Source organism: Isoptericola sp. NPDC056573 (genome assembly GCF_042793335.1).
Taxonomy (GTDB): Bacteria; Actinomycetota; Actinomycetes; order Actinomycetales; family Cellulomonadaceae; genus Isoptericola.
In genome coordinates, this window is sequence record NZ_JBHTUY010000011.1 from 56,068 (window position 1) to 111,730 (window position 55,663).

At 75.7% G+C, this 55,663-nt stretch carries 53 protein-coding genes, 1 pseudogene and 1 riboswitch (2 of these 55 running past the window's edge); of the genes and pseudogenes, 28 read left to right on the forward strand and 26 right to left on the reverse strand.

Annotated features, from left to right (window positions below; all coding sequences use genetic code 11):
- The 6 genes from ACFQ8E_RS17895 to ACFQ8E_RS17920 all read right to left on the reverse strand — a co-directional run.
- Positions 1-906, reverse strand: the 5' portion of a protein-coding gene (locus tag ACFQ8E_RS17895; protein ID WP_430551921.1) for a diacylglycerol/lipid kinase family protein. It extends 78 nt beyond the left edge of the window; 906 of the gene's 984 nt are visible here — the first part of the coding sequence; the start codon lies at positions 904-906; the stop codon falls past the left edge of the window.
- A gap of 49 nt (positions 907-955) precedes the next feature.
- Positions 956-1,696, reverse strand: a complete 741-nt coding sequence (tatC, locus tag ACFQ8E_RS17900) for a twin-arginine translocase subunit TatC (RefSeq protein WP_430552016.1) — start codon at positions 1,694-1,696, stop codon at positions 956-958.
- Positions 1,697-1,732: 36 nt separating this feature from the next.
- Positions 1,733-2,038: a Sec-independent protein translocase subunit TatA gene (gene tatA / locus ACFQ8E_RS17905; RefSeq protein ID WP_430551922.1), complete on the reverse strand. Its 306-nt coding sequence runs from the start codon at positions 2,036-2,038 to the stop codon at positions 1,733-1,735.
- Positions 2,039-2,495: 457 nt separating this feature from the next.
- The gene (locus ACFQ8E_RS17910) at positions 2,496-2,891 is read right to left on the reverse strand and encodes a hypothetical protein (RefSeq protein ID WP_430551923.1); all 396 of its coding nucleotides are present in this window, start codon (positions 2,889-2,891) and stop codon (positions 2,496-2,498) included.
- A gap of 5 nt (positions 2,892-2,896) precedes the next feature.
- On the reverse strand, positions 2,897-3,895 hold the full coding sequence (locus tag ACFQ8E_RS17915) for a helix-turn-helix transcriptional regulator (protein WP_430551924.1): 999 nt from the start codon (positions 3,893-3,895) through the stop codon (positions 2,897-2,899).
- The gene (locus ACFQ8E_RS17920) at positions 3,888-5,015 is read right to left on the reverse strand and encodes a helix-turn-helix transcriptional regulator (protein WP_430551925.1); all 1,128 of its coding nucleotides are present in this window, start codon (positions 5,013-5,015) and stop codon (positions 3,888-3,890) included. Before ACFQ8E_RS17920 ends, ACFQ8E_RS17915 begins: the two co-directional genes overlap by 8 nt.
- A gap of 130 nt (positions 5,016-5,145) precedes the next feature.
- On the opposite strand from ACFQ8E_RS17920, the gene ACFQ8E_RS17925 reads away from it, so the two are divergent.
- From ACFQ8E_RS17925 to ACFQ8E_RS17960, 8 genes and pseudogenes are all read left to right on the forward strand, one after another.
- Positions 5,146-6,345, forward strand: coding sequence for a DUF3866 family protein (locus ACFQ8E_RS17925; RefSeq protein ID WP_430552017.1), 1,200 nt, complete (start codon positions 5,146-5,148; stop codon positions 6,343-6,345).
- Between the two features lie 9 nt (positions 6,346-6,354).
- The gene (locus tag ACFQ8E_RS17930) at positions 6,355-7,092 is read left to right on the forward strand and encodes a DUF4129 domain-containing protein (RefSeq protein ID WP_430551926.1); all 738 of its coding nucleotides are present in this window, start codon (positions 6,355-6,357) and stop codon (positions 7,090-7,092) included.
- Positions 7,089-7,682 (forward strand): hypothetical protein, encoded by a 594-nt coding sequence (locus ACFQ8E_RS17935; RefSeq protein ID WP_430551927.1) that lies wholly within the window; start codon positions 7,089-7,091, stop codon positions 7,680-7,682. The genes ACFQ8E_RS17930 and ACFQ8E_RS17935 overlap by 4 nt, the downstream gene beginning before the upstream one ends.
- The gene (locus ACFQ8E_RS17940) at positions 7,679-8,704 is read left to right on the forward strand and encodes an AAA family ATPase (protein WP_430551928.1); all 1,026 of its coding nucleotides are present in this window, start codon (positions 7,679-7,681) and stop codon (positions 8,702-8,704) included. Before ACFQ8E_RS17935 ends, ACFQ8E_RS17940 begins: the two co-directional genes overlap by 4 nt.
- Positions 8,701-10,035, forward strand: coding sequence for a DUF58 domain-containing protein (locus ACFQ8E_RS17945; RefSeq protein ID WP_430551929.1), 1,335 nt, complete (start codon positions 8,701-8,703; stop codon positions 10,033-10,035). The genes ACFQ8E_RS17940 and ACFQ8E_RS17945 overlap by 4 nt, the downstream gene beginning before the upstream one ends.
- The gene (locus tag ACFQ8E_RS17950; RefSeq protein WP_430551930.1) at positions 10,032-10,619 is read left to right on the forward strand and encodes a hypothetical protein; all 588 of its coding nucleotides are present in this window, start codon (positions 10,032-10,034) and stop codon (positions 10,617-10,619) included. The genes ACFQ8E_RS17945 and ACFQ8E_RS17950 overlap by 4 nt, the downstream gene beginning before the upstream one ends.
- A gap of 40 nt (positions 10,620-10,659) precedes the next feature.
- A pseudogene (locus ACFQ8E_RS17955) lies at positions 10,660-11,232 on the forward strand (Dps family protein); the annotation flags it as partial.
- A 210-nt stretch (positions 11,233-11,442) separates the two neighbouring features.
- Positions 11,443-12,132: a GNAT family N-acetyltransferase gene (locus tag ACFQ8E_RS17960; RefSeq protein WP_430551931.1), complete on the forward strand. Its 690-nt coding sequence runs from the start codon at positions 11,443-11,445 to the stop codon at positions 12,130-12,132.
- A gap of 71 nt (positions 12,133-12,203) precedes the next feature.
- On the opposite strand, the gene ACFQ8E_RS17965 is transcribed toward ACFQ8E_RS17960, so the two are convergent.
- Positions 12,204-12,911, reverse strand: coding sequence for a hypothetical protein (locus ACFQ8E_RS17965; protein WP_430551932.1), 708 nt, complete (start codon positions 12,909-12,911; stop codon positions 12,204-12,206).
- 185 nt (positions 12,912-13,096) lie between these two features.
- Here ACFQ8E_RS17965 and ACFQ8E_RS17970 point away from each other — a divergent pair, with 185 nt between their 5' ends.
- Positions 13,097-13,705 carry an IMPACT family protein gene (locus tag ACFQ8E_RS17970; protein WP_430552018.1) on the forward strand — a complete coding sequence of 203 codons (609 nt, stop codon included), beginning with the start codon at positions 13,097-13,099 and terminating at the stop codon, positions 13,703-13,705.
- A 19-nt stretch (positions 13,706-13,724) separates the two neighbouring features.
- On the opposite strand, the gene ACFQ8E_RS17975 is transcribed toward ACFQ8E_RS17970, so the two are convergent.
- The 3 genes from ACFQ8E_RS17975 to ACFQ8E_RS17985 form a co-directional block, all read right to left on the reverse strand.
- Positions 13,725-15,161, reverse strand: a complete 1,437-nt coding sequence (locus tag ACFQ8E_RS17975; protein ID WP_430551933.1) for a UTP--glucose-1-phosphate uridylyltransferase — start codon at positions 15,159-15,161, stop codon at positions 13,725-13,727.
- An 86-nt stretch (positions 15,162-15,247) separates the two neighbouring features.
- Positions 15,248-15,868: an L-threonylcarbamoyladenylate synthase gene (locus ACFQ8E_RS17980; RefSeq protein ID WP_430551934.1), complete on the reverse strand. Its 621-nt coding sequence runs from the start codon at positions 15,866-15,868 to the stop codon at positions 15,248-15,250.
- 66 nt (positions 15,869-15,934) lie between these two features.
- Positions 15,935-16,945, reverse strand: a complete 1,011-nt coding sequence (locus ACFQ8E_RS17985) for a threonine/serine dehydratase (RefSeq protein ID WP_430551935.1) — start codon at positions 16,943-16,945, stop codon at positions 15,935-15,937.
- A 94-nt stretch (positions 16,946-17,039) separates the two neighbouring features.
- Between ACFQ8E_RS17985 and ACFQ8E_RS17990 the strand changes: the two genes are divergently transcribed.
- Together ACFQ8E_RS17990 and ACFQ8E_RS17995 are read left to right on the forward strand one after the other, a co-directional pair.
- On the forward strand, positions 17,040-17,978 hold the full coding sequence (locus ACFQ8E_RS17990) for a LysR family transcriptional regulator (protein WP_430551936.1): 939 nt from the start codon (positions 17,040-17,042) through the stop codon (positions 17,976-17,978).
- A 9-nt stretch (positions 17,979-17,987) separates the two neighbouring features.
- Positions 17,988-19,490: a lipase maturation factor family protein gene (locus ACFQ8E_RS17995; protein WP_430551937.1), complete on the forward strand. Its 1,503-nt coding sequence runs from the start codon at positions 17,988-17,990 to the stop codon at positions 19,488-19,490.
- A gap of 308 nt (positions 19,491-19,798) precedes the next feature.
- Here the strand turns inward: ACFQ8E_RS17995 and ACFQ8E_RS18000 are convergent, their stop codons facing one another.
- The 3 genes from ACFQ8E_RS18000 to ACFQ8E_RS18010 form a co-directional block, all read right to left on the reverse strand.
- Positions 19,799-21,670 (reverse strand): ABC transporter ATP-binding protein, encoded by a 1,872-nt coding sequence (locus ACFQ8E_RS18000; protein ID WP_430551938.1) that lies wholly within the window; start codon positions 21,668-21,670, stop codon positions 19,799-19,801.
- A complete protein-coding gene (locus tag ACFQ8E_RS18005) occupies positions 21,667-23,475 on the reverse strand; it encodes an ABC transporter ATP-binding protein (RefSeq protein ID WP_430552019.1) in 1,809 nt (602 codons plus the stop codon). The genes ACFQ8E_RS18000 and ACFQ8E_RS18005 overlap by 4 nt, the downstream gene beginning before the upstream one ends.
- Positions 23,476-23,877: 402 nt before the next feature.
- The gene (locus tag ACFQ8E_RS18010) at positions 23,878-25,539 is read right to left on the reverse strand and encodes a bifunctional hydroxymethylpyrimidine kinase/phosphomethylpyrimidine kinase (protein WP_430551939.1); all 1,662 of its coding nucleotides are present in this window, start codon (positions 25,537-25,539) and stop codon (positions 23,878-23,880) included.
- Positions 25,530-25,672, reverse strand: a riboswitch (TPP riboswitch). (Overlaps the previous gene by 10 nt.)
- A gap of 128 nt (positions 25,673-25,800) precedes the next feature.
- Here ACFQ8E_RS18010 and ACFQ8E_RS18015 point away from each other — a divergent pair.
- From ACFQ8E_RS18015 to ACFQ8E_RS18035, 5 genes are all read left to right on the forward strand, one after another.
- The gene (locus ACFQ8E_RS18015) at positions 25,801-26,466 is read left to right on the forward strand and encodes a hypothetical protein (protein ID WP_430551940.1); all 666 of its coding nucleotides are present in this window, start codon (positions 25,801-25,803) and stop codon (positions 26,464-26,466) included.
- An 88-nt stretch (positions 26,467-26,554) separates the two neighbouring features.
- On the forward strand, positions 26,555-27,367 hold the full coding sequence (locus ACFQ8E_RS18020; RefSeq protein ID WP_430551941.1) for a YcnI family protein: 813 nt from the start codon (positions 26,555-26,557) through the stop codon (positions 27,365-27,367).
- A complete protein-coding gene (locus ACFQ8E_RS18025) occupies positions 27,364-27,993 on the forward strand; it encodes a copper resistance protein CopC (protein ID WP_430551942.1) in 630 nt (209 codons plus the stop codon). The genes ACFQ8E_RS18020 and ACFQ8E_RS18025 overlap by 4 nt, the downstream gene beginning before the upstream one ends.
- Before the next feature lie 205 nt (positions 27,994-28,198).
- Positions 28,199-29,650 (forward strand): hypothetical protein, encoded by a 1,452-nt coding sequence (locus tag ACFQ8E_RS18030; protein WP_430551943.1) that lies wholly within the window; start codon positions 28,199-28,201, stop codon positions 29,648-29,650.
- Between the two features lie 60 nt (positions 29,651-29,710).
- Positions 29,711-29,989 (forward strand): acylphosphatase, encoded by a 279-nt coding sequence (locus ACFQ8E_RS18035; protein WP_430551944.1) that lies wholly within the window; start codon positions 29,711-29,713, stop codon positions 29,987-29,989.
- Here the strand turns inward: ACFQ8E_RS18035 and ACFQ8E_RS18040 are convergent.
- A complete protein-coding gene (locus ACFQ8E_RS18040; protein WP_430551945.1) occupies positions 29,979-30,692 on the reverse strand; it encodes a class I SAM-dependent methyltransferase in 714 nt (237 codons plus the stop codon). The genes ACFQ8E_RS18035 and ACFQ8E_RS18040 overlap by 11 nt on opposite strands.
- A 63-nt stretch (positions 30,693-30,755) precedes the next feature.
- Between ACFQ8E_RS18040 and ACFQ8E_RS18045 the strand changes: the two genes are divergently transcribed.
- On the forward strand, positions 30,756-31,496 hold the full coding sequence (locus tag ACFQ8E_RS18045) for a class E sortase (protein WP_430551946.1): 741 nt from the start codon (positions 30,756-30,758) through the stop codon (positions 31,494-31,496).
- 13 nt (positions 31,497-31,509) lie between these two features.
- Positions 31,510-31,671, forward strand: coding sequence for a hypothetical protein (locus ACFQ8E_RS18050; RefSeq protein WP_430551947.1), 162 nt, complete (start codon positions 31,510-31,512; stop codon positions 31,669-31,671).
- Between the two features lie 3 nt (positions 31,672-31,674).
- Here the strand turns inward: ACFQ8E_RS18050 and ACFQ8E_RS18055 are convergent, their stop codons facing one another.
- Entirely contained in the window at positions 31,675-32,667 is a 993-nt protein-coding gene (locus ACFQ8E_RS18055) for a LacI family DNA-binding transcriptional regulator (protein WP_430551948.1), read from the reverse strand.
- 41 nt (positions 32,668-32,708) lie between these two features.
- On the opposite strand from ACFQ8E_RS18055, the gene ACFQ8E_RS18060 reads away from it, so the two are divergent.
- Complete coding sequence (locus ACFQ8E_RS18060) at positions 32,709-33,581, forward strand: LLM class F420-dependent oxidoreductase (protein WP_430551949.1); 873 nt, start codon at positions 32,709-32,711, stop codon at positions 33,579-33,581.
- 26 nt (positions 33,582-33,607) lie between these two features.
- Here ACFQ8E_RS18060 and ACFQ8E_RS18065 read toward each other — a convergent pair whose 3' ends face one another.
- Positions 33,608-35,407: an ABC transporter ATP-binding protein gene (locus ACFQ8E_RS18065; protein ID WP_430551950.1), complete on the reverse strand. Its 1,800-nt coding sequence runs from the start codon at positions 35,405-35,407 to the stop codon at positions 33,608-33,610.
- A gap of 121 nt (positions 35,408-35,528) precedes the next feature.
- Between ACFQ8E_RS18065 and ACFQ8E_RS18070 the strand changes: the two genes are divergently transcribed.
- Complete coding sequence (locus ACFQ8E_RS18070) at positions 35,529-35,948, forward strand: hypothetical protein (RefSeq protein WP_430551951.1); 420 nt, start codon at positions 35,529-35,531, stop codon at positions 35,946-35,948.
- Between the two features lie 32 nt (positions 35,949-35,980).
- Here the strand turns inward: ACFQ8E_RS18070 and ACFQ8E_RS18075 are convergent, their stop codons facing one another.
- From ACFQ8E_RS18075 to ACFQ8E_RS18105, 7 genes are all read right to left on the reverse strand, one after another.
- The gene (locus tag ACFQ8E_RS18075; protein ID WP_430551952.1) at positions 35,981-37,183 is read right to left on the reverse strand and encodes an RNA polymerase sigma factor; all 1,203 of its coding nucleotides are present in this window, start codon (positions 37,181-37,183) and stop codon (positions 35,981-35,983) included.
- Positions 37,180-37,593, reverse strand: coding sequence for a YciI family protein (locus tag ACFQ8E_RS18080; RefSeq protein WP_430551953.1), 414 nt, complete (start codon positions 37,591-37,593; stop codon positions 37,180-37,182). The genes ACFQ8E_RS18075 and ACFQ8E_RS18080 overlap by 4 nt, the downstream gene beginning before the upstream one ends.
- Before the next feature lie 91 nt (positions 37,594-37,684).
- Positions 37,685-38,425 carry an NIPSNAP family protein gene (locus ACFQ8E_RS18085; RefSeq protein ID WP_430551954.1) on the reverse strand — a complete coding sequence of 247 codons (741 nt, stop codon included), beginning with the start codon at positions 38,423-38,425 and terminating at the stop codon, positions 37,685-37,687.
- A gap of 126 nt (positions 38,426-38,551) precedes the next feature.
- Complete coding sequence (locus ACFQ8E_RS18090) at positions 38,552-38,734, reverse strand: hypothetical protein (RefSeq protein WP_430551955.1); 183 nt, start codon at positions 38,732-38,734, stop codon at positions 38,552-38,554.
- An 85-nt stretch (positions 38,735-38,819) separates the two neighbouring features.
- On the reverse strand, positions 38,820-39,095 hold the full coding sequence (locus ACFQ8E_RS18095; protein WP_430551956.1) for a metal-sensitive transcriptional regulator: 276 nt from the start codon (positions 39,093-39,095) through the stop codon (positions 38,820-38,822).
- A gap of 54 nt (positions 39,096-39,149) precedes the next feature.
- Positions 39,150-40,886, reverse strand: a complete 1,737-nt coding sequence (locus tag ACFQ8E_RS18100; protein ID WP_430551957.1) for an FAD-dependent oxidoreductase — start codon at positions 40,884-40,886, stop codon at positions 39,150-39,152.
- 72 nt (positions 40,887-40,958) lie between these two features.
- Positions 40,959-42,440, reverse strand: a complete 1,482-nt coding sequence (locus tag ACFQ8E_RS18105; RefSeq protein WP_430551958.1) for an MFS transporter — start codon at positions 42,438-42,440, stop codon at positions 40,959-40,961.
- A 59-nt stretch (positions 42,441-42,499) separates the two neighbouring features.
- Between ACFQ8E_RS18105 and ACFQ8E_RS18110 the strand changes: the two genes are divergently transcribed.
- Positions 42,500-44,383, forward strand: a complete 1,884-nt coding sequence (locus ACFQ8E_RS18110; protein WP_430551959.1) for a hypothetical protein — start codon at positions 42,500-42,502, stop codon at positions 44,381-44,383.
- Between the two features lie 83 nt (positions 44,384-44,466).
- Here ACFQ8E_RS18110 and ACFQ8E_RS18115 read toward each other — a convergent pair whose 3' ends face one another.
- Complete coding sequence (locus ACFQ8E_RS18115; protein ID WP_430551960.1) at positions 44,467-47,364, reverse strand: AAA family ATPase; 2,898 nt, start codon at positions 47,362-47,364, stop codon at positions 44,467-44,469.
- 139 nt (positions 47,365-47,503) lie between these two features.
- Between ACFQ8E_RS18115 and ACFQ8E_RS18120 the strand changes: the two genes are divergently transcribed.
- The 6 genes from ACFQ8E_RS18120 to ACFQ8E_RS18145 all read left to right on the forward strand — a co-directional run bounded on the left by ACFQ8E_RS18120 (position 47,504) and on the right by ACFQ8E_RS18145 (position 53,240).
- Positions 47,504-47,734 (forward strand): hypothetical protein, encoded by a 231-nt coding sequence (locus ACFQ8E_RS18120; protein ID WP_430551961.1) that lies wholly within the window; start codon positions 47,504-47,506, stop codon positions 47,732-47,734.
- 200 nt (positions 47,735-47,934) lie between these two features.
- On the forward strand, positions 47,935-49,449 hold the full coding sequence (locus ACFQ8E_RS18125; RefSeq protein WP_430551962.1) for a sugar ABC transporter ATP-binding protein: 1,515 nt from the start codon (positions 47,935-47,937) through the stop codon (positions 49,447-49,449).
- Positions 49,446-50,477 (forward strand): ABC transporter permease, encoded by a 1,032-nt coding sequence (locus ACFQ8E_RS18130; protein WP_430551963.1) that lies wholly within the window; start codon positions 49,446-49,448, stop codon positions 50,475-50,477. Before ACFQ8E_RS18125 ends, ACFQ8E_RS18130 begins: the two co-directional genes overlap by 4 nt.
- Positions 50,474-51,523, forward strand: a complete 1,050-nt coding sequence (locus tag ACFQ8E_RS18135) for an ABC transporter permease (RefSeq protein WP_430551964.1) — start codon at positions 50,474-50,476, stop codon at positions 51,521-51,523. Before ACFQ8E_RS18130 ends, ACFQ8E_RS18135 begins: the two co-directional genes overlap by 4 nt.
- Positions 51,520-52,563: a rhamnose ABC transporter substrate-binding protein gene (rhaS, locus tag ACFQ8E_RS18140; protein ID WP_430551965.1), complete on the forward strand. Its 1,044-nt coding sequence runs from the start codon at positions 51,520-51,522 to the stop codon at positions 52,561-52,563. The genes ACFQ8E_RS18135 and rhaS overlap by 4 nt, the downstream gene beginning before the upstream one ends.
- 62 nt (positions 52,564-52,625) lie before the next feature.
- On the forward strand, positions 52,626-53,240 hold the full coding sequence (locus ACFQ8E_RS18145; protein WP_430551966.1) for a TetR/AcrR family transcriptional regulator: 615 nt from the start codon (positions 52,626-52,628) through the stop codon (positions 53,238-53,240).
- Positions 53,241-53,293: 53 nt separating this feature from the next.
- Here ACFQ8E_RS18145 and ACFQ8E_RS18150 read toward each other — a convergent pair whose 3' ends face one another.
- Positions 53,294-54,391, reverse strand: coding sequence for a Gfo/Idh/MocA family protein (locus tag ACFQ8E_RS18150; RefSeq protein ID WP_430551967.1), 1,098 nt, complete (start codon positions 54,389-54,391; stop codon positions 53,294-53,296).
- Complete coding sequence (locus ACFQ8E_RS18155; RefSeq protein ID WP_430551968.1) at positions 54,388-55,188, reverse strand: sugar phosphate isomerase/epimerase family protein; 801 nt, start codon at positions 55,186-55,188, stop codon at positions 54,388-54,390. The genes ACFQ8E_RS18150 and ACFQ8E_RS18155 overlap by 4 nt, the downstream gene beginning before the upstream one ends.
- A 203-nt stretch (positions 55,189-55,391) precedes the next feature.
- Here ACFQ8E_RS18155 and ACFQ8E_RS18160 point away from each other — a divergent pair, with 203 nt between their 5' ends.
- A protein-coding gene (locus tag ACFQ8E_RS18160) for a dihydrofolate reductase family protein (protein ID WP_430551969.1) crosses the window boundary here: on the forward strand, positions 55,392-55,663 show its start. Its footprint extends 367 nt past the window's final position; only the first 272 of its 639 coding nucleotides appear in the window; its start codon is at positions 55,392-55,394; its stop codon lies off the right edge, out of view.

Genomic DNA, 55,663 nt, shown 5'->3' on the forward strand with positions numbered 1-55,663 from the left:
GTCCGCGTGCGCGACCGGCAGGGGACGCTCGCCCGCGACCCAGGCCTCCGGCCCGGGCTCGATCGTCACCGCTCGCGCCCGCACGACGTGCACCTTGCGACGCCGCACGTGCCCGCCGGTGAACATGCTCGGGAAGACGGCGAGCGCGCCCGCCTTCGACAGGTCGGTGGCGACCAGCACGTCCAGCAGGCCGTCGTCGAGGGAGGCCGACGGGGCGACGCGGATGCCCCCGCCGATCTGCGGCCCGTTCGCCGCGGTGACCAGCGCGGCGCGGCCCGTCCACGTCGCCGTCCCCGCCGGTCCGGGCCGCAGGCGCAGCCCGGGGCCCTCGACGACGCCGTCGAACGTCAGCCGGTACGACCAGGGGCGGTAGCGCACGAGCTCGAGCGCGGCGGCCACGGTGTACCGGGCGCTGCCGCGCGGGTGGCGCAGCCGGTTCGCGCGGGCGTTCACGGCGGCGTCGAGGCCGGCCGAGACCGCGCCCGCCAGCCAGCGCGGGCCGCCGGCGAGGCCGGGGCCCGTCGCGAGCGCGGCGTCGACGGGGCGACGGCCCGCGGGGCCGGCGTCCAGCGCCCGGCACAGCGCGGCGCCCGCCGCCGCGGGGTCGCGCACGGGCAGCCCGAGGGTGGCGGCGAAGTCGTTGCCGGTGCCGACCGGCACGATCCCCAGCGGGACCCCGGTGCCGGCGACGGCCTGCGCCCCCAGGTGCACCATGCCGTCGCCGCCCACCACGACGAGCGCGTCCACGGGCAGGCCCGTCCCGTCGACGGCGGCACGGGCCCGCGCCAGCGCGGCGTCCGCGTCGGGACCGGACAGGTCGACGACGTCGTGCCCCGCCCGGCGCAGCCCGGCCAGCACGCCCTCCCCGGCGTACGCGGCACGCCCCTTGCCCGCGGTCGGGTTCACGACCACGCCCAGGCGACGCGCGCGCGTGCTCCCCCCGTGCGGGTCCGGCTCAGACAGTGGGGGCGACCCTGCGTTTGTCGACGCGCCGGTCGTGCAGCACGCAGATCCCGAGGGCCCCGAAGTACAGCACGCAGATCGGCAGGGCCACGAAGATCATCGTCAGCGCGTCGGGCGTCGGCGTCATCACGGCCGCGAACACGAACGCGACGAGCACCGCCCACCGCCAGCCCTTGGCGAGCGTCTCGTGCCGCAGCACCCCGGCCATGTTGAGGCCGACGAGGAACACCGGCGACACGAACGCGATGCCGAACGCCAGCACGAGGCGCATGACGAAGCTGAGGTACCCCTGCGCGTCGGTGAAGTTCACCGCCCCGTCGGGCACGAAGCCGGCCAGGATGTCCACGGCGTGCGGGAGCACCCACCAGGCCAGCGCGGCGCCGCCGAGGAAGAGGGGCACCGCGGCGCCGAGGAACCCGTAGGCGTACCCCTTCTCCCGCCTCGTCAGCCCGGGGGTCACGAAGGCCCACAGCTGGTAGAGCCACCACGGGCACGTCACGATGACGCCGAGGAAGAGCGAGACCTTGATCTTCATGTCGAGCGCCGACGCCATGCCCGTGAAGTTGAGCGCGATCGTCTTGCCCTGCTCGAGCGCGGCGACCTCGAGGGGCGCCTGCAGCGCGGAGAGCAGCGGTTCGTAAAGGACCCATCCGGCGACCGCACCCACGACGAGGCCGCACGCGGCGAGGAAGAGCCGCTTGCGCAGCTCCAGCAGGTGCTCGCGCAGGGGCATGCGCCCCTCGGGGTCCCGGGTGTCTCCGGGCACCGACTACGCCCGCGGCTGCTTCGGGTCGATGAGACCCGGGATCTGCTCCTGGCCGCCCGCGGAGGCGGGGGGCGCCTGCGTGGCGGAGGTGGCAGGACCGGAGGTCGACGGCGACGTCGTCGTCGAGTCGTCGGACGGCTCGTTCGAGTCGTTGAGCTTGCCGTCGTCCGTGAGGTCCTTGACCTCCTTCTTGAAGATCTTCAGCGACTGGCCGACGCTGCGCGCCAGGTCAGGGAGCCTGCGCGCCCCGAACAGCAGCAGGATCACGACCACCAGCACGATGATGTGCCAGGGCTTGAGCATGCCCATGAGAATGGCTCCTCGTTCTCGTCCGCCCGTGGGCGGGGTGTGTCGGGGTCAACCCTAGTGGGTCCCCGCGGCGGCGAAGGTGACGTTCGGGTGACGACACGTCCCCATCATCGCTCCGAACAACGTTCCGGTCGCAGTTCCGGTCGCAGTACCGGTCAGAACGGGTAGCCCTGCAGGACGCCACGGCCGCCACATCGACGTCGGGCAGCACGCCGTCCCGACCGCCCGGTCGAGGTCGGCCGGGGACGCGTCCCCCACGGTGGCGAGCGTGGCCCCCGTCGCCGGCGACACGACGGGCCGCGTCCCGGCCAGGCGGGTCCAGCCACCGACGTACGCGGTGCCGTCCCAGGTCTGCGGTGCGAAGAACGTCATCGTGCCCTCCCGGTGTGCGTGCACGGTGACGCTCCACGCCACGTCACGTCACGTCACTCGACGGGGTGCGGCGGTGATGCGGAGGCTAGCGCCTCCGCGCAGGGGTGCGGGACCTCAGGTCGGCGTGCGCCGCCTTGTCGGCGTTCCGCGCGGCCAGCCAGCTCTCGGACTCCCACCGGCGCCACGTCGCCGCCCGGCGCTCGCGGCGGGCCGCGGCCCGCTCGGCCTTGAGCCGGCGCCGCTCGGCGACGCGCTCGCGCAGCACGACGGGGTCGTCGAACAGGGTGGGCGACGTGTCGACGCGGTGCGCCTCGGCCTCGGCGACGGCGGCGGAGATCCGGTCCGTCGCGGACCCGAGCACCTCTCCCGCGCGGGACGCCTCACGCAGGGCGCGCATCCCCGCGCGCCACAGGTGACGGCCCAGGAAGAACGCGCCCACGAGGGTCGCGACGACGAGCCCCGCCCAGATCCAGCCCCACATGCCGGTCAGCCTACGGTCTCGTCGGCGGTCGTCGCCGCGTACGCGGCGAGGGCGGTCCGGGCGGAGTGCGCGACGTCGTGCGCCACGTCGGGCGGGTCGACGGCGACGACGTCGGGCGCGTTGGCGAGCAGCAGGCGCCGCAACCACGCCGGGTTCGTGACCCGCAGCCGCACCTCGACGGTGCCGTCGGGCAGGTCGCGCACGGACTCGGCGGGCACCTCCTCCGCGACCCACCGCGCCGCGGACGCGAGCCGCAACGTCGCCGCGGGGGCGCCCCGGTGCGCGACGGACGCCCACACGTCGGCGCCCAGGTCGCCCGCCACGGCGACGTCACGCTCGGCGACCGGCTCGTCGAGCACCCGGGCGTCGAGGATGCGGTCCACCCGGAACGTGCGACGCCCGTCCACCCGCAGGCACCACCCCACCAGGTACATGGCGCCGTCCTGGGTGAGCAGGCGCAGCGGGTCGACGTCGCGCTCGGAGGTGACGTCGGCCGCGTTCACGTACCGCAGGTGCAGGCGACGGCCCTCGGCGAGCGCGGTCGTGACGGCCGCGACCACCCGCGGGTCGCCCTCGCCCTCGAGCTGCACGTCGACGGCGCCCGCGGCCTCGCCGGTCGCGGCGGTCAGCTTGTCCAGGGCGGAGGCGACGACGGCTGCCCGCCGCCGGTCCGCCTGCACCGCGGGCGACGCGTGCATCGCGCGCAGCGCGGCGACGAGCGCCACCGCCTCCCGCGTGCCGAGCCGCAGCGGCCGCGTCATGCCGCGCGCCTGCGTCAGGGTCACGACGCCGTCCTCCAGCGAGAACGCGTCGAAGTCGATGAGGTCGTCCGGCATGTACCCGGGGGTGCCGGACACCCACAGGGCGTCCACGTCCTCGCGCACCTGCCGCGGCGTCACCCCGAACCGTTCCGCGAGCTCCTCCACCCGCACCGGGCCCGCGCCGTCGAGGAACGCCACCAGACCCAGCAGCCGCACCAGCCTGTCGTCGGCCCGCTCAGCCATCCGTCGCCTCCCCTGCCGTGCCCGCATCCCCGGCGTCGAGCCCCGCGGCCGCCTCCAGGCGGCGCAGCACGTCCGCGCGCAGCTGGGGCGGCGCCAGCACCACCACCGCCGGCCCGTACCCCGCCACCTCGTCCGCGAACGCCGACAGGCTGCGGAACTGCACCTCCAGCAGGTCGCGCCCGTCGTGGCGGCCGGCACGACGCGCGTCCTGGCCGCCGTTCCCGTGGTTCCCGTGGCTCCCGTCGTCGCCGTCGGCCACGGGCACCGCGCGCGCCCGCAGCGCCTGCGCCCGCTCCGGCACCACCGCCAGCCGCGCCCGCTGCGGCACCCCGACCCGCTCGCCGAGCATGGCGTCCACGTCCACCGCGTCGGGCACGTCGAACGCGCCCGCCTGCGACCCCACGCGCACCTTGCCCGCGATCCGCGACAGCCGGAACACCCGCGCCGCGCCGCGCGCCCGGTCGAAGCCCACCAGGTACCAGCCGCTGCCCCGCGCCGCGATGCGCCACGGCTCCACGTGCCGCGTCAGCTCCTGCCCCGTGCTCGCCGCCCGGTACCGGAACGACACGTCCCGCCGCTCCGAGACCGCCTCCAGCAGCGGCACGTACGCGTCGCCCGCCGCCCGCACCCGCGGTGCCAGCCCGGCCACCGCGTCCCCCGCGACCTCCCCCGCGCCCGCCGCCCGCAGCTTCGTCATCGCGCGCGACATGTCCGTGCGCAGCGTCTTGTCCGACCACAGCTGCGCCGCCAGCGCCACCACGCCCAGCTCCGCCGGCGTCAGGTCCACCGCGCCCAGCGCGTACGCGTCGTTGTCGATGCGGTACCCGACCTCGTCGCTGTGCCCGCCCCCGTCCACCGTGACGATCGGGATGCCCAGCGCCCGCAACGTGTCCTTGTCCCGCTCGAACATCCGCTCGAACGCCTCCGTCGACGGCGCGTCGCCGTACCCCGCCACCCCCGCGCGCACCTGCTGCTTCGTCATGGACGCGCTCGTGTTCACGAGCGCGATGACGAGGTTGAGCAGGCGCTCGGCCGGCGGGGTGCCCCGCGACGACGGCGCAGGGTCGGACGGCGCGGCGACGGGCGGGCCGGAGGCCGGGTCCACGGGGTTCGCAGGCATCGGCACCAACCTAGTCGCCGGTAGCCTCTCGTGGGTGACGACAGTGCCGAACCAACCCCAGCCCCGCACGCCCCGCGACGCCCGCGACGACGCGCCCACCGGGCACGTCACCTCGCACGTGACCTCGCACGTGACATGGCGCACCGGCACCGTCACCGCCCGCGGCGCCGCCTGGACCGGCGCCCGCGAGGTCACCCTCCGCCTCGACACCCCCCTGCCGTCGCGCGACCTCACCACCGCACCCTGGGAGGTCCGCGGCCTCGCCTACACCGCCCTCGTCGGCGACCCGGACGTCGGCGACCGCCTCCTCCTCAACGTCTCCGCCCTCGCCCGCGGCCTCGGCACCGGCGGGTACGCCCTCGTCGTCGGCCCCGCCGGAGACGCCACCGCCCTGCCCGCCGACCCCCACGCCGGACCGGGCCACCTCGTCAAGGCCCGCTACACCCCCCTGCAGGCCATGGTCCTCGGCGTCGACGAGCAGGAGTCCACCCACCACGACACACTCCGCGACGCCGACGACCTCACCGGCCTGCCCGTCGTCGTCGCCGACCTGCACTCCGCCCTGCCCGCCGTCGTCGCCGGCGCCCGCCACGCCGCAGACCTCGCCGGACGACCCCACCCCCGCGTCGCCTACGTGATGACCGACGGCGGCGCCCTGCCCGCCGCCTTCTCCCGCACCGTCGCCACCCTCCGCGACACCGGATGGCTCGACACCACCGTCACCGTCGGACAGGCCTTCGGCGGCGACCTCGAGGCCGTCACCGTGCACACCGGCCTCCTCGCCGCCCGCCACGTCGCGGGCGCCGACCTCGTCGTCCTCACCCAGGGCCCCGGCAACCTCGGCACCGGCACCCGGTGGGGCTTCTCCGGCGTCGCCGCCGGAGAAGCCGTCAACGCCGCCGCCACCCTCGGCGGACGCCCCGTCGCCTCCCTGCGCGTCTCCGGCGCCGACCCCCGCGACCGCCACCGCGGCGTCTCCCACCACAGCCTCACCGCCTACGGCCGCGTGGCGCTCGCGGCCGCCGACGTCCCCGTCCCGGCCCCCACCGCCGACCTCGAGGCCCTGCCCACCTGGGGCGCCGAGCTCACCCGCCAGATCCACGACCAGGCCGCCACCCTCGCCGACGCCCCCGCCCACCACCGCGTCCTCGACGTCGCCGCCGACACCGCCCTCCTCGACGCCCTGCGCGGCTCCCCCTCCCGCCTGTCCACCATGGGACGATCCCTCGACGGCGACCCCTCCGCGTTCGTCGCCGCCGCCGTCGCCGGCGTGCACGCCGAGCACCTCAGCCACGAGCACCGCACCCACGAGGACGCCACCACCCGATAGCGTCGGCGCATGGCCCCACCGACGCGGACCCGGCACGCAGCACGCCGCGCCCTCGCGCCCCTCGCCGGGGCCGCCCTCGCCCTCCTCGTCGTGCTCGGCGCCGCCACCGCCACCCCCTGGCGCTTCCGCCTCCCCGACGTCGCCCTCCCCGGGCCCGAGGCCTCCGACCCCGTCCAGCCCCAGATGCCCGGCGACATCGTCCCCGGGGACCAGCCCCCGCCATCCTACGACGTCATCACCTGGATCGTCGTCGCCCTCTCCGTCGCCGGAGCCGTCCTCGTCGCCGCCCTCCTGTGGCTCCTCGCCCGCCGCGTCGTCCGCGCCCTCGCCACCCCCGAGGACGACGACGGCGACGGCCTCACCCCCGGCCACGCCACCACCGCCACCGTGACCGACCTCCCCCTGCCCGAGCTCCAGGACGCCGTCGCCACCGCGCTCGCCCGCATCGACGACGCCGCCACCCCGCACGACGCCGTCGTCGCCGCCTGGGTCGCCCTCGAGGACGCCGCCGCCGAGCACGGCACCCGTCGCGACCCCGCCCAGACGCCGACCGAGTTCACCGCCCGCATCCTCACCGCGCGCCGCGACGACGGCCACGCCGTCCCCGCCTCCGACGTGGACACCCTCCGCCGCCTCTACCAGCACGCCCGCTTCACCGACCGCCCCGTGCACCCCGACGACGTCCACGCCGCCCGCACCGCCCTGTCCCGCATCGCCCGCGCCCTCGACCCCGCCCCGCACCCATGACCCGCACCCGACCACCGCGCCCCGCACCCCTGCGCGCCCTGCTCACCGTCGCCCTCCCGGCGCTCGCGGCCTGCGCGGCACTCACCCTGACCGGTGTGCTCGACCCGCTGCACGCCGCCCTGCTCGTCGTCGTGGTCACGACGGCGGTCGTGCTGTGGCGGCGCCTCGACGACGGGGACGAGGCCCCGTGGCCGGACGTCGTCCACGACCGTCGCGAGGGCGCGCGCAACGACGTCAGCGAGCTGGGCTGGGCCACGTTCACCCGCAGCGGCGCCGTGGGCGACCGCGTGCTGCGCCGGGTCCGGGACCTCGCGGCGGCACGGCTCGCCGAGCGGGGCGTCGACCTCGCCGCGCCCGGCGGCCCGGAGGCGGCCGCGCACCTCCTCGGAACGGACGTCGTCGACGGGCTCGTCTCCCGCCGCCCCGTGAGCCGGGTCGAGGTGCACCGCTGGCTCGACGCGATCGACACGATCGACGCGCTCGACACGGTGCCGACGAGCGTGCCGATCCCGGTGCCGACGACACGACCGGCCGCAGCACCGGCACCTCCCACGCCCCCCGACCGACCCGCAGGAAGGCCCCCGAGATGACCGTCGACCCGCCCGCCGACCCGCCCGCCGACCTCGGGTCGAGCAGCCCGGAGCACCCCCTCCCCGTCACGGAGGTCGCGGCCCTGGGCCGACGCGTCCTCGACGAGGTCGGCACGGCCGTCGTCGGCATGCGCGACACCCTCGAGCTCGCCCTGGCCACCGTGCTCGCGGGCGGCCACGTGCTCTTCGAGGACGTGCCCGGGCTCGGCAAGACGCTCGCCGCCCGCTCGCTGGCCACCGCCCTCGGCCTCGACTTCGCGCGCCTCCAGTGCACCCCGGACCTGCTGCCCAGCGACATCACCGGCTCGTCGGTGTTCGACCCGGCGAGCCGCGAGTTCGTCTTCCGCCCCGGCCCGGTGTTCACGGGGCTCTTCCTCGCCGACGAGATCAACCGCACCCCGCCGAAGACGCAGTCCGCGCTGCTCGAGGCGATGGCGGAGCGGCAGGTCTCGGTGGACGGCGCCAGCCGGCCGCTGCCGCGCCCGTTCCACGTCATGGCCACCTCCAACCCCGTGGAGTACGAGGGCACCTACCCGCTCCCGGAGGCACAGCTCGACCGGTTCATGGTCCGGCTCGAGGTGGGCTACCCGGACCGGGCCCAGGAGCGGGACGTGCTGCTGCGCCGCGTCGCGCGGCGCCAGGAGGCGGCCCCCGTGCGCCCCGTCGTCGACGCCGCCGCCGTCCTCGCCATGCAGGCCGGCGTCGAGACGACCGAGGTGGACCCGGACGTCGCCGGCTACTGCGTCGACCTCGCGGCCGCCACGCGCACCCACGGGGCGCTCGAGGTGGGTGCCTCGCCCCGCGGCTCGCAGAACCTCCTGCTGCTGGCCCGCGCGGTCGCCGTCCTCGACGGCCGCGACTTCGTGCTGCCGGAGGACGTCAAGCGGGTGGCGGTCCCGGTGCTCGCGCACCGCCTCACCCTCACGCCGACGGCATGGGCGTCGGCGGTCCGGGCCCAGGACGTCGTGTCGGAGCTCCTCGCCTCCGTGCCCGGGCCCGCCACGGTGGGCCGGCGGGGATGACCGGCGGCACGCCCCGCACGATGTGGCGGCGCAGCCCGCAGGCCGCGGCCGGCCTCGGCGCCGGGGTGCTCGTCCTCGGCCTGGGCCTGCTCGCCGGCCGGGCCGACGTCGCCCTGCTCGGCGTCGCCCCGCTCCTCGGCGCGCTGTGGGCCGGCCGTCCCGGGGCGTGGCGCGCCGGCGCGCCGCGGCGGGGCACCGGCGTCGCGATCGACCCGACCTCGGTCGCCGCCGCGCCCGGTGAGCTCACCGCCGCCCTGCGCCTCGACCCGGCACCCGGGACGGAGCTGCTGCACGCCCGCGTCTCCGCGCCCGGGCACCGCACGGCCGGGGTCGTGGTGGCGGCCGGCCCGCGCGACCTGCCCCTCACGCTGAGCACCGTGCGCACCGGCCCGCAGCGCACCTTCCACGTCGACGCGCGCGGGTACGGCGCCGGCGGCACGACGACCGAGGACCCCGTCGCCGTCACCGCGCCCGACCGGCTCGTGCTCCCCACCGCGATGCCGCTCGGACGCGTGCCCGTGCCCCGGCGCCTGCGGGGGCTCACGGGCCCGCACACGTCCCGGCGGCTCGGGGACGGCGACGAGCTGCGCGACGTGCACGCCTTCGCACCCGGCGACCGTCTGCGCCGCATCGACTGGCACACCACCGCCCGGCGGTCCCCCGACCTCGCGACGCTGTACGTCCGGCGCACCTACGCCACGGCCGAGGCGACGGCCGTGCTCGTCGTGGACTCGCGCGACGACGTCGGCCCCGACCTGCGGACCTGGCGCGGCACCGGGCCGCAGCGCGTCGACGAGCCGACGTCCCTCGACCTCGCCCGGCACGCCGCCGCGTCCGTGGCCGCGTCGCTCGTCGCCGCCGGCGACCGGGTCGGCGTGGACGACCTCGGCCGCCGCCGGCGACCGCTCGTCCCCGCCGCGGGCCGCCGACACCTGCGCCGCGTGCTGCACGCGCTCGCGCTGAGCAGCCCGGTCGGCGCCCCCGCGCGTCGGCTGCGTGCGCCGCAGGTCCCCGCGGACGCCGTCGTGTACCTGTTCAGCACGGTGCTCGACGACGAGCCGCTCGCGCTCGTGCGGGCGTGGCGCGCCGTCGGGCACCCCGTCGTGCTCGTCGACACGCTGCCCGAGGTGCGCGGGGCGCGCGAGGAGCACATGCGCCTCGCCTGGCGCGTCACCCGGGCCGAGCGGGACGACCGGCTGCGGCGCATGGCGGCCGAGGGGGTGCCCGTCGTGCGCTGGGCCGGCGACGCGCGTCAGGAGGCCGCCCTCCGGTTCGAGGCCCTCGTCCGTGCCGACGAACGGCACCGGCGCCCGGCGGTGGGAGCACGATGAGGCGCACCCTGCCCGCCCGGGTCCGTGCCTGGTGGCGGTCGCGGTACGAGACGGGGCGCCCGCTGCCCGTCGTCCGCGTCCAGGTCGGGCGCAGCCTGCCCGGCCTGGTGCTCCGCACCGCGTTCGTCGTCGCCGTGGGCGCGCTCGTGGTGGCGGCCGGGGTCCGGACGGACCTGATCACCGAGCTGGTCCTCGTGCTCGCCGGTGTCGTCGCCGTCTGGGCCGCGGTCCGCCCGGGGCCGGCCCCGGCGCACGTCGCCCTCGTGACGGCGGCCCTCGAGCTGCTCGGGTCGCACGCCGCGCCGTTCGACCCGGCGGTGCTGTGGCTCGCCCCGCTCGGCTACGTCGTGACGCGGCTCGGGTGGTGGGCGTCGCACGTGGCCGCGACGGATCGCGTCGAGCTCGCGGCGCTGCGCCACGGCCTGGCGCGGGACGGCGTCGTCGTCGCGGTCGCCCTCGCCGTCGGGTGCGCCGCCTGGGCGCTCTCGGGTCGCCAGGTGTCCTGGCTCGTGGCCCTCGGGGTCGCGGCCCTGGCCGCGCTCGCGTGGATCGTCGTCCGGCGCGACGATGGCGAGGCGCGCTGACCCCACGGCCGCGCCGACCCGACGAGGACGGAGACCTCCGATGGCTGACCGCAACACCCCCCGCTACACGGTGCCCTCGCTCACGCCCCAGCAGGGAGCGAAGGTGGCGACCATCCTGCAGGAACGGCTCAACTCCCTGACCGACCTGCACCTGACCCTCAAGCACGTGCACTGGAACGTCGTGGGCCCGCACTTCATCGCGGTGCACGAGATGCTCGACCCCCAGGTCGACGCCGTGCGCGCCATGACCGACGCCGTCGCGGAGCGCATCGCGACGCTCGGCTCCTCGCCGGTGGGGACCCCCGGCGCGCTCGTCGCCGCGCGCACCTGGGACGACTACGCGCTCCGCCGTGCCTCCGCGATCGAGCACCTGGGCGCCCTCGACGAGGTCTACGAAGGCGTGATCACCGCGCACCGCAAGGCCGCGAAGGACACCGAGTCCCTGGACGACGTGACGAACGACCTCCTCATCGGCCACCTGCACGAGCTCGAGCTCTTCCACTGGTTCGTCCGAGCCCACCTCGAGAGCGCCGGCGGCGAGCTCTCGACCGCGGGTGCCAGCACGGAGACGGGCGCCGCGCAGAAGGCCGCAGCCGGCGCCCGGTCGGCGTCGACCCGCAGCGCGAGCGCGAAGGCCGCACCGAAGACGGCGTCGAAGACTGCGTCGAAGGCGCCCGCGAAGACGGCAGCGGCCAGGACGTCGTCCGCCAGGACCACGACCGCACGGAAGAAGAAGTAGGCACGGCACCCGGCCGTCGTGCCCGCGCCCGCAGGGGGTGTCGTCCGCTCCGGCGGACGGCACCCCCTGCGGCATGATGGCCCCGTGATCCGCCCCTACCGCGACACCGACCGGGCCGCCGTCGCGGAGATCTGCGTCCGCACCGCCGCCGCCGGCTCCGACGCCCGTGGCCTCTACTCCGACGACCGCCTCATGCCCGAGGTGTTCGCGCTCCCGTACCTGGAGTACGCACCGGAGCTCGCGTTCGTCGTCGTGCGCGCCGACGAGGAGCCGGCGCGCGACGCCGCCCTCGCGGACCCCGCGGACGACGTCCTGCGCGTCGACGGGGGCCGCCTCACCGGGTACGCCATCGGCGTCGCCGACACCCGCGACTTCGTGGCGTGGTGGGAGCGGGCCTGGGGCCCCGGGTTCGCCGTGCGCCACCCGGAGGCCGGCGCCCCGCCGTCGGGGCGCGAGCCCGGGTTCTCGGAGGCGGCCCTGCTCGACGCCGGGAAGGATCCCGGCCGCATGGTGCGCGGCATCACCGCCGGCGAGCTCGACCGGTACCCCGCGCACCTGCACATCGACCTGCTGCCCGAGAGCCAGGGCCGCGGGCTCGGTCGCGCGCTCATGGACACCCTGCGCGCGGCGCTCGCCGCGCGCAGGGTCCCCGGCGTGCACCTCGGCATGGATCCGGGCAACACGCGCGCCCGCGCGTTCTACGACCGGTACGGCTTCCAGGAGCTGCCGTCGCACTCCCCCGGCGCGCCCCTGCTGGGCATCGACACCGCCTGACCGACCCGCCCTTCCGTGCCCGGGGTGAGGCGATCGCAGGAGCACCCCCGGGTCTCAAGGCGCTTGGCACACTATTTTTCCTCGGAATCGGGCAGCTCGGCGGATGGCGCCACCTCCCTGCCGAGGTCCGGCACACCCGCGTCCACCCAGGCCCGCCGCACCTGCTCGAACCGGGTGGGCAGCGGCGCCCGCACCGCTCCGTAGCGTGCGTTCGTCCGGTGGGCGAAGCGCCGCCACGACAGCACCAGCCCCTGCCGCGTGATCGGCAGCCCGCTCGCCACGGTCGTGCCGTGGTCGTGCGTGTGGTGCACGGTGAGCAGCAGCGCGCGGGGCACCGAGCCCTCCAGCTCGGCGGCGAGCTCGGTGCGCACCACCATCCAGTGCCGCAGCAGCAGCACGACCTCGGGCGGCAGGCGGTGCTCCCGCAGGGTCCGGTGCTTGCCGTGCCGCAGCAGCACCCTCCCCTCCCCCGGGTCCCGCGTGCCCCCGACGCGGCCCCGGCGCGCGGCGGCGTCCGGCTCCGGCCCCAGGTCGAGGTCCTCCGCCCGCACGCGCAGCAGGTCGCCGTAGCGCGCCCCGGTCGCCCGCGTCAGCCCGGCGATCACGGCCAGGCGCACCACCTCCGGCTTCCCGCCGGGGCGCAGCGCCTCCACAGACAGCTCGCGCCACACCCACTCCGCCTCGTCCAGCGTGACCGTCGGTCGCGGGTACCGGGTGGCGGGCGGCGCGGCAGGTCCTTCGGCTCCGGCGGCGGGGGTCTCCCCCGTGCTCTGCGTCATGGGGCCCATCCTGGCGCTTGGCACACTTTTTCTTCGGAGGTGGTCCGGCGTGTCTCCCCCCGTCGTAGCCTCGTGCGGTGAGCCGACGCGACAGCCCCGCCCCCTCGACGCTCCATGGTGGGCCACAGGGTGGGCCCCGGGGCGGGCTCCCGGGCACGCTCGCCGCCCCCGTCGACCACGAGCTCGTGGTGAAGAAGTCGCGGTTCCTGGCCCACGTGTCCCCGGCCCGGACGGTCGAGGAGGCCGACGCCGTCGTCGCCCGGCTGCGCAAGGAGCACTGGGACGCCCGGCACCACTGCGTGGCGCTCGTCGTCGGCACGCACGCCGACCAGCAGCGCTCCTCCGACGACGGCGAACCCTCCGGCACCGCCGGCGTGCCCATGCTGGAGGTGCTGCGACGCCGCGAGCTGACCGACGTGGTGGCGGTCGTGACGCGGTACTTCGGCGGCGTCCTCCTCGGCGCCGGCGGCCTGGTGCGCGCCTACTCCGGCGCCGTCGCCGAGGCCCTGGACGTCGCCGCGGCCGACGGGCTGCTGCGCCGGCGCGAGGTGCTCACGGAGGTCACCGTCGACGTGCCGCACGCCGACGCCGGCCGCGTCGACCACCTGCTGCGCGACTGGGCGCAGGCCCACGACGCCGTGCTCGAGGAGCCGACGTACGGCGCCGTGGCCCGGCTCGCCCTGCTCGTGCCGCCGGCCGCGCTCCCCCGCCTGCGCGAGGACCTCGCCGCCGCCTCCGCCGGCGCCCTCACGCCGGTCCCGGGCGCCGACCGCGTCGTCGACCTCCCCGCCTGACTCACGACGCCGGGGGCGGTCAGGGGGTGACGCCGTCCGCGGTGACGGTCGCGCCGTCGGGCACGGTGGCGGGCTCGCCCGCGTCGGCCAGGGCGGCGTCGCCCTCGGCCCGCACACGGGCGCCGAAGGTCCAGTCCCCCTCGACCGTGAGCGACGACGCCGTCCGCAGCGACGGCGCGCCCTGGGCGAACCGCGCGTCGAAGCCCGCGATCTGCTTGTAGGTCTTCGAGAGCTTCACCAGCGGGACGTCGACCTGGGCGACCAGGCGGTAGTCGTCCGTGAGCTCGTAGACGTCCGAGCGCATGAGCAGCAGGTCGCTCGTCGTCTTCACCGGCAGGAAGCGCTCGCGCCCCACCTCGATCGCCGTCGCGCCCTCGAAGACCGCGACGGCCGCGCCCATCGCGGACTCGATCTGGACGACGGCGGGCGACGACGGGTCCGTCGGGTCCACGGTCTTCTCGTTCCGGATCAGCGGCAGCTCCAGCACGCCGCCGGTGCGGTCCAGCTCGGCCGCGAGCGCCTCCAGGTCGAACCAGAGGTTGTTGGTGTGGAAGTAGCGGTGCACGGTCGGGTCGAGCGAGACGTCGACGTCGTCCGGGTGGGTCTGCGCCGTCTCGCGCTGCACGATGCGGCCGTCGCTCCTGCGCACCACGAGCTGGCCGCCCTTGACGTCGGCGGGCGACTTGAGGCACATCTCCGCGGCGTACGGGGCCCCGGACGCCGCGAACCAGGCGGCGATCGCGCCGTCGGGGGCGGCGCCGAGGTTGTCGGAGTTGGAGACGCTGGCGTAGCGGAAGCCCGCGTCCAGGAGCGCCCGCACGACGCCGGACGCGTGCAGCGCCGGGTACAGGTCGCCGTGCCCGGGCGGGCACCACTCGAGCGTCGGGTCGGCGGGCCACTCGACGGGTTCGAGGGTGTCGGCGCGCAGCTTGGGCTCGCGGTTCTGGAGGAAGTCCAGCGGCAACCCGTCGACGGCCAGGTCGTCGTACGGCGCCAGCGCGGCGAGCGTGTCGTCGCGGGTGCGGAACGAGTTCATCAGCACCAGCGGCAGGCGGGCGCCCGTCGCCTCCCGGGCGGCGCGCACCTGCCGGACGATGACGTCGAGGAACGTGAGCGCACCGTCCCGCCCGCCGGTGCCGTCGGCGTCCTCCGCGGGCGCGTCGTCCCGCACGGTGAGCAGCGACTTCGCCCTGTCCATGCCCATCGAGGTGCCGAGCCCGCCGTTGAGCTTGATGATCGCGGTCCGCGCGAGGGCGGCCTGGGCGTCGTCGCCCGAGACCTCGAGGTCGGCGTGCCGCGGCAGGTCGGTCAGCGGCTCGACGTCGGCCTCGCGCACGAGCCCGCTCTCCCCCGACTCCAGCAGGTGGTAGAAGCGGGTGAAGGTCTCGATCGCGGCGGGGGCGACGCCCTCCGCCTGCATCTTGGATCGGGCCAGGGCAAGTCCGCGGTCGCTCATGGGCGCCACCCTAGCCGCGTGCGGGAGGGCCCGCGGAGGGCGTCCGGCGGGTCGGCCGCCGGGTCGAGACCGCCGGGTCGAACCGCCTACTCGAAGCGGGACGGGTCGCCGGCGCCGACGCGGACGACCTCGGGGTACCCCTCGGACCAGTCGACGACGGTCGTGGGCTCGGCCAGCACCTCGCCGGCGTCGACGACGGCGTCGATCACGTGGTCGAGCTCCTCCTTGACCTGCCAGCCGTCGGTGAGGGGCTGGTCGGCACCCGGGAGGATGAGGGTGGACGACAGCAGCGGCTCCCCCAGCTCGCGCAGCAGCGCCTGCACCACCCGGGAGTCGGGGATGCGCACGCCGATGGTCTTCTTCTTGGGGTGCGCGAGACGCCGCGGGACCTCCGGCGTGGCCGGGAGGATGAAGGTGTAGGGCCCCGGGGTGGCCGCCTTGATGGCGCGGAAGGCGCTGTTGTCGAGGCGCACGAGCTGGCCGAGCTGGGCGAAGTCCGCGCACACGAGGGTGAAGTGGTGACCGGCGTCCAGGTGCCGGATCTGGCGGATCCGCTCCGTGCCGTCGTGCTGGCCGACGCGGCAGCCGAGCGCGTACCCGGAGTCGGTCGGGTAGGCGATGAGCCCCCCGTCGTTCAGCAGCGCGACGACCTGCCCGATCGCCCGGGGCTGCGGGTCGACGGGGTGGACGTCGAAGTAGCGGGCCATGCCCGGCAGCGTATCCCCGCCCCGTGCCGCGCCACCCGACGAACGCCCCGCGGCGCGGCGGGCGGATCAGGCCGCGAGGGCGCGGCGGAGCTCCGCCTCGCTCGCGTTGCCCCCGGAGCAGACGACGCCCACGCGGCGGCCGGCGAACGCGGCGGGGTGCGTGAGGACGGCCGCGAGGGCCGCGGCGCCGGCGCCCTCGGCGACGGTGCGCGCGCCGGTGAGGTAGAGCCGCTGGGCGGCGGCGATCGCGTCGTCGTCGACGAGCAGGAAGTCCGCCAGCCGCTCGCGCAGCACGGCCTGGGTGAGCGCGAAGCCGCACCCGACGGCGAGCCCCTCGGCGCGCGTCGCGTTGGCGGCGGTCCGCAGCTCGCCCGCGCGCCAGGAGTCGTGGGCGGCCGGGGACGCCGCGGCCTGCACGGCCACCACCCGCAGCCCGGGGGCGAGCGCGGCCGCGACGAGACAGGCGGCCGCGGCGCCGGACCCCCCGCCCACCGGGACGACGAGCACCTCGAGGTCGGGCGCCTGCTCCAGGAGCTCGAGCGTCGCGGTGGCCACGCCGGCGACGAGGACCGGCTCGTTCGCCGCGCCCACGAGGCGCGCCCCGCTGTCGCCGGCCACCTCGCCGGCGCGGGCCCGGGCGTCGTCGAACGTCGCCCCGTGCAGCACGACGTCGGCGCCGAGGTCGCGCACGGCCTGCTCCTTGAGCGGGTTCGGGCCCTCGGGCATGACGATCGTGCACCCGGTGCCGGTGCGGCGGGCGGCGTGGGCGAGCGCCTGGGCGTGGTTGCCCGTGGAGTAGGCGACGATGCCTCGCCGGCGCGCCTCGTCGTCGAACCCGAGCAGGAGGTTCAGCGCCCCACGCACCTTGAACGCGCCCGTGTGCTGCAGGTTCTCGTGCTTGACGACGAGGCTCGCGCCGGTGGCGCCCGCCGCCGCGGCGGCGCGGTCCAGCTCCGGGTGCGACAGCGCGGGCGTGCGGACCACGAGCCCCTCGATCCGCCGGGCGGCGGCCAGCACGTCGCGCATCGTCGGAGGCGCGGGCACCTCGGGGGCGGGCTGCGGGGTCGTCGTCGTCATCACAGCAGGATCGCCGCCCGCCGACCGATAGGTCCAATGCCTGTTCCGACTGCTCGCCATCGATACGGCCGATGATTGGCCGTAGGCTGGCGGCGTGTCCGTCGAGCCCGCTCCCCCGCCCCACCTGGACCTCACGCGCCTGCGCGTCCTGGCCGCCGTCGCGCGCACCGGGTCGGTGACGGCGGCGGCTCGCGAGCTGCACTACGCCCAGCCGTCGGTGAGCCACCACCTGGCCCGCCTCGAGGCCGAGGCGGGGATCGCCCTGCTGCAGCGCGCGGGCCGCGGCGTCCGCCTCACCGAGGCAGGCCGCCTGCTCGCCGCCCGCGCGGAGGAGATCCTCGGCCGCGTCGAGGGCGCCCGGCGCGAGCTCGACGCCCTGGTCGGCCTCCGCGCCGGCCGCGCCCGCCTCGCCGCGTTCCCCTCCGCCCTCGCCACCCTGGTGCCCGCCGCCGTCGCGGGCCTGCGGGCCGCGCACCCCGGGCTCGGCGTCGGGCTGGTCGAGGCCGAGCCGCCCGAGGCCGTCGCGGCGCTCCAGGCCGGCGACGTCGACGTGGCCCTCGTCTTCCGGCACACCGACGCCCCGCACGCCCGCCCGGCCATGGACCTCTCGCGCTTCGAGGTCACGGAGGTGCACTCCGAGCCGATCACCCTGGTCCGCCGGGCGGCGGACGGGACCGGCGGATCCCAGGACGGCCCGCCGCCGCTGGCCGACCTGCGTGACGCGGCCTGGATCGCGGGGTGCGAGCGGTGCCGCGCCGACCTGGTCGCACGCTGCGCCACCGCAGGATTCGACCCGCGCATCGCGTTCGAGACGGACGACTACGTGGCCGTGCAGGCGCTCGTCGCGTCCGGCGCCGGGGTGAGCCTGCTGCCGTCACTCTGCCTGCGCGCGCACCGCAACCCCGACGTCGTGGCGCAGCCGCTGCCCGGCGCCACCCGCGAGGTGCTCGCGCTCACCGTCGGCGCGCCGACCCCGGCGGCGCGCGCTCTCGTGCAGCGCCTGGTCGAGGCGGGCGACGCCGCCCGCGACTAGCGTGGAGGCGTGCCCGGGCAGCTGGCGTGGCAGCCGGACCAGCTCAGCGGCTGGTGGGCCACCGCCGACTACGACGTCGCCCGCGAGGTGCTGCAGCGCGGCGTCGGCGCGCTGCTGTGCCTGGCGTTCCTCCAGGCCCTGGGGCAGTTCCGCCCGCTCCTCGGCGACCGCGGGCTGCTGCCCGTGCACCGGTTCACGGCGCGGGTGAGGTTCCGCGACGCGCCGTCGCTGTTCCACCTGCACTACTCCGACCGGCTGCTGGTCGCGGTGGGCGTGCTCGGGACCGCGGGGGGCGCCGCCGTGGTGGCGGGCCTGCCGCAGACCGGGCCCTGGTGGGTCACGACCGTCGTCCTCCTGGCGTTGTGGGCGAGCTATCTCTCCATCGTGTCCGTGGGCCAGCGGTTCTACGCGTTCGGCTGGGAGACGCTGCTGTGCGAGCTGGCGTTCCTGGCCGCCTGGTTCGGCTCCCCCGCCGTGCCCGTGCCGTTCCTGCTCGTGCTCGCCGCCCGCTGGCTGCTGTTCCGGCTGGAGCTGGGCGCGGGGCTCATCAAGTGGCGCGGCGACCCGGCATGGCGCAACCTCACCGCCCTCGACGTCCACCACGAGACGCAGCCGATGCCCGGCCCGTTCAGCTGGCACGCCCACCACCTGCCGCACTGGTGGCACCGTACGGAGGTGGTCGGCAACCACGTCACGCAGCTGCTCGTGCCGTGGCTGCTGTGGCTGCCGCAGCCGCTGCCGAGCGTCGCGGGCGGCGTCGTCGTCCTGACCCAGGGCTGGCTGGTGCTGACCGGCAACTTCGCCTGGCTGAACTGGGCGGCGATCGTGCTCGGCGCGGCCATGGTGTCCGACGGCGTGTGGCGCGCCCTGCTGGGCGCCCTGCCCGGTGACCTCGGGGGCGTCGCCCCGGCGGCCGCCGGCACGCCCGGCGTGCCGCTCGGCTACCTCGTGACCGTGTCGCTCGTCGTCGCGCTCCTCGTGGTGCTCTCGGTACGACCGGCGCTCAACCTCGTGTCGCGGCACCAGAAGATGAACGCGAGCTTCGAGCCGCTGCGCCTCGTCAACGCGTACGGCGCGTTCGGCAGCGTGACGCGCAGGCGCGACGAGGTGATCGTCGAGGGCACGCTCGCCGCCATTCCCGGGCCCGACGACTGGCGCGAGTACGGGTTCCGCGGCAAGCCCGGCGACGTCCACCGCCGCCCGCCGCAGGTCGCGCCGTACCACCTGCGCCTGGACTGGGTGCTGTGGTTCGTGCCGCTCGGCGCGCCCGTGCCGTGGCTCCCGGTGCTGTGCCGGCGCCTGCTCGAGGCGGACCCGGCGACGCTCCGCCTCCTGCGCGACGACCCGTTCGACGGCGCCCGGCCGCGGTGGGTGCGGATGCGCCTGTTCCGCTACCGGTACACGACGCCGGACGAACGGCGCCGGACGGGCGACTGGTGGGTGCGGGACGAGCTCGAGACGATCGTCGACCCGGTGAACCTCGCCCTCCTGTCGCGTCCCGTGCGGTCGTGAAGCCCAGGCCGCCGCGCACACGCGCGGCATCCTCCCTCTCCGGCGACGACGGCTGAGCTCCCCTGCGCTCCCTGGTCCCGCCGCACCACCTCGACATGCGCCGAGCTACCTCGGCACGTTCGGAACTACCTCGGCCGAAGGACGCTCGCACACGGCCGTGAGCCGACAGCGGACGGGGCGGCCGAGAGGTTCTTTCGCGGGGACGTATCCCTCCCGAAGTGGAGGGCGCCCCGGCGCCCGTGAACGCGTCCATGCGAAGAACCTCTCGGCCAGCTCGTCCCCCACCAAGGTCTCGGCCGGACCCGGGACTACACGAGCGAGTCCTGCCAGGCCGCGTTGAGCTTGGCGTAGTGCCCGTCCCCCGCCGCCAGCTCGTCCGGTGTGCCGTCCTCGATCACGCGGCCGTGCTCCATGACGAGCACCCGGTCGGCGATCGCGACGGTCGACAGCCGGTGGGCGATGATGATCGCCGTGCGGTCGGCCAGCAGCGTCTGCAGACCGTGCTGCACCAGCCGTTCGCCGGGGATGTCGAGCGACGACGTCGCCTCGTCGAGCACCAGCACCGCCGGGTCGGCGAGGAACGCCCGCGCGAACGACAGCAGCTGCCGCTGCCCCGCCGAGACGCGGCCGCCGCGCTTGTTGACGTCGGTGTCGTACCCGTCGGGCATGTCCATGATGAACTCGTGCGCCCCGACCGCCCGTGCGGCGGCCTCGATGTCCGCCTGCGGGGCGCCCGGCCGCCCGAGCGCGATGTTCTCGCGCACGGACCCGCTGAACAGGTACGCCTCCTGCGTCACCATGACAACGGCGCGCCGCAGGTCCGTCGTCGACAGGTCGCGCACGTCGACGCCGTCGAGCAGCACCCGCCCCTCGCTCGCGTCGTAGAACCGGGTCACGAGCTTGGCGAGCGTGGACTTGCCCGCGCCCGTCGTGCCGACCAACGCGACCGTCTGCCCCGCGGGGAGCGTGAGGTCGAGGTCGGGCAGCACGACGGGGCCGTCCCCGTACCGGAAGGTGACGTGGTCCAGCCGCAGGGCGCCCCGCGCGTGCGGCAGCGCCACGGGACGGCGCGGCTCCACGACGGTCGGCTCCTCCGCCAGCAGGCCGGACACCTTCTCGAGCGCCGCCGTGGCGGACTGGAACGAGTTGTAGAAGTTCCCGAGCTGCTGGATCGGCTGGAAGAACCGCTTCACGTACAGCAGGGCCGCCACCAGCACGCCGACGTCCAGCCCACCGGAGTAGACCCGCCAGCCGCCGATCGCGAGCGCGACCGCGACGGCCACGTTCCCGATGAGCACGAGCCCCGGCTGGTAGCGGCCGTTGAGCCCCATGGTGTTGAGGTTCGCGTCGCGGTACTGCTCGCTGAGCCGGCCGTACTCCGCCTCGGTGGTCGACTCCCGGCGGAACGCGTGCACGGCCCGCATGCCGGTCATCGTCTCGACGAACTTCACGATGAGCCGCGCGGACGTGGTGCGCTGCTCGCGGTAGAACACCTGCGAGTGCTTCTGGAACCACCGCGTGAGCAGCCAGGCCGGCACGAGCGCCACCGCGAGCACGAGGCCCGAGCGCCAGTCGAGCAGGAACAGGCTCAGCCCGGTGAAGACCATGAGCATGAGCGACGAGACGACACCCGTCAGCCCGCCGTCGAGCAGCTCGCGCAGCGCCTCGAGGTCGGACGTCTGACGGCTGATGATGCGGCCCGACGTGTACGACTCGTGGAACTCCAGGCTCAGCAGCTGCGTGTGCCGGAAGACGCGGCGGCGCAGGTCCAGGAGCACGCCCTGGGCGATGCGCGCGGCCTGGCGGACGTAGGCGCCGGCGCACAGGCCGCCCACGACCGCGGCGACCAGGTAGGCCGCGCCGACCAGCACGAGGGTGCCGGCGTCGCCGTCCCTGAGGTCGGGCACGGCGGAGTCGATGGCGAGGGACACGAGCCAGGGGCCGGCCACCTGGCCGAGGGTCGAGACCACGACGAGGAGGCCGGCGAGGGCGAGGGCGCCGCGCCGCGGCCGGAGCAGCTCGCCCAGCAGCCGCAGCGACCGGGACCTGACGTCGCGGGATGCCTGGGCGTCGAGCTGGGTGGCGTCGTCCGCCGTCGCGTCGGTGGGCCGGCGGTGGTCGTCCGGGTCCGGCCCGGACGTCGCGGGCCGGGACGGTTCCGGAGTGCTGGGACGGCTCACCGCTGGACCTCCTCGTTCTGGGCCCGCTCGGTCTGGGCCTGCTCGGGTTCCTCCTGGTCGGGTTCCTCCTGGTCGGAGTGCTCGGCGCACTCCTCCCAGTCCTGCTCCAGGCTGGAGATGACGTGCCGGTAGTGCGCGTCGGTGGCGAGCAGGTCGCGGTGGGTGCCCACGGCCGTGATGCGGCCGTCCTGGAGCACGGCGACGCGGTCCGCGAGCGCCACCGTGGACGGCCGGTGCGCGATGACGAGGCTCGTCGTGCCGTGCAGGACGTCGCGCAGGCGCGTGGTGACGGCCTCCTCGGTGGCGACGTCGAGCGCGGACAGCGGGTCGTCGAGCACGAGCACGGCGGGTCGTGCCGCGATGGCACGGGCGAGCGCGAGGCGCTGCCGCTGCCCGCCGGACAGGGACAGGCCCTCCTCCCCGATCCGGGTCTCGACGCCCCGCGGCAGGTCGGCGACGAAGCCCGCCTGCGCCACCTCGAGCGCCTCGTGCAGGCGCCGCTCACGCTCCTCCTCCGGCACGGCGTCGGGGCCGGCCTCGGGGACGCCGAGCAGCACGTTGTCGCGGACCGACGCGGAGAACAGCGTGGGGTCCTCGAACGCGACCGCGACCGCACGACGCACGTCGTGCCGCCGCATGCGCCGCACGTCGACGCCGTCGAGCAGCACCTGGCCGCCGGTGACGTCGACGATGCGCGGCACCACCATCGCGAGGGTGGACTTCCCCGAGCCCGTGAGGCCGACGAGCGCCGTCGTGGTGCCGACGGGGAGCTCGAGGTCGACGTGCTCGAGGACCGGGCGCGACGCGTCCTCGTACCGGAAGGAGACGTCGCGGAGCTCGACGTGGCCGCGCGCCGGACCGACCTCCACCGGGTCGGCGGGGTCGGCCAACGGGTTCGGGGTCTCCATGACCTCGAAGAAGCGGTCGACGGCCGTGCGGGCGTTGAGCGTCATCGACAGGGTCATGCCGAGGTCGACCACGGGGCCGTTGATCACGGCGGTCGTCAGGAAGAAGGCCACGAGGCTGCCGACGGTGATCTGCCCCTGGGCGGCGAGCACCGTGCCGAGCACGAGGCAGACGGCCAGCGTGACCTCGGGGATGAGCTGCAGCGACGTGGTGACGGTGGCCTGGTTGCCCGCCTTGCGGATCTCCGTGCGGCGCAGCTCCTCCGCCTGGTCGGTGAACGAGTCGAGGGCGTCGCGCCCGCGACCGAACGCCTTGAGCACACGGATGCCGTGCACGGACTCCTCGACGGTGGTGGCGAGGTCGCCCGACTGGTCCTGGGACAGGCGCGCGATGACGCGGTACCGCCTCGAGAAGCGGAACGCGATGACCGTCACCGGGATCGCGCCCGCGAGGTAGACGAGGCCGAGCCAGCCGGCGGTGGCCAGCAGGATGCCCACCCCGACGACGATCGTCACGATGCTGACGACGAGCTGCAGGAGGCCGAAGACCAGCCAGCGTCGCAGCAGGCCGAGGTCGCCCATGATCCGGCTCAGCAGCTGGCCGCCGGGCCACCGGTCGTGGAACGCGACGGGCAGGTCCTGCAGGTGGCGGAACAGCGCCATCCGCAGCTCGGCCTCGACCCGCGTGCCGGGGTACATCACGAGGTTGCGGCGCAGCAGGACGAGCCCGGCCTCCGCGACGCCCAGGACGAGCACGAGGAGGACGGGCACCACGAGGGCCCCGAGGTCGTGGGCGGCGGCACCCTCGGCGAGCGGGCCCTCGACCAGGGTCTGCAGCACGCGCGGGATCGCCAGCGCGGCGAGGCTCGCACCGATCGCGGAGAAGAGGCCGCCGACCATGCGCGGCACCGCCGGCCGGACGTACGGGTAGAGCCGGCGCACCGACGCGAACGTGGAGAGCTCGGAGCCCGCGGGGGCGACGGCGGGCCCGGCGGCGGCGGCGCCCGTGCGGCCGGGCGGCCCCGCGGCGCGGCCCGGCGGGGTGCCGGTCGCGACGGGACGGCGGGGAGCGGAGGAGGCGGTGCTCCTCCTGGGACTTTCGGAGGGATCGGCGCGGCGGGCGCCTCGGCTGCGGCTGCGCGAAGTGCGCTTCGTGTCGGGCATCACACCTATTCTGTCACTCGCCTCCGACACACTTGCCCCGGTCACGCGGTGCGCCCCGAGCTCGGGACACCGCTTACCGCCGCGGGATCCCGCCGTCGCGCACGACGGCGGGACCCGGACGGGCCGCGGTGGACCGGGTCAGCCCACCGCGACGCGCCCGACCGTGGGCTCGACCGTGGGTGCCCCGGTCTGGTCGAAGAACGCCAGCTCGTGCTCGCACGCCGCGTGGAACGTCGCCGCCATCCGGTCCCGGGTGACCGGGTCGGCCGCCGCGGCGGCGCGGCGCAGGATCGCGACGGCCTCGCGCGTCGCGTCCGCGAACGCGTCGTCCGCGTACGTGCCCAGCCACGCCCCGTACGGGTGACCCGGGTGGTCGCGGGCGGCCAGCCGCTCCCCCACGTCCTGGTAGATCCAGTAGCAGGGCAGGACGGCGGCGACGAGGGTCGCGTAGTCGTCGCCGGCCGCGCGCAGGTGGTCGAGGTACGCGGCCGTCGTGGGGCTGGCGGGCACGTCCTGCGGCTCCCCGCCCAGCCAGCGGGTGTGCAGGTCGAGCTCGGTCACCAGCGCGCCGTGCGCGCCGCCGGCCCAGAACGCCTGCTCGGCCCGCGTGGGAGCCAGCTCGCTCGCCCGCGCGAGGCAGCGCGCGTAGTCCCGCAGGTAGAGCGCGTCCTGCTCCAGGTACGTGCGGAAGTGGTCGGCGTCGAGCGTCCCGTCGCCCAGCGACCGGACGAACGCCAGGTCGTCGATCGCGGCGCGCACGCCCGCGGCGTCGTCCCACCAGCGGGAGACGACGTCCTCCGCCCCGTCCTGACCTGGTGCTCCGCCCTGTCCTGGAGCCCCGCCCGCACCGGACGGCGCGAGCGGCTCCGCGACGCCGGCGCGCAGCCCCACCAGGTGGTCGACCGGACCGTTCCCGCCGCCGACGCGCAGGGCCTCCCCGGCCCGGATCGCCGCGGTCAGCCAGGCCTTCGTGCCGCGCAGCGCCTCGGCCCAGTCCCCCGTGCGCGCGTACCGCGCGGCCAGGCCGCTGGACAACGAGCAGCCGGTGCCGTGGGTGGAGGTGCTGGTCAGGCGCGGCCCGGGGAGCTCCGCCAGCACGCCCTGCGGCCCGACGAGCGCGTCCGGGGCCCCCGCCCCCGTCGCGCCCGTCCCCGAGGCGCCCAGGTGGCCGCCCTTCGCCACCACCAGGACCCCGTGCCGGGAGGCCAGGCGTCGCGCCTGCTCGAGCGCGGCGGGCCAGTCCGCGGCCGACGGTTCCTGCGCGAGGACCGCGAGCTCGGGCAGGTTCGGCGTCACGACGTCCACCCGGGACAGCAGGTCCCGCACGGCGTCCTCGGCCGCCGGGTCGAGCAGGCGGTCCCCGCTCGTGGCGACCATCACCGGGTCCAGGACGACGGCGGGTCGCGCGCCCGTCGCGCCGGGCGGCAGGGCGTCGAGCCAGGCGGCCACGGCGTGGGCCACGGGGGCCGAGGCGAGCATCCCGATCTTCACGGCGTCGACGGCCACGTCGTCGGTGACGGCGTCGAGCTGCGCGGCCAGGAACGCGGCGGGCGGGACGTGCACGTCGCGCACCCCCCGCGTGTTCTGCACGGTCAGGGCCGTGACGGCCGCCATCCCGTAGCCGCCCGCGGCCGCGATCGACTTGAGGTCCGCCTGGATCCCGGCGCCCCCGGACGGGTCGGACCCGGCGACGGCCAGGACGCGGGGGCGACTGCCCCTCGTCGGCGCCGGGGCCGCGAGAGCAGGGGCGGTGGAGCCGGCGCTGCCGGCAGAGCTGTCTTCAGGTGCGCGCGCACTCATGTCGACATCCCTTCGCTAGTACGAGCTAGATCAGGTTCGACGGGTGTGTTCTCAGCGCCCGCCGGCCGGGTCGCGACGTCGTCGTGACGATGTCGCGGCGATGACCGGTCGGGACGCACCCCGTGTCGTGCCGCCCACCGTAGCCCAGGCCCGCGCGGGCGGCGGGCGGCGTCCCGCGGCGCGTGTCGGCGTCACGCCGCGCCTCGCCAGGCCCTCGCGCCGCAGGCCCGCGGCCTGTTCGCGGCGCGGTAGGGTGCGGGGGTGCCCGTGGTCGTCCGTCGTGCGCGCGAGCTCCTCGTCGCCGGCACGACGCTCAGCATCGCGGCCGCCGCCCACCTCCTGGCCGGCGGCGCGCTCCCCGGGGCACCCCTCGCCTGGCTCGTCGTCGTGGCGCTCACGGCGCCGCTCGCGGTGTGGACCGCCCGCCGCCGGCTGACGCTCCCCCGCCTGCTCCCCGCGATGGTCGCGCTCCAGCTCGTGCAGCACACGACCCTGTCCGTGCTCGGCGCGGCGGGCACGGACGCCTCGCCGTTGGCCTCGCCCCTGCCCTCGACGCCCGGGGCCGCGTCGGACGGGCACGCCCTGCACGCGCTGGGCCCGGGCTCCCTCGGGCCCGCGACCGGCAGCGGGCTGCACCTGCACCGCGCGGACGACCCCGGGACGACGTCCTGGATGCTCGCCGCGCACGCTGCCGCGGTGCTGCTCACCGCCCTGCTGCTCGCGGCGGGCGACCGAGCGGCCGTCAACGTCGCGGGTCAGCTGCGGCTCGTCGCGGTCCTCGTGCTGGGCCCGGCGGCGCCGCCCGTCGTCCGCGAGCCCGCCGTCGTCGTCGGGCGCACCTGGCACCCTCTCCGGGCCCGCGCCGTCCGGCGCACCCCGCCACGAGGCCCCCCGCTGCTCCCGGGCGCCCTCGTGCGCGCCGCCTGACCCTGCCCTGGTCCGTCGTCGGACGGGGGCGGGTCCCTCGTCGTCCGACGACCCCTGACCACCCCTGAGCACCAGGAGCAGCACACCCATGTCCAGGACCATCCCTGCCCTCACCCCTGCCCTCCGCGCGCGCCGCCTCGCCGGCGCCGCCGCCCTCACCGTGCCGGCCCTCGTCCTCGGCGCGGCCGCGGCCTCCGCGCACGTGACCGTGACCCCCGACGCGGCCGAGGCCGGGTCGTACGCCACCCTCACCTTCAAGGTCCCGAACGAGTCCGCTGAGGCCTCGACCACCGCCGTGAAGGTCGACCTCCCCACCGACACCCCGTTCACCAGCGTGTCCGTGGAGCCCGTGCCGGGCTGGACGGCGAAGGTCACCCAGGCGCCCCTGCCCGAGCCCGTCGAGGTGCACGGCACCACCGTGACCGAGGCGCCGGCGAGCATCGAGTGGACCGCCGACGACGCCGACGCCGGCATCGCTCCGGGCGAGTTCCTCCGGTTCACCGTGTCCGCCGGTGCCGTCCCGGACGGCGTCGGGGAGATCGCCCTGCCCGCCACACAGACGTACTCCGACGGCGAGGTCGTCGCCTGGGACCAGGAGGCGACCGGCGACGCGGAGCCCGACCTCCCGGCACCCGTCCTGCAGGTCCTCCCGGCGGCCGAGGACGGCGGCCACGGCACGGCGTCGGCAGCCGGCGCCACGGACTCGGCCGCCGACGCCGGCGCAGACGCGGGCACAGACGCGGGCACGGACGCGGCGGCCGACGACGACGCCTCCGGCACCCTCCCGCTGGCGCTCGGCGCGGCGGGCCTCGGTCTTGGGCTGGTCGGCGCCGTCACGGGCGTCGCCGCCCTGGCGCGGACCCGCGCCACCGGCACCGGCACCGGCACCGAGCAGCGATGAGCGCGCGACGCGCCCTCGCCGCAGCCGGGTCGCTCGCCCTCGCCCTCGGCCTCGGGGCCGCGGGGGTCGCCGGCGCGGCGCCCGCGAGCGCCCACAACGTCGTCGTCGGCACGTCGCCGGCCTCGGGGTCCGAGGTGACGGAACCGCCCGGGTCCGTCGACGTGACGTTCGACGACGTCGTGCTCGACCTGTCCGCGGAGGGCTCCAGCACGGTGATCACCGTGACGGACGCCGACGGCACCGACTACGCGACCGGATGCCCGACGATGCAGGACCGCACCGTGTCGGTGCCCGTCGCCCTCGGCGAGGGCGGCGAGTACACGGTGGACTGGCGGATCGTGTCGGCCGACGGGCATCCGACCAGCGGCGCGTTCTCCTTCACCTACGACCCGCCGGCCGGGGCCGAGGCCGCCACCCCGGCGACGGACGCGCCGCCGTGCGCCCCGGCCGGGGCCGCGGGCGCGGACGAGGCGTCCTCCGGAACCGCTGACGGCGCGTCGGCCGCCGAGGACGGGGGCGGCGACGCCTCCGAGCTGGTCGTGGTGCTCGGCATCGCGGGGGGCGTCGTCGTGCTCGCCGGCGCGGCGGTGCTCGTGGCGCTGCGGCTCGCGCGACGTCGCGGCTGACGCACCGCACCCTGCGACGTGTCAGGGCGAGGGCCGGGTATACCGCGCCCTCGCCCTGACACGTCGCGGCGGCCCCGAGCTGTCAGGGCCAGGGCCGGATATGCCCCGCCCTCCCCCTGACAGGTCGCGGTCGTGACCCTCCGGGACGCCCGCGTCGTCGTCGGGTCGTCCCCGCACCGGGCCGGAGCCGCCTACGATGCCGAGCATGGATGCGGGGCAGATCGTCGGGATCGTGACGGGCCTGGTCGTAGTGGTCGTGCTGGTCACGGCGGTGGCCTTCTGGGCGGCGCGGCGGCGCAGGGCCGCGCGTGGGCGGGCACAGGACCTCGAGGCGGAGCTGCAGCGGCTCGGCGTGGAGGCGGGCTCGGCCCTGGTGCGCGCCGACGAGCGGGCCCGCCTCGCCGAGGACGAGCTCGCGTTCGCCCAGGCCGAGCTGGGCGACCGGGAGACGCGCGAGCTCGCACCGACCCTGCGCCGTGCGCGGGAGCGCCTGTCCGAGGCGTTCCATCTCAACCAGCTCCTGCACGACCACGTCCCGGACACGGACCAGCAGCGCCGGGAGTGGTCGGCCCGCGTCGTCGACCTGTGCCGGTCGGCCGACGGCTCGCTGGACGAGCTCGACCGCGGCCTCGCCGCCCTGCGGCAGACGGTCCGCTCGACCCCCGACGCCGTCGACCGGGTCGACCGCGAGCTGGCCCGGGTCCGCGAGGCCGTGCCCGCCGCACGCGCCGACCTCGAACGCCTGCGGGGGCAGTACGACGCGCAGGCCCTGCTGCCCGTCGCGGACAACCCCGAGCAGGCGGAGCGGCTGCTCGAGTTCGCCGGCCGCAGCACCGCCGCGGCACGCAAGCGCCTCACGACCCAGCAGGTCGCGGAGGCCGGGGCCGCGGCCCGCGCGGCGGAGGAGGCCGTACGCCGCGCGGAGGGGCTGCTGCGCGCCGTCGACGACTACGAGGCCGAGGCGTTGCGCGCGGAGGCGGCGCTCGGCGCGATCGTCGCGGAGTCGCGGGCCGAGCTCGCCCAGGCGCGCGCCCTCCCGACGGCCCAGCGGGCGGGACGGATCGACGGCGCGGTGACCGCTCTCGAGGACGCCCTGGCGGCGCTGCCCGCGCCGGGCGCGCCGGGCGACCCGGTGGGCTCCCTCACCCGGGTCCGCGAGGCCAACACCGCGCTCGACGACGCCGTGGCCGAGCGGGCCGAGCACGACGAGCGCACCCGCCGGGCGGCGTCCCGGCTCGGGCCCGCGCTCGACGACGCCGAGCGGCAGCTCGCCTCGGCGCGGTCCGTCGTCGACGACTACCGCGCCCCCGTGGGCCCCGACGCCCGGACGCGCCTGGCGGAGGCCGAGCGCGAGGTGGCGCAGGCACGGGCGGCGCAGGACCCGGAGCGCGGCGTGGCCGCCGCCCGCCGGGGTGCCGCGCTCGCCGCGGAGGCCGCGACGCTGGCGCACCGCGACATCGCCCGGTCCGGGCAGGGCCAGCGCTGGGACGGCGGGTACAACGGCGGCCCCGACGGGTACGGCGGCGGGTACGGCTGGCAGGGTGGCCGGCGCCCCGGTGGTCGCGGCGGGTCCGACGTCTTCGGCGCCGTCCTGGGCGGGATGGTGCTGGGCGGCATCCTCGACGACATCGGGGACATCGGCGACATCTTCGACTGACGGTGCGTTCGACCGACCGTGACGGCGGCGTCGACGAGCACGACGAGCACGGGAGGGTGTATGGCCACCACGGTGCGGCGGCGAGTGCGGGTGCACGGCCGCGTGCAGGGCGTCGGGTTCCGCTGGTCGACCCGGGAGGCGGCGCGCCGCGCGGGCGTGGGCGGCGTCGTGCGCAACCTCCCCGACGGCACGGTCGAGGCGGAGGTCGAGGGCACGCCCGACGCGGTGGACGCGATGCTCGCGTTCCTGCGCGAGGGCCCGCCCGCGGCCCACGTCACCGGCGTCGACGTCGAGGAGGTCCCGCCGCGCGGCGACACGGTCCTCGTCGTCAGCGACTGAGCACGTCGCGCGGGGCGTCCCGCCCCGGCAGCCGCGCCGCCACGTGCTCGACGACGCCGGCCCGCGTGCGCCCGTGCTCCTCGACCACGAGCCCGCGCTCGAGCACCCATCGCATCGGCCGGCGCCGGAAGTGCTCGCCGGCCAGGGGCACGCTCACGACGTCCGCGAGCGCCTGCAACGCCCGGAGCGGCCAGGCGCTGGACGCCACGTGGTCGGCCAGCAGGAGCAGCCCTCCCGGACGCAGCACCCGTGCCATCTCGGCCAGGGCCGCCCGCTCGTCGGCGATGCCGCACAGCGAGAACGTGCACACGACCGTGTCGAACGAGGCGTCGGGCAGGTCGAGTGCCTGCGCGTCGCCGACGCGCAGGTCGGCGTCCGGGTCGAGGCCGAGGCCGAGCCGCACGGCACGGTGCCGCGCGACGTCGAGCATCCCGGCGCTCTGGTCGACGCCCACGAGGCCGCCCGGGCGCGCCGTCACCGCGGGCGGGTAGTGCTCGAGGTTGAGCCCCGTGCCGACGGCGACCTCGAGGGTGCGGCCCTCGGCCAGCGCGCACACCCGCCGCCGCAGGCCGGGGAACATCCTCCGCTCGGCGGCCGTGAACGCCCGGTCGTAGCCCGCGGACTCGCGGTCCCACCGCCGTCGTAGCCGCGCCGCACGCCCGCGCTGTGCGCGCCCCCGCGGCACGCCGTCGTCGCTGGTCACCGCCCCAGGGTCCCACGACCGCAGCGACCGCGACAGAGCCGCGGACCACGTAGCATTTCGCACGTGACAAGTCCTACCCACGCCCGCCCCGTCCGACGCCGTGGCGTCGGCAGCGCCGTCGTGGGCGGCGTCGGCGAGATCCTCATCACCCTCGGGGTGGTGCTCGGGCTGTTCGTCGTGTGGCAGCTGTGGTGGACGTCGGTCGAGGCCACCGCCCAGGCGCAGGAGGTCATGCAGGAGTTCGAGGCGACCCTGCCGCCCGCCAACCCCGAGCCGGCCGAGCTGCGCACGGACGCCCCGCCCGTGCCCGACGCCGTCGGCTACGGCGAGACGATCGGCACGCTCATCGTGCCCGCCTGGTACGGCCTGACGAACAACGCGATGCCGATCGCGGAGGGCACCGGCATGGACGTGCTCGACCGGGCGATGGCGGGGCACTACGAGACGTCGCAGCAGGTGGGCGACGTCGGGAACTTCGCGCTCGCCGGGCACCGCCGCACGCACGGCAACTCGTTCCGGCACGTCGACAAGCTGGAGAAGGGCGACCAGATCATCGTCGAGACGGCGAAGACCTGGTACGTCTACGAGGTCACCGACCACGAGATCGTCACGCCGGACCAGGTGGACGTGGTGGCGCCGGTCCCCCACCATCCGGACGAGAAGCCCACCGAGCGGCTGCTGACCCTCACCACCTGTCACTCGCTCACCCTGGGCGAGTACGGCAACGACCACCGCTGGATCACGTACGCGACCTTCGTCGGGTGGATGGACCGCGCCGACGGCACCCCCGAGCAGGTCCGCTGAGGCTGGAGACGACATGTACGCGTGGATCTTCCGCCACCTGCCGGGCAACGTGTTCTGGCGCGTCCTGCAGTCGCTGGTGCTGGTCGCCACCGTGGTGGCGGTCCTCTTCCTGTGGGTCTTCCCCGCGATCGCCCCGTACCTCACGCTGCTGGAGGGCGACCCCGCGGTCGGCTGACGCTCAGCTGCTCGCGCGCACCACGAGCTCCGGGTCGAACAGCACCTCCTCGGGCGCCGACGTCGGGTCGTCGATCTCCCGCAGCAGGATCTCCGCGGCGGTGGTCCCGATGGCCTCGGCCGGCTGGCGCACCGTCGTCAGCGGGACGGCGCCGGTGGTCGCGAACGGGATGTCGTCATAGCCGACGAGGGCGACGTCGTCGGGCACCCGCACCCCGCCGTCCAGCAGGGCGCGCACGAGGCCGAGGGCGTGCATGTCGTTGCCGGCCAGGACGGCGTCCGGCCGCTCGCCGGGGGCCGCCGCGGCGATGCGGCGGCCCACCTCGGCACCCTCGGCCATGCCCAGGTCGTCCGAGTGCACGACCTCCAGCGTCGCCCCCGCGGTGGCGTCCACGACCTCCTGCATCCCGGCGAGCCGCCGGCGGACCTGCTGCACCCGGGCCCGGCCGGTCGCCGCGAGCAGCCGGCGGCGGCCGCCGTCCACGAGGTGCTGCGCGGCGAGCCGCCCGCCCTCCCGGTGCCGCAGCGAAACGGTCGACAGCCGCCCGGCCGGGTCCTGCTGGTCGACCACGACGACCGGGTTGCCGCGGTCCTTGCGCGCCGTCAGGGCGGCCATCTGCGCGTCGTGCGGGGCCACCACCATGCCGTCGAACCGCAGCTGCTCGAACAGGGCGACGAGGCGCTCCTGCTGCTCGGGCGACTCGTGGGTGCTGCCCGTGACGAGGGTGAGGTCCGCGCCCGCGACCACGCGCTCGACGGCGGTCACGACGTCCGCGAAGAACGGGTTGGACGCGTTGATCACCGACACGCCGACGATGCCGGAGCGCTGCCAGCGCAGCTGCCGGGCGGACAGGCTCGGCACGAACCCGAGCTGCTCCACCGCGGCTCGGATGCGCGCCGTCGTCGCGGGCGCCACCTTCTCCGGGCGGTTGAGGTAGTTGGAGACGGTCGCCGCGGACACGCCGACGTGCCGCGCGACGTCGTGGATGGTCACCATCGGCCCGCCCCCGCCAGGACGGGGCGGTGCAGGATGGGCGGATGGACACGCGACCCGCTCCCCGCGCTCCGCTGCGCTTCGGGGTCAAGCTCACGCAGGACGCCCCGGTCGGCACCTTCCGCCAGGTGTGGCAGGTCGCCGACGAGGCCGGGTTCGACCACGTGTGGGTGATGGATCATCTCGCCTCCCTGGGCGCGGACGACGACCGTCCGATCTTCGACGCGTGGGCCATGCAGGCGGCGATGGCCGTGGCCACCTCGCGGGTGCGGATCGGCTGCATGGTGTCGGGCAACTCCTACCGGCACCCGGTGATGCTGGCCAAGCTGGCCACGACCGTCGACCACCTGTCGGGCGGCCGGCTGGAGCTCGGGATCGGCGCCGGCTGGAACGAGCACGAGCACACGATGTACGGGCTCGACCTCGGCACCGTGCGCGAGCGCATGGACCGCCTCGAGGAGTCGCTGCAGATCCTCACGTCGCTCTGGACGCGGCCGCGCACCACGTTCGACGGCGCGCACTACCGGCTCGCCGACGCGGTCGCCGAGCCGAAGCCCGTGCAGCGCCCGCACCCGCCGATCTGGGTGGGCGGGTCCGGGCCGAAGCGCACCCTGCGGCTGGTGGCGCGGTACGCCGACGCGTGGAACGACACGTCCAGCTCGCCGGAGCAGGTGGCGGCGCTGGGCGAGGTGCTCGACCGGCACTGCGCCGACGTCGGGCGCGACCCGGCCGAGATCCGGCGCACCGTGCAGCTGCGGCTGCGCGAGCACCCGCTCGCCGAGCTCCCCGGGCTCGTGGAGCGGTATGCCGCGGCGGGCGTGACGGAGTTCGTGGTCGTGCTGTCCTCGGGCGAGGCCGCGCTGCGCGAGCTCGACGGCGTGGTCGCGGCGCTGCCCGCGCTGCGTGCCGCCGCCTGAGCCGGCCGGCACTCCGCTCCCCCGCACTACGCCGCCCCGGCCTGCGCGGCGTGCAGCGCGGCGTACCGGGCGCCGCGCCGCAGGAGCTCGTCGTGGCTGCCGACCTCGACGACGCGGCCGTGCTCGAGCACGACGATGCGGTCCGCCGCCCGCACCGTGGAGAGCCGGTGGGCCACGACGAGCGTCGTGCGGTCGCGCATGAGGCGGTCGAGGGCGTCACGCACGACGGCCTCCGCCTCGGGGTCGAGCGCGCTGGTGGCCTCGTCGAGGAAGAGCACGCGCGGGTCGCGCACCAGCGCCCGCGCGATGGCGAGGCGCTGCCGCTGGCCGCCGGACAGCCGGGCACCGCGCTGCCCGACCACCGTGTCCCAGCCGTCCGGGAGCGCGTCGACGAACTCGAGCGCGTTGGCGTCGCGCAGGGCCGCGCGGACCCGGTCGTCGGTCGCGGCAGGGTCCTCGCCGGTGGTGTCCAGCCCGTACGCGACGTTCTCCCGGATCGTGCCCTCGAAGAGCACCGACTCCTGCGGCACGACCGACACCCAGCGCCGCACGCTGCGCAGGTCGAGCTCGGCCATGTCCGCGCCGTCGAGCAGGAGGCGGCCCGCGGTGGGCCGCACGAACCCGAGGACGAGGTTGAGGAGCGTCGACTTGCCGGAGCCGGACGGCCCGACGAAGGCGACGGTCTCCCCCTCGCGGACCTCGAGGTCGACGTCGTGCAGCGCGTCCTGCGTCGCGTCCGCGTACCGGTGCGAGACGTGCTCCAGGCGCAGGTGCCCGCGCACCTCGTCGACGCGCCGTCGCCCCTCGTTGCGCTCCAGGTCGGGCTCGGTGAGCACCTCCGCGATCGAGCGCACGGACTCCACGCCGCGCGCGGTCACGGGCACAAGGTTGAGCACCTGGGTGAGGCCCTGGGTGAGGAGCCCGAAGTACGTCGACAGCAGCACGACCTCGCCGGGCGTGACGGGGATGAGCCCGGTGAGGGAGACGACGGCGGCGAGCACCAGGCAGCAGACGCCGAGCAGCTGCATGGCGACCCACGAGACGGACGCGACCCGCCCGTTGAGCAGGTCCAGCCGCAGGGCGGCGCGCCGCACCTCGTCGGCGCCGTCGGCGACGCGGGACACGGCCGTGCGCTCCAGGCCGTGGGCGCGCGTCACGGGGATGAGGGACGCCATCTCCCCCACCTGCGCCGAGAAGCCCTCGATCTCGCGGCGGAACTCCGCGTTGCGCGCCTGCGAGCGCCGCGACATCGTGCGCCGGATCACCAGCGCCGTCGGGATGGCGAGCGCGTACACGGGCAGGAACTCGGGCACCTTGAGCGCCGTCATGGTGATCGCGCCGACCATCACCATCGCCGCCGACAGGAGGGGGTGAGTGACCTGCTGGAGCATCAGCTCGACGTTCTCGACGTCGCGCACCACCTTGCTCTGCACGACGGCGGAGCTGGCCCGCGAGTAGTACCCGATGGACAGCTCCTGCAGCCGCTCGACGAGCGCGTTGCGCAGGGCCGCGCCCGTGTCGCGCACGACGGTCATGAAGTTCCGCGTGTACACGATGTGGTTCGGGTAGTTCTGCGCCAGGAGCGCGACGGCCACGGCGAACCAGATCAGCACGGTCGTCACCGGTCCGCCGTCGGCGACGACGTCGATCACCGCCCCCGTGATGACCGGCAGGAACCACAGGGGCGTCTCCTTCACCGCGAAGGCGAGGAGCGCGACCGTCATGCGGCGTGGCCGCGTGGCCAGCAGGCGCAGCAGGGAGCGCACCGGCCGTCGGCCGTCGAGGAGGGGCTGGTCGGACGTGCTGGCAAGGGCTTTCCGGCGCACGAATCGATTCTAGTCAGGACTTCGCCCCGGGCGCGGGTGCGGTCCTCACCACAGTCGGGCCGAGACGGTCGGTGGGCGCCCCGAGCGCGACTAACCTGATGCCGTGGCTACCTTCTCGAGCGTGACGCGCCAGCACATCCTCCGGGCGATCGAGGAGCACGACGACCGCGGCCCCGACGCCTTCGTCGGCGTCTACGGGTTCACGCCGACGCCCGGCCACACGTTCGTCCACGACGAGCGCACCTACGACTCCAAGGCCGTGCTCGGCGTCGCGCACAAGTACGCCACGGGCGTCCCGGCGCGCGCCGAGGACCTCGTCGACGCCAAGTGCGACGACGCCGGCATCCTGCGCAAGCACGGGTTCGCCGCCACCGCGCCGGCGTCGGCCGCACCGGCACCCGCACGCAAGACGGCCGCCCCGCGCCGCAAGGCCGCGAGCGCCCCCGCACGCAAGCCCGCCGCCCCGGAGCCCGAGCTCGCGATCTGCCCCACCTGCTTCACCGCGCTGCCCGCCACCGGCATCTGCGACGAGTGCGGCTGAGCGCCCGCGACCGCTGACCCGCCGCGCCCCGCTCAGCCGGCCTGATGGCGCACGCGCGCCGCCTGCGTCGTCAGGTGGGTGCGCTCGGCGGTGCTCGTGGCCGCGTCGGCCGCCAGCGCGTAGTGCCGCGCCGCCGCGTCGAGGTCCCCCGCCCGCTCGTGCAGGTAGGCGGCCGCAGCGTCGCGGCGCGGGACGTCGGGCGGCAGCGCCTCCACCAGGCGCAGACCGGCGAGCGGCCCGTCGACGTGCCCGACGGCGACGGCGCGGTTGAGCGCCACCACCGGGTTGCGGGGCTCCAGCCGGAGCAGCTCGTCGTACCACTCGAGGACCTGCGGCCAGTCCGTCTCCTCCGCCGTCGCGGCGTCGTCGTGGAGGGCGGCGATCGCGGCCTGCGCCTGGTACGGCCCGAGCCGGTCGCGGGCGAGGGCGCCCTGCAGCAGCGCGACGCCCTCCGTGATCGCCGCGGTGTCCCAGCGGGAGCGGTCCTGCAGGTCGAGCGGCACCAGCTCGCCCGTCGCGGTGGTGCGGGCGTCCCGGCGGGCGTGGTGCAGCAGGAGCAGAGCCAGCAGCCCGGCCGCCTCGGCGTCGTCGGGGACGGCGGCGACGAGCTGCCGCGTCAACCGGATCGCCTCGGCCGCGAGGTCGACGCCGTCCGCCCGTCCCGTGGGTCCGCCCGTGAAGCCCTCGTTGAAGATCAGGTAGAGCACGCGCAGCACGGCGCGCACGTCCCCGGGCTCGTCGAACCGCTCCCCCGCCACCGTCTTCTTCGCGCGTGAGATGCGCTGTGCCATGGTCGCCTCCGGCACGAGGAACGCGCGGGCGACCTGCGCCGTCGTCAGCCCGCCGACCGCCCGCAGGGTGAGGGCCACCGCGGACGCCGGGGACAGTGCCGGGTGGCAGCAGCGGCTGAGCAGCAGCAGGGTGTCGTCGGCCTGCTCCGTCGGGCCCGGCGGGGGCTCGAGCGTCACGCGGATCTCGCGCTGCGCGCGGGACGACGACGACCGGCGCGCGTCGACGAACTTGCGCCACGCGACCGTGACCAGCCACCCCTTGGGGTCCGACGGCGCGCCGCCCGGGGCGTCCCAGCGGCGCACCGCCTCAAGGAGCGCCTCCTGGACGGCGTCCTCCGCCGTCGCGAAGTCGGCACCCCGGCGGACGAGGACGCCGAGGACCTGGGGGCCCAGGTCTCTCAGCGTCCCGTCCCACGACCGGGCCCGGCGTGGGGGCTCGCTCACCCCGTGACCTCGGCGTCGTCGGTGAGGAACGGGCGCACCTCGATCCACTCGTGCAGCGGGCGCCCGCCCGGGCCGGGCGCGGACGACAGGAACGCCGCCGCCTCGTAGGCCCGCTCCGGGGACTCCACGTCGATCGCCATCCACCCGGCGATGAGGTCCTTGGTCTCGGCGAACGGCCCGTCCGTCACCGGGGGGAGGCCCGCGCCGCCGTACCGGACGAACTCGCCCCTCGGCGAGAGCGCCTGCGCGTCCACGAACTCGCCGCGTTCCTTGAGGTCGTCGATCACCCTGCCCATGAACTCCATGTGCGCGGCGACCTCGTCGGGCGTCCACCGGTCCATCGGCACGTCGGTGCCGGGCACCGGCTCCGGGTTGCCGCGGTAGTGCTTCAGCAGCAGGTACTTGGCCATGGTTCCATCCTGTCGTCGCGGGCGGTGCGTGTCACCGCCGACGCTCCTGGGACGGAGCAGCACCCCGGTTCTCGACATCCGCCCGGTCCGCCTACCGCAGCGACGACCGCGGGGTCGGCGCCAGACGCAGGCGCTGCACGGGGCGCGCCGACGCCGCGGCGAGCGGCGTCAGCACCTCCTCGCGCCAGCGCGCGGAGGACTCGAGCCGCGCCAGCCGCTCGGCGCCCCCGTCCGCGTCGTGGCGGACCAGCGACACGAGCACCTCCTCGCCGGCGCGCACCGGCAGCGCGGGGAACGTGTTGGCGGCGTGCTCGGTGCGCAGGGACGCCACCGGCTCGACGCCGGCGCCCGCGAGCAGCGGGCGCGCCACCTGCTCCAGGTGCTCCGCGGGTGCGTCGTCGAGAGGTCCGTCGAGGGACCAGACGGTCGCCACGACGGTCGAGCGCACCGGGGCGGGCTCCCCCGAGGCCCGTCGCGGCGGCGGGACGGGGAACCCGCCCGACGGGGACGTCGGGCGCAGCAGGAGGACGTCGTCGGAGTCGACCATGGTGGCGTTCGCCCGGTCGCGGTGCGCCCGCCACACCGGCCCGTCGTAGAACTCGGCGAGGGCCCGCGCGCGGGACGTCATGTCGTCGAAGCCGCGGAGCCACACGAACCGGTCGGGGTGGTCGAGGTCGCGGAACTGCCCCAGGAGCGTCATCCCCGCCGCCTCCTGCGGCTCGAGGAGCTCGCGCTCGAACAGGTCCACGAGGTCGTCCCGGCGGCCGGGGTGCAGGGTGTACTGCCGGAGCTCGACGACGGGGCAACGGACGGGCCGGCTCACGAGGGTCACCGGTCACGCTCCTCATCGGTCGCAGCGGTGGCGACCGGCGACGGCGGCACGGTCGGCCGCTCCGCAGTCTCCCCGCCGCCGCGCGGCGGGGTCAAGGGACCGGCGCCCCGTCGTCGCCCGCGCGGGTCAGCGGCCGAACAGGCGGGCCAGGAAGCCGCCGCCCGCGGGACGGTCGCCCGAGGCCGGCTCGTCGTCGTGGCCGGGGCACCACTGCCCGGCGGGGACGGAACGGCGCACGTCGTCGACGTGCTGGCCGCAGCCGTTCCAGGTCGTCCTGCCGCAGGTCTTGCAGGTGACGGGGTAACACACGGTGGGGTTCTCCTTCGGTGGTTCGGGGCGGTGTCTATTCCGGCCTCGGCCGGGCTCGGCCGGGCGCGGCCGGGGCGCGGGCCGCTCAGGCCAGCGTGAGGAAGAGCTTCTCCAGCTCCTCGGTGGTGAGGCCGTCCTCGCCGGAACCCGCGTCCGGGTCGGCGAGGCACTCCTTCATCGCGGTCGAGATGACGGCGAAGCCAGCGCGGTCCAGCGCCGCGGAGACGGCGGAGAGCTGGGTGACGACGTCGCGGCAGGACCGGCCGTCCTCGACGGCGTCGATCACGGCGTTGAGCTGGCCACGGGCGCGCCGCAGGCGGTTGAGGATGCGGCGCTGGGCGTCGCTGTCGGTGGTGAGCATCGGGCCCTCCCGGGCGTTCGGTGTGGTCGGTGTCGTCGGTGTGGTCGGTACCGGTCAGGCGAGGGCGGGCTCGGGCACCACGAGCAGGTCGTGGGCGCGGTCGCCGAGGACGGCGCGCAGGGTGAGGGTCCCGCCGGACAGCGAGGCGGAGTCGAAGCCCGCCTGCACGAGGACCCGGTGGGCGATCGCCGACCGCACGCCCGACGCGCACAGCACGCGCACCGGCCGTCCCGCGGCCGCGGCGCGCACCTCGTCGAGGCGGTCGCGCAGCTCGGTGTGCGGGATGAGCAGGGCGCCGGGCAGGTGCCCGGTCGCGACCTCCTGCGGCGTGCGCACGTCGAGCACCAGGGAGTTCGCCAGGACCGCGTCCACGTCCTGCGCGTACCAGAGCCGCAGGGTGCCGTCGAGCACGTTGGAGCCGACCATCCCGGCGAGGTTGACCGCGTCCTTCGCCTGGCCGTACGGCGGGGCGTACGCGAGGTCGAGGTCGACGAGGTCGCCCACGGCCATGCCGGCACGCAGGGCCGTGGCCAGCACGTCGATGCGCTTGTCGACGCCGTCGCGCCCCACGGCCTGGGCGCCGAGCAGCAGCCCGTCGTCCGGACGCACGTGGAGCACGAGGTGCACCTGGCTGGCGCCGGGGAAGTACCCGGCGTGCTGGTTCGGGTGCAGGTGCAGCGTGCGGTAGGCGAGCCCGGCGGCATCCAGCGCGGCGCGGTTCGCGCCCGTCGTCGCCGCGGTCAGCTCGCCGACCCGCACGATCGCCGTGCCCAGCGGCGCCGGCAGGGGCCGGGCCGTGCCCGGCCGGACGACGTCGTCGGCGACCAGGCGACCCGCGCGGTTGGCGGGTCCGGCCAGGGCCACGGGGCGCCGGAGGCCCGTGACGGCGTCGGCCTGCACGACCGCGTCGCCGACCGCCCACACGCCCGGGGCGGAGGTGCGGCCGTGCTCGTCGACGACGATCGCACCGCGCTCGCACTCCAGCCCGGCGGCCTCGAACGTCTCCGTGTCCGGTCGCACGCCGACCGACAGCACGACGACGTCGGCCGGCACCCGGGTGCCGTCGCCCAGCACGACGACGTCCTCGTCGGGCCCGGCCTCGACGGCCTCGGCCGCGACCCCGGCCCGCACGACCACGCCGAGCCGACGCAGCTCCTGGGTGACCGGGTGGGCGACCTCGTCCTCCAGCGGCGGCAGCACGTGCGGTCCGAGCTCGACGAGGGTGACCTCGAGGCCGGCGGACGCGAGCGCCTCGGCGGCCTCGACCCCGATGAACCCGGCGCCGAGCACGACGGCACGGCGAGCGCCGGCCTGCACGCGCTCCCGCAGCGTGCGGGCATCGTCGACGGTGCGCAGCGTGCGCACCCGCGCGGAGCCGAGCCCGTCGATCGGCGGGCGCACGGCGCGCGCGCCGGGCGCCAGCACGAGGGCGTCGTACGGCAGCTCGACGACGCCGGCGGCGGTGGTCGCGGTGACGACGCGCCCGTCGGTGTCCAGCGCGGTGACGTCGTGGCCGGTGCGGACGTCGAGGGCGAGGGCGGCGCGCAGGGACTGCGGCGTCTGCACGAGGAGCTGGTCGGCGTCGGGGATCTCGCCGCCCACGTGGTACGGGAGGCCGCAGTTCGCGAACGAGACGTGCGCACCGCGCTCGAGCACCACGATCTCGGCGGTCTCGTCGAGACGTCGGGCTCGGGCGGCGAAGCTCATGCCGCCGGCCACCCCCCCGACGACGACGATCCGCCGGCGCGCGGGCGAGGCGGCGGCTTCGGGTGCGGTGCTGCTGTCGATCATGCGGACGACGATACCCCGGGGGGTATTGCTCGTCCCAATCGGCTGGTCAGCGGCGCGCACCCCGTGCCGCGCTCAGTCGTCGCCCTCGCCGTCGCGCTCGGCGTCCTGCGCGGACAACGGCGTCGCCACGTCCTCCAGGGAGCGTCGCTCGGCGCCGACGCCGAGGAACATCGCCACCACCCCGCCGGCGATCATCAGCGCGGCCCCGACGTAGTACCCCACGGCGATGCCGGAGATGTCCTGCGCCTCGCTCGCCGACTCGATCAGGCGGCCGAACAGCAGCGGCCCGGTGATGCCGCCGACGGCGGTGCCGACCGCGTAGAAGAACGCGATGCACAGCGCGCGCGTCTCCATCGGGAACACCTCGCTCGCGGTGAGGTACGCGGAGCTCGCCCCCGCCGACGCGACGAAGAAGATCGCCATCCCGAAGAGGGTCAGCGTCCACGCCGTCAGGCCGCCGAGCATCAGGCCCGCGACGGCCAGCAGCACGCCGGACACGAGGTACGTCCCGGAGATCATCCGCACCCGCCCCACCTTGTCGAACAGGGGCCCGAGCGCGACCGCGCCGAGGAAGTTGCTCACCGCGAAGAGCGCGATGTAGGTGCCGGTCTGCCCCACCCCGAGGAAGGTCTGGAGGGTGTCGCCGAACGTGAAGAAGAACGCGTTGTACAGGAACGCCTGCCCCACGAACAGCGCGAGGCACAGGATCGTGCGCCGCGGGTACTCGGAGAACACGGTCCGCGCGACCCGCGCCAGGCTCACCGTGTGCCGCTGCTTCACCGTGAGGGAGCCCTCCGGCTCCGGCAGGTCCACGCCGTCCTGCTCGGCGACGCGCCGCTCGATGCCGGTGACGATCCGCTCGCTGTCCTGCTCGCGCCCGTGGATGAACAGCCAGCGCGGGCTCTCCGGCACGTTGCGCCGGACGAACAGGACGCACAGCCCGAGCACGGCCCCCAGCGCGAAGCACAGCCGCCACCCCAGCCAGGCCGGGATCAGCTCGGGGTTCAGCAGCGGGATGGTCAGCAGCGCGCCGCCCGCGGCGCCGAGCCAGTACGACCCGTTGATGGCGATGTCGATCCGACCGCGGTACTTCGCGGGGATCAGCTCGTCGATCGCGGAGTTCACCGCCGCGTACTCGCCGCCGATGCCCAGCCCCGTGACGAACCGCATCGCGAAGTAGTACAGCGGGTTCATCGAGAACGCCGTGAGCACGGTGCCGGTCAGGTACACGAGCAGCGTGAGGATGAACAGCCGCTTGCGGCCGAACCTGTCGGTGAGCTGGCCGAACACCAGGGCCCCGAGGCACGAGCCCGTCACGTACACGGCGCCGGCCAGCCCGATGTCCGCGCTCGTGAGGCCGAGCCCGGTGTCCCCCTTGAGGGCGTCGGACAGGTTGCCGACGATCGTCACCTCGAGGCCGTCGAGGATCCAGACCGTCCCCAGGCCGACGACGATCATCCAGTGCCAGCGCGCCCACGGGAGCCGGTCGAGCCGGGCGGGGATGTCGGTGGTGATGGTCCGCAGCGTCGTCGCGCCGCCCTGGGTCGAAGGCATGCTCCGTGGTACGCCGCCCCCGAGATGCACGCACGGCGACGACTTGTACGTTCGTTCACATGGTTGCTCACCCGAACGGACCACGAGGCCCGCGCATCCGGCACCGCCGGGCGCTCCGCACCGCGAGCGCCGCGGCCCTGGCCGCACCGCTCGCCCTGACCGCCGCGGCGGCCGACGGGACGGAGGGCCGCACGGCCTCCGGCCTCGCTCCCCCGGCCTCCGCCCTCGTCACCGACGACCCCCCGGGCCCGACGGGCGGCATCGACGGCGACGCGTTGCGGTACCGGCTCCAGCACGAGGTGTCGGACGACGCACGGACCGCCTCCCCGCAGACCGACGACGCGACCCGGGTGCAGGAGGAGGACGCCGGCGACACCGTCCGGGACCGCGGGGCGTCCGCCCAGCGCCTTCCCGGGAGCCCCGACGCGCGGGCCGCCGCCGGCTGGGAGGTGCGGGTGGACGGCGGGCTCGGCACCGCGGCGATCGAGCCCGAGGAGGTCGCGCCGAACCCGGAGGACGACGGCTCCCTCTCCCTGGCCCGCGACCTCGGGCTCGGCGCCGAGCGCCGCGGGATCACGACCGACGGGGTGGTCGGGGACGGGCCGCACGGCTCGGAAGGCTCCGCGACCGGCGACTTCGACTTCTACCGCGTGGACGCGGCGCGCGGTGAGACCCTCACCGTCGACCTCGCCCCGGAGGGCGCGCTCGCGCCGAACGCGCTCCTGTACGACGCCGACGGGGAGCTGCTGGTCGGCGCGCAGGACATGACCGGCGACGGGGCCGTGCACCTGGCGCAGCGCCTCGAGACCGGCGGCACGTACTACGTCGCCGTCGGCGCGTACCTCCCGGGCGACCCCACCGACCCCGCGTCCGGGCCGGGCGTCGTCTCCGAGGGGCCGTACTCGATCGACGTCACGCTGCACGCGCGCGGGGCGGCGGACACCGACGTGTACGCGGTCCCGCTGCGCCGGGGCGACGTCGTCGGCGCGTCCGTCTCGGGCGGCGCCCGCCAGGTCGCGCTCCACGAGCTGGACGGCGACCTCGTGCAGTCCTCGGCGAGCGACCCCGGGCCGATCTACCCGGACGGCTCGCCGCTGCCCCGGGGCGGGAACGCCACCGCCAACCACGTCGTCGACCGGACGGGGCTCTACCTCGTCGCGGTGTCCGACGGCGCCGGCGACTACGAGCTCACCGTGGGCGCCCACCGGGCGCCGTCGGCCCGCGGCGCGCAGGAGCAGACGGTGCTGCTCGACTTCAGCGGGCCGTCGTTCGACAACCGCGTGTTCGGGGCCGCGGTCACCGATCCCGGGGTGCGCGACGTCAGCCCGATGCGCGACTTCCTGCCCCGCTGGGGCCTCACCGCGGCGGACGAGCGCGCGGTGGTGGACGCCACGACCGCGCTCGTGCGCCAGACGCTGCGCGACGAGATCCCCGGGTCGCGGGTGCGGGTGACCAACGACCGGGAGGACCCGGACCTGTGGGGCGCGCCGGGGGTGAGCCGCGTGATCGTCGGCGGCACCGTCGCCGAGGCGGGCATCATGCCGGCGTTCGGGCTCTCCGAGTCCATCGACCCCGGGAACTTCGCGCGCGAGGAGACGGCGATCGTCATGCCGGAGCTCATGAGCGGCGACCATGCCGCGTCGCTCGACCGGTTCCTCACCGCGGACAGCGACCGCGTGCAGGCCGTCTCGCAGGCGCTCGGCTACACCGCCGCCCACGAGATCGGGCACTTCGTCGGCAACTTCCACACCGACGACCACGACGTCGGCACCAGCGTCATGAACACCGGCAACCTGCTGCACATGTTCGCGGTCGGGCCCGACGGCGTCGCGGGCACCGCCGACGACGACCACGTCGCGATGCGCACCGCCCGGTACGACCGCCTGCAGGGCATCTCGGGCGTCGAGGACACCGTGAGCCGGACGGCCGTCGCCCTGCGCTGACGGACGGGCCCGCGGCGGGGCGTCGCCGGCCGGTGGTGGGGCCGTGGTGGGGCAGGTGGTGGGGCAGGTGGTGAGGCCGGTCGTCACGGTCGGCGACGCGCCAGCCCGGACAGCTCGACGCGGTTGCGCGCGCCCGTCTTCGCCAGCAGGTGCGAGACGTGGGTGCTGACGGTCTTCTCGCTGATCGTGAGCGCGTCGGCGATCTCGGCGTAGGTCCGGCCCGCGGCCACGAGGGCGAGGACCTCGCGCTCGCGCGCGGTGAGCCCGGCGACGGGGCCGGCCGGCACGTCGACCTCGCCGGCCGCGGCGGGCTCGTCGAGCGGCACGCGGGCCCGCACGGCGAGATCGCGCAGCGCGTCGGAGACAGGGACCGCGCCGAGCGCCTCCGCCGCTGCCAGACCGCGGCGCAGCAGGCGGACCCCAGGGGCCCGGGAGCCCGCGGCGAGAAAGGCCTCCGCGCCGCGCCGGCAGGCGTACGCCTCCTCCCAGGCGAGCTCGCCCGCCGCCGACGTCTCGGCCGCCACGACCCAGAGCGCGCCGTCGTCGGCCCCTCGGACGCGCGCCGCCTCGGCGGCGACGAGCGCCTCGAGCGCGGTGACCTGCGCCTCCCCCAGGGGCGTCGACGGCCCGACGTCGCGGACGACGCGCGGGAAGCGTGCCTCGAAGGCCTCGCCCCGGCGGGCGACGGCGTCGCGCGAGCCGGGGCGCCCGGTCCGCGCCGCGTCCGCCAGGTCGGCGAGAGCGCGCAGGGCGAGCGGCACGAGCCACTCGGACATGGTCGGCACCGGGCCCTCGCGTGTCAGGCCCCGCAGCGCCGCGTCGTACGCCCGCTCCGCGTCGCCGCCGGCGAGGTGGACCTCCGCGCGGACCGTGTCGAACTGGAACGCGACGAAGTCCCCCAGCTCGGCGAACCGCTCGTCGGCCCGCGCGAGGTGCGCGGCGGCCTCCTCCGGGCGTCCCTGCAGGGCCGCCAGCCGCGCGGCGACGATGCGCGCCTTGACGTCGGCGAGCGGGCCCGGGTCCGCCGCGAGCGCGTCGCGGAGCCGGTCGACCGCGCGACGCCAGTCCCCGACGGCCAGCCAGCTGTCCGCCTCGTCCGCCGACATCACCGCCGAGTACGTGTGCGGCGCCCCGAGCGCGACCATCTGCTCGCGGTACCGGCGCAGGCCCTCCGCGTACGTCCTCGAGCTCCCCACCTCGACCGCGTTCAGCCGCCACGCGACGGCGTGGACGTACGCCCACCAGTTCCGGACCCGGGCCGCGACCTCGACCGCCTCGCCCCCGTACGCGATGCCGGCCGTGGCGTCCGCCGCGAACACCGCGAGCATCGCCGCCGCCGTGAGCGCGTAGGTGAGCGACTCGTCGTCGCCGGCCGCCCGCGCGATCTCGATCGCTCTCGGCGCGAGCGGTTCCAGCCCCTCGACGCCGTGCCAGGTGCCGGAGTGCACGAGCTCGGCGAGGGCGAGCGCGTGGGCGCCGCTGCGCGGCTGCGCCTCCGACAGCCGCACCGCCTCGCGCACCACCGCGACGTTCATGAAGTCCCGGCCGGTCGAGTACTCGAGGTGCACGCGGCGCACGAGCAGCCGCGCGACGGACAAGGGCTCGGCGACCGGGTCGACCGCGCCCAGCAGCGCGTCGACCGCCGCGAGCTCGGCGTCGAACAGCCCGGCGTCCTTCGCGGCCGTCCGGGACCGCTCGAGCAGGTCGCGCCGCGACTCCGCCGGCGACTCCTGCTGGGGGTGCAGGTCGAGGGCGCGCGCCAGCAGCCGCTGCTGCTCGGCGGCCCCGCCCCCGGCGCCCGCGACGTCCGCCGCGCGCAGGGCCGCCGCGTAGGCGCCCGCCGCGTCCCCGGCCCGGTAGGCGTGATCGGCGAGGGAGACGACATCGCGCACGTCGTCGCCGCCGGCCCGGTGCCCCCCGGCGACCGCCTCGGCCGCGAGCGCCGCGCACCGCCCGTGCAGCAGGTGCCTGCGGGAGTCGTCCAACGACCGCTCGAGGACCTCCGCGCTCAGCGGGTGCCGGAACCACGCCGCCCCGTGGGCCCCTGACGCCAGGAGTCCTGCGGAGACGCCCTCGGCCAGCCCGGCACGCACCGCGTCGACGGGGACGCCGCACACCCGAGCGAGCGCGTCCGGTTGGGCCGGCGCCCCCACCACGGCCAGCCCCTCGGCCACGGCCCGATCCCCCGGCCCGAGGCGGTACCAGGCCGCCACCACCGCGTCGCGCAGGTCCTCGGAGTACGCGTCCGGCAGGTGCCGGGCGTCCGGGGCCAGCCCGTCGGCGAGCAACCTGGTGAAATACGGGTTGCCGTGGCTGCGGGCGTACACGTCCTCGACGAGCGACTCGTGCGGAGGGGCGCCGAGCAGCGCCGCGAGCTGCGTCGCGGTGGCGACCCGGTCCAGCAGCCCCAGCCGCAGCTCCGTGCAGCCCGGCATCCGGCGCACGTCGGCGAGCCACCGCCGCACGCGCTGCCCGTGCGGGTCCTCGCCGCTGCGCACCGTGGCGACGATCCGCCGCGCCGCGCGGCGCGGCGCCCCGACGAGGTACAGGAGGACGTCCAGGGTGCTGGTGTCCGCCCACTGCAGGTCGTCCACGAAGAGCACCACGGGCCCGGCGTGGTCCAGCCCGTCGAGCCACGCGTCGAGGCGCACCGGCGCGGCCGCGTCGTCGAGGTCGGGCGGCGGGGGCGCGTCCACGCCCGCGGCGGCGCCGTCGCCGAGCGCCGTGCGCAGCGGCAGGTACGGGATCGAGATCGCGTCCAGGGGCAGACAGGGCGCGTGGAGCGTGACGAGCGGGTGAGATTCCGCGGCGGCACGGATCGCGGCCTCCACGAGCACCGTCTTGCCCACGCCGGCATCGCCCTCGACGAGCACGGCCCGCGGGCCATCGTCCGCCGTCGTGACCAGCAGGGACGACAGGCGGGAGAGCTCCGGCTCACGCCCGACGATCGTCGTCGTCGACGGTCCGGCGGTCCCGGCCATGCCTCCAGGATGGCACCGCCGCGCGGGGCTCAGGGGGTGAGGTCCTGATCTCAGGGACCGATCCCGATGCCCCACGGCAGGCGCGGCCCGGACGATCGCGGCAACGGCACCTTCTGCCGCTACCCCCTGGAGGCCCGTCATGTCCACCCATCGCCTCGCCCCGGCCGTGCCCGCCGGCCTGATCGTCGCCGCCGTGCTCCTGCCCGCACCGGCCGGCGCCGACGAGATCGGCGCCGGACCGACCACATCGCCCCCCGGCTGCGCCCTGGAGCGCGTCGACGACCAGCTCGTGCGCTGCGACGAGCTCACCGGCGCCGGCGTCCCGGCGCCCGGTTCCGTCCCGGAGTGGAGCCCCGGCTCGCTCCGCTGACACCCCCGGCGACGGCGGCCGCCCCGGGAGGGCGGCCGTCGTCGTGCCCGGCGGGGGCGGGCGGGACCCGGTGTCACGACATCGACACGATCCGCAGCGGCGCGTTGACGCTGCGCACCGGGGCGAATAGCGTGCTGTGGCAGGTACTTTGAATCGTTTTTAGGCATCGCTCGCGACAACGACGTCGGAGGGAGTGGCCCATGGCGAGCCCACCTGAGGGGCCCGTGCTCGAGCTGCGGGACGTGCGCAAGTCGTTCGGACCCGTCGTCGCGCTGCGCTCCGGCGCGCTGAGCGTCGACGCCGGGTCGATCCACGCCCTCGTCGGCGAGAACGGCGCCGGCAAGTCGACCCTGGTGAAGATCCTGTCCGGCCTGTACCGCCGCGACGCGGGCACGTTCCGGCTGCACGGGCACGACGTCGACTTCACCACCACCGCCGAGGCGAGGGCGGCGGGGGTCGCGGTGATCTACCAGGAGCCCACCCTGTTCCCGGACCTCAGCGTCATGGAGAACATCTTCATGGGCCGTCACCCGCTGCGGACCGGACGCCGGGTCGACCGCCGGGCGATGCGCGACGACGCCGCCGCGCTGTTCGCCCGGCTCGGCGTCTCCCTCGACCCCCTGCGCCCCGCGGAGGGCCTGTCGATCGCCGACCAGCAGATCATCGAGATCGCCAAGGCCATCTCCCTCGACGCGAGCGTGCTCGTCATGGACGAGCCCACCGCGGCGCTGTCCGGGCACGAGGTGCGCCGGCTGTTCCAGGTCGCCCGCGGTCTGCGCGACGAGGGCCGGGCCCTGGTGTTCATCTCCCACCGCCTCGACGAGGTCTTCGACCTGTGCGACGCGGTGACCGTGCTGCGCGACGGCGAGTACGTCGCCACCGCGGCGGTCGACGCCACCACGGTCACCGAGGTCGTGACGCACATGGTCGGCCGCACCGTCGACGACCTGTACCCGAAGGTCCCCGCGCCGATCGGCGACGTCCGGCTGGAGGTCCGCGGCCTGCAGCGCGCGGGCGTGTTCCACGACGTGTCGTTCGACGTCCGGGCCGGGGAGATCGTCGCCCTCGCCGGGCTCGTCGGCGCGGGCCGCAGCGAGATCGCCCGGGCGGTGTTCGGCGTGGATCCCTACGACGCCGGCAGCGTCCGGCTCGACGGCCGCCCGGTACCTCCGCGCAGCCCGCGCGCGGCCGTCCGGGCCGGGATGGCCCTGGTCCCGGAGGACCGCCGCCAGCAGGGCCTGGTCACGGACTCGACGGTCGCACGGAACGTCACCGCCGTGATCCGGTCCCGGATCGCCCGGCTCGGGATGCTCACCTCGCGGCGCGAGAGCGACGCCGCCGCGCCCTGGGCGTCGCGGCTGGAGGTCAAGACGAACGCGCTGGACATGCACGGCAGCACGATGAGCGGCGGGAACCAGCAGAAGGTCGTGATCGCCAAGTGGCTCGCGACCACGCCGACCCTGCTCATCATCGACGAGCCCACGCGCGGCATCGACGTCGGGACCAAGGCCGAGGTGCACCGCCTGCTCTCAGAGCTCGCCGGGCAGGGCATGGCGATCCTCATGATCTCCTCGGAGCTGCCGGAGGTGCTCGGCATGGCCGATCGCGTGCTCGTCGTCGCGGAGGGCCGCGTCACCGCCGACCTGTCGCGCGACGAGGCCACCCCCGAGGGCGTCATGCACGCCGCCACCGCGACCCTGGAGCACCAGCCGTGACCGAGCAGCTGGTGGAGCCCAGCCGCCTCTCCCCCGCCCGTCGCGCCTGGCGCACGGTGCGCCGCTCCCGCGAGCTCGCCATCGCGCTCGTCCTGCTCGCCGTGATCGCGGCCGCGACCGCCGCGAACGACAGCTTCCTGCTCAGCCCGAACAGCTGGCGCGACCTGCTCCTCACGCCGTCGGTGCTGGTGGTGCTCGCGGTGGGCCAGGCGGTCGTGATCATCACCCGCAACGTCGACCTGTCGGTGGGCTCGATCCTGGCGCTCACCGCCTACCTCAGCGGGCGGCTGTTCATCGCCAACCCGGACCTCCCGGTGCCGGTGGTGTTCCTCGTGGCCATGCTCGCGGGCGCCGCTCTCGGCCTCGTGAACGGGCTGCTCGTGGGCCTCGGGCGCGTGCCCGCCCTCGTGATCACCCTCGGCACGCTGTACGTGTACCGGGGCGTCGTCCTCACCTGGGCCGGCAGCGACCGGGTCAACGCGTCCGACCTGCCCGGCACGTTCCTCGCCCTCGGGACGAGGACCGTGCTGACGGTGCCCGTCCTGGCGGTGGTCGCGCTCGTCGTGCTCGCCGCCGTGGGCTATTACCTGCACACGGCCCGCGGCGGCCGCGAGCTGTACGCGATCGGGTCCGAGCCCGAGGCCGCGGTGCTGTACGGGCTGCCCGTCCGCCGCCGGGTGATCGGCGCGTTCGTGCTCTCGGGCGCGCTGGCCGGGCTCGCCGGGATCATGTTCGCGGCCCGCTACGGCACGATCAGCTCCGGGGCGGGCCTCGGCACGGAGCTGCAGGCGGTCGCCGCCGCGGTCATCGGCGGGGTCGCCATCTTCGGCGGCAGCGGCACCGTCTGGGGCGCCGCCCTGGGCGCCGTCCTGCTCGTCACGATCAACCGCGCCCTGCCGATCCTCGGCATCCCCGACTTCTGGCAGCAGGCCGTGGTCGGCGTCCTGATCATCGGCGCGATCGTGCTCGACCGGCTGCTCGCGAACCGCACGGCCCGCCGCCTCGTCCGCGCGAGGGACGCCCGATGACGGCCCCGGGACGCCCCGAGCAGGCCGGGCGCACGTACGCCGCCCACGCCCGACCCTGGTGGCAGCGCGCCCTGCTCACCCGCGAGGCGGGGATCATCGTCCTGCTCGTGGTGGTCGTCGCGCTCTCGCTCCAGTACGTGGACAACTTCCGCAGCCCGCTGACGCTCCCCTACCTCGTGCTGGACACCGCGCCGATCCTGCTCATCGCGCTGCCGATGACGCTCGTGATCATCACCGGCGAGATCGACCTGTCGGTCGCCTCCGTGGTGGGGCTCTCCAGCGTGACCGTCGGCCTCCTGGTCGAGGCGGGCTGGTCGGTGCCGGCCGCCGCCGGTACCGCGCTGCTCGTGGGCGTGGCGTGCGGCGCCCTCAACGGCTTCCTCGTCGCGTTCGTCGGGCTGCCCTCGCTCGCCGTGACGATCGGCACGCTCGCCCTGTACCGCGGCGTCGCCGTGGGGCTGCTGGGCACCAAGGCCGTCACGGACTTCCCCGAGCGCTGGACGGACCTCGCGACCGCCCGGCTCGGGGACACCCAGCTCCCGGTGGTCCTGGTGCCGATCGTCGTGCTGGCCGCCGTCTTCGTCGTCCTGCTGCACTTCACGCCGTTCGGCCGCGGGGTCTACGACATCGGCCTCAGCCCCGACACCGCGCGGTTCAGCGGCGTGGGCGTGGCCCGGACCAAGCTCCTGCTCTTCGTCCTCACCGGCGCGGTCGCCGCCTTCGCGGGGGTGTTCTTCACCCTCCGCTACGGCAGCGCGCGCGGCGACAACGCGACGGGCATGGAGCTGCAGGTGGTCGCGGCCGTCCTGCTCGGCGGCGTGTCGATCTTCGGCGGCCGGGGCGCGCTGCACGGGGTGCTCGCCGGCGTGCTGCTCATCGGCGTCGTCTCGAGCGCCCTGCGGCTGGAGAGCGTCACCGTCAACGTCATCAACATCATCATCGGCGCGCTCCTCGTGCTGTCGGTGATCTCCCCGAGCGTCACCGCCTGGATCGTCCGGCGCCGACGCCCGACCACCCTGCGGCCCGTCGGAAAGGAAGAACGATGAAGCTCACGAACCAGCGGTCGGCCGCCCTCGCGGCCCTCGCGATGACCGCGGCACTGGCCCTCGCCGGATGCTCCTCCGGGGGCGACGACGGCGGCGGGGGCGGCGGTGAGAGCGGCGGCGGGGGCGGCGACGTGTCGGTCGTCATGCTGCCGAAGAACCTCGGCAACCCCTACTTCGACACCAGCACGAAGGGCGCGAAGGCCGCCACGGACGAGTTCGGCGGCTCCTTCTCGGAGGTCGGGCCGGACACCGCCACGCCCGACGCGCAGGTGCCCTTCATCAACACCGCGGCCCAGCAGGGCACCCAGGCGCTCATCGTGTCGGCCAACGACCCGAAGGCGATCTGCGACGCGCTCGACGAGGCCCGGCAGGCCGGCACGAAGGTCGTGACCTTCGACTCCGACACCGACCCCGCGTGCCGTGACCTGTTCGTCAACCAGGCCTCCGCCGAGGGCATCGCCGAGGTGCAGGTCGACATGATCGCCGAGCAGATCGGCGACGCCGGCGAGGTCGCCATCCTCTCCGCCAGCGCGAACGCCACGAACCAGAACGCGTGGATCGAGCTCATGGAGAAGGACCTGGCCGACAACCACCCGGACATCACCCTGGTCGACACCGTCTACGGCAACGACGACGACCAGACCTCGTTCGACAAGACGGCGGCGCTGCTGCAGTCGCACCCGGACCTCAAGGGCATCATCTCGCCCACCACCGTGGGCATCGCCGCGGCGGCCCGGTACGTGTCGACGTCGGACGCGAAGGGCAAGGTCGCCGTCACCGGCCTGGGGACGCCGAACCAGATGCGCGAGTACGTCAAGGACGGCACGGTCACCGAGTTCGCGCTCTGGAACCCGGAGGACCTCGGGTACCTCGCCGCGTTCGCGGCGGACGCCATGGTCGAAGGCACCATCACCGGGGCCGAGGGCGACTCCTTCACCGCCGGCAAGCTCGGCGACTTCACCGTCGACGCCGACGCGACCGTGCTGCTCGGCGACCCCTACCGGTTCAACAAGGACAACATCGACGACTTCGACTTCTGACGGTTCGGGGCCTGTCGGCCACGGCCCGACGGCCGGTCGCCCACGCCGGGTAGGTTGGCGGCGTGGGCGGACCGGGCGGGGCAGACGACGAGGCGCCCCGGCGCGGCTACGCGAAGGGGGCGGCGCGCCGGGCTCAGATCCTGGACCAGGTGCTCCGGATGGTCGCGGAGCACGGGGTCGACGCGTCGTCGCTGCGGTCCGTCGCCGACGCGGTCGGCGTCTCGCACGCCACGCTGCGGCACTACTTCCCGTCGCGCGACGACCTGCTCGTCGCCGTCTATCACGAGCACGAGGTCCAGCGGAGCGACGCCGGCGGGCCGCCGTCGTCGGCGGTCGGCGGGATGCGCGAGAGCGCCGTCCTCAACCGCGAGGTGCCCGGCCTCGTCCAGCTCTACACGACCCTCGCCGGCGACGCCGCGGGCGCGGGCCATCCGGTGACGCGCGAGTTCTTCCGCGAGCGCTTCGCCCGCCTGCGGGCCGAGCTGTCCGACCAGGTCCGCGCCGACCAGGAGGCGGGCCGCATCGACCCCGCCGTCGACGCCGGGGACCTCGCCGCGCTGGCGATCGCCGCGTCCGACGGCATCCAGGTGCAGTGGCTGCTCGACCCCGACGCCGTGGACGGCGCGCGCGTGCTCGAGCTGCTCGAGCGGCTGGTGCCGCCCCCGCCGGAGGTCTGACGCGACGAGGGGCCGGGTCCCGCAGGACCCGGCCCCTCGGCGTGACGGCGAGGTCAGAAGGTCGACGCCGCCGGGTCGAAGTCCTCCGCCAGCGGCGGCGGCGCGCCGACCGTGGACGCGACGTCGATCGGCGTCCCGGACTCCGCGGCGTCGCGGATCGCGAGGAGCACGTCGAGCACGTGCAGCGCGACGGCACCGGACGCCCGCTCGGGCCGCCCCTCCCGGATCGCGCGGGCCAGCTCGACGACGCCGGTGCCGCGGCCCCAGGTGGATCCGGTGGCGGGGACGGTCTCGGGCTCGTCCTGCCCGTAGCGCCACAGGGTGGAGTCGCCGTCGAACACGTTCGGGTCGGGCAGCACGATCGTGCCCGTCGTGCCGTTGATCTCGACGAACCCGGCGCGCGGCAGGGCGTGCTGGAACGAGAACGTCGACTGCGCCGACTGCCCGCCGCGGAACTGGATCAGCGCCGCGTGGTGGGTCGGCACCTCGACGGGGAACGTCGCGCCGGCACGCGGGCCGGACGCGATCGTGCGCTTCTCGAGCGACTTCGACGACACCGCCTGGACGCGGGACGCCGCCCCCAGCGCGTGCACGAGCGTCGTGACGTAGTAGGGCCCCATGTCGAACAGCGGGCCCGCGCCCGTCGCGTACAGGAAGTCGGGGTCCGGGTGCCATGCCTCGGGGCCCGGGACGTGGAACATCGTCGTCGCCGTCAGAGGCTCGCCGATGTCCCCGCGGGCGATGGCGCGCAGCGCGGACTGGATGCCCGCGCCGAGCACGGTGTCCGGGGCGCACGCGACGCGCAGCCCCTTCGCCTCGGCGGCGGCCAGCAGGGCGGCAGCGGACGCGTGGTCGGTCGCGATCGGCTTCTCGCTCCACACGTGCTTGCCGGCGGCGACGATCTGGTGCCCGACCTCGGCGTGCACCGCCGGGATCGTCAGGTTGACGACGATCTCGATGTCGTCGCGGGCCAGCAGCTCCTCCACCGTGCCCGACGACGGGACGCCGTAGGCCTCCGCCTGCGCGCCGGCCCGGTCGAGCAGCACGTCGGCGACCATGCGGACCTCGACGTCGGCGAACTTCGTGAGGTTCTCGAGGTACTGCGTGGAGATGTTCCCGGCACCGATGATGCCGACACCGACGCGGCTCACTTGTCGTTCTCCTGCAGCCAGGCGAGGGACGCGGCGACGCCCTCGAAGACGTCACCCGCGTAGGAGTCGAACTCCACGACGCGGATGGCCTGCGGCGCGGCGGCGAGGATCGCCGGCACGTCGACGTCGCCCTGCCCGGCGGGCACCTGGTTCTCGTACGCGGCCTTGAGGGCAGGCGGCACGTCGAGGGCGCTCTCGCTGGAGGGCAGCACGGTCGCGATGTCGCCGGACACCTCCCCGTCCTTGACGTGGATGGCGACGACGCGGTCGCCGAGCGTCTTGAGCACGGCCGGTGCGTCGGCGCCGCCGACGGTGGCCCAGAAGGTGTCGACCTCGAGGACGGCCTCCGGGTCGAGGTGCTCGGCGAAGATCTCGAACACCGGGCGCCCGTCGACCTTGTTGGTGAACTCCCACTGGTGGTTGTGGTAGCCGAAGCGCAGGCCGTGGCCCGCCGCCCGGGCCGTCAGCTCGTTGACGCGCTCGGCGAGCTTCTTCGCGTCGTCCGCCGTCTGCCACCGCTCGGTCGGGACGAACGGGTCGATGACGATCCCGATCCCGAGGCGGGCGGCGGCCTCGAAGACGACGTCGGGCTCGGCGACGTCGATGACGGCGGCGTGGCCGGACGGCGCGGCGAGACCCGTGGCGGCGAAGGCACGCTCGAAGTCGGCGGCGCGCTCGACGAACGCGTACGGCTCGACGTGCTCGTACCCGATCTCGCGCACGCGCGCGACGGCGGCGTCCAGGTCGGCGGCGATGGCATCCCGCAGCGAGTACAGCTGCACGGACGTGATGGGCATCTGGGGCTCCTTCGCGTGGTCGGCGGTCCGACTTCCGTCGATGCCCGTACAGAAGTACGTCGCACCGCGCCGGAAGCCGTGGACGAGCCTACCCCCAAAACCTCACAGTGGAAGGTTTCTGCGCCGATGAGTTCCTCCGACCCGGGAGGTCCTTCCCGTGAGCCGGCCGACCATGTGGGCCGGACGACCTTCCGGAGGACACCATGGGACTCATCCACCTCGAGCTGTTCGCCACCCTGGACCTGGTCGCCCAGGCGCCGGGCGGCCCCGACGAGGACCCGCAGGGCTTCCCGTTCGGGGGCTGGCAGGCCCCGCTGATCGACGAGGTCGCCGGGGAGCAGATCGACGCCGCCTACGGCGAGGGGACGGACGCGCTCCTGCTGGGCCGGCGCACCTACGACATCTTCGCCGCGTACTGGCCGCACCAGAGCGGCGGCGGCCAGGACGGCGACATCGCGACCCTCTTCAACAGCAT

Excerpts from the sequence above, each read along its gene's own strand:
- tatC (WP_430552016.1), bottom strand. The coding sequence starts at position 1,696 with ATGCCCCTGCGCGAGCACCTGCTGGAGCTGCGCAAGCGGCTCTTCCTC.
- tatA (WP_430551922.1), bottom strand. The coding sequence starts at position 2,038 with ATGGGCATGCTCAAGCCCTGGCACATCATCGTGCTGGTGGTCGTGATC.
- ACFQ8E_RS17910 (WP_430551923.1), bottom strand. The coding sequence starts at position 2,891 with ATGTGGGGCTGGATCTGGGCGGGGCTCGTCGTCGCGACCCTCGTGGGC.
- ACFQ8E_RS17915 (WP_430551924.1), bottom strand. The coding sequence starts at position 3,895 with ATGGCTGAGCGGGCCGACGACAGGCTGGTGCGGCTGCTGGGTCTGGTG.
- ACFQ8E_RS17920 (WP_430551925.1), bottom strand. The coding sequence starts at position 5,015 with ATGCCTGCGAACCCCGTGGACCCGGCCTCCGGCCCGCCCGTCGCCGCG.
- ACFQ8E_RS17930 (WP_430551926.1), top strand. The coding sequence starts at position 6,355 with ATGGCCCCACCGACGCGGACCCGGCACGCAGCACGCCGCGCCCTCGCG.
- ACFQ8E_RS17935 (WP_430551927.1), top strand. The coding sequence starts at position 7,089 with ATGACCCGCACCCGACCACCGCGCCCCGCACCCCTGCGCGCCCTGCTC.
- ACFQ8E_RS17940 (WP_430551928.1), top strand. The coding sequence starts at position 7,679 with ATGACCGTCGACCCGCCCGCCGACCCGCCCGCCGACCTCGGGTCGAGC.
- ACFQ8E_RS17945 (WP_430551929.1), top strand. The coding sequence starts at position 8,701 with ATGACCGGCGGCACGCCCCGCACGATGTGGCGGCGCAGCCCGCAGGCC.
- ACFQ8E_RS17950 (WP_430551930.1), top strand. The coding sequence starts at position 10,032 with ATGAGGCGCACCCTGCCCGCCCGGGTCCGTGCCTGGTGGCGGTCGCGG.
- ACFQ8E_RS17965 (WP_430551932.1), bottom strand. The coding sequence starts at position 12,911 with ATGACGCAGAGCACGGGGGAGACCCCCGCCGCCGGAGCCGAAGGACCT.
- ACFQ8E_RS17975 (WP_430551933.1), bottom strand. The coding sequence starts at position 15,161 with ATGAGCGACCGCGGACTTGCCCTGGCCCGATCCAAGATGCAGGCGGAG.
- ACFQ8E_RS17980 (WP_430551934.1), bottom strand. The coding sequence starts at position 15,868 with ATGGCCCGCTACTTCGACGTCCACCCCGTCGACCCGCAGCCCCGGGCG.
- ACFQ8E_RS17985 (WP_430551935.1), bottom strand. The coding sequence starts at position 16,945 with ATGACGACGACGACCCCGCAGCCCGCCCCCGAGGTGCCCGCGCCTCCG.
- ACFQ8E_RS18005 (WP_430552019.1), bottom strand. The coding sequence starts at position 23,475 with ATGGTCGGCGGCCTCTTCTCCGCGATCGGTGCGAGCCTCGCCGCGCTG.
- ACFQ8E_RS18010 (WP_430551939.1), bottom strand. The coding sequence starts at position 25,539 with ATGAGTGCGCGCGCACCTGAAGACAGCTCTGCCGGCAGCGCCGGCTCC.
- ACFQ8E_RS18020 (WP_430551941.1), top strand. The coding sequence starts at position 26,555 with ATGTCCAGGACCATCCCTGCCCTCACCCCTGCCCTCCGCGCGCGCCGC.
- ACFQ8E_RS18025 (WP_430551942.1), top strand. The coding sequence starts at position 27,364 with ATGAGCGCGCGACGCGCCCTCGCCGCAGCCGGGTCGCTCGCCCTCGCC.
- ACFQ8E_RS18030 (WP_430551943.1), top strand. The coding sequence starts at position 28,199 with ATGGATGCGGGGCAGATCGTCGGGATCGTGACGGGCCTGGTCGTAGTG.
- ACFQ8E_RS18035 (WP_430551944.1), top strand. The coding sequence starts at position 29,711 with ATGGCCACCACGGTGCGGCGGCGAGTGCGGGTGCACGGCCGCGTGCAG.
- ACFQ8E_RS18050 (WP_430551947.1), top strand. The coding sequence starts at position 31,510 with ATGTACGCGTGGATCTTCCGCCACCTGCCGGGCAACGTGTTCTGGCGC.
- ACFQ8E_RS18055 (WP_430551948.1), bottom strand. The coding sequence starts at position 32,667 with ATGGTGACCATCCACGACGTCGCGCGGCACGTCGGCGTGTCCGCGGCG.
- ACFQ8E_RS18060 (WP_430551949.1), top strand. The coding sequence starts at position 32,709 with ATGGACACGCGACCCGCTCCCCGCGCTCCGCTGCGCTTCGGGGTCAAG.
- ACFQ8E_RS18080 (WP_430551953.1), bottom strand. The coding sequence starts at position 37,593 with ATGGCCAAGTACCTGCTGCTGAAGCACTACCGCGGCAACCCGGAGCCG.
- ACFQ8E_RS18095 (WP_430551956.1), bottom strand. The coding sequence starts at position 39,095 with ATGCTCACCACCGACAGCGACGCCCAGCGCCGCATCCTCAACCGCCTG.
- ACFQ8E_RS18100 (WP_430551957.1), bottom strand. The coding sequence starts at position 40,886 with ATGATCGACAGCAGCACCGCACCCGAAGCCGCCGCCTCGCCCGCGCGC.
- ACFQ8E_RS18105 (WP_430551958.1), bottom strand. The coding sequence starts at position 42,440 with ATGCCTTCGACCCAGGGCGGCGCGACGACGCTGCGGACCATCACCACC.
- ACFQ8E_RS18110 (WP_430551959.1), top strand. The coding sequence starts at position 42,500 with ATGGTTGCTCACCCGAACGGACCACGAGGCCCGCGCATCCGGCACCGC.
- ACFQ8E_RS18115 (WP_430551960.1), bottom strand. The coding sequence starts at position 47,364 with ATGGCCGGGACCGCCGGACCGTCGACGACGACGATCGTCGGGCGTGAG.
- ACFQ8E_RS18120 (WP_430551961.1), top strand. The coding sequence starts at position 47,504 with ATGTCCACCCATCGCCTCGCCCCGGCCGTGCCCGCCGGCCTGATCGTC.
- ACFQ8E_RS18125 (WP_430551962.1), top strand. The coding sequence starts at position 47,935 with ATGGCGAGCCCACCTGAGGGGCCCGTGCTCGAGCTGCGGGACGTGCGC.
- ACFQ8E_RS18135 (WP_430551964.1), top strand. The coding sequence starts at position 50,474 with ATGACGGCCCCGGGACGCCCCGAGCAGGCCGGGCGCACGTACGCCGCC.
- rhaS (WP_430551965.1), top strand. The coding sequence starts at position 51,520 with ATGAAGCTCACGAACCAGCGGTCGGCCGCCCTCGCGGCCCTCGCGATG.
- ACFQ8E_RS18155 (WP_430551968.1), bottom strand. The coding sequence starts at position 55,188 with ATGCCCATCACGTCCGTGCAGCTGTACTCGCTGCGGGATGCCATCGCC.